A 54,854-nucleotide genomic window follows, 5' to 3' on the forward strand; every position below is an offset into this window, starting at 1 on the left:
GTTCCTCACCCAGGCGGCCAGCACCTACAAGCTGCCGAGCTTCTCGGAAATGCCCGAGGAATTCAATGTCACGCTGATGCAGAACGCCACCGAGGAGGGCGCGGTCTACGGCTCCAAGGCGGTCGGCGAACCGCCGCTCATGCTGGCGTTCTCGGTGCGCGAAGCGTTGCGTCAAGCCGCCGCGGCCTTCGGGCCCGCCGGAACCAGTGTGGATCTGGGCTGCCCGGCGACTCCGGAGGCGGTCTACTGGGCGATCGAAGCAGCCCGGACCAGCGACGTGCACAGCAATGGACACACCAACGGCAACGGCAACGGCCACACTGGGAACGGCACTGGGATTCCCACCGACGCAAGCGTTTTGAGCCGTGTCTGACATGGGCTGGGTGGCCGCGGTCGGGCAGTTGCGAGCCCGCCGGGAGCCCGGCGCGCTGGTAACCGTCGCGACCGTGCGCGGCCACGCGCCGCGCCGGGCCGGCGCCAAACTCGTTGTGGGACAGACGCAGACGTGGGGTTCGATCGGCGGCGGCAATATCGAGGCCGTCGCGATCGATCGGGCCCGCGAGCTGATGGGCACTCGAGATCCGGAGCCGGAACTGATGGAATTCGCCCTCAATGACAAGGTCACCAACCGGCACGGCGTGCAGTGCTGCGGCGGAGCGGTCACCGTACTGCTGGAACCGCTGCCGGTGGGCCCCGTGGTGGCGATCTTCGGTGTCGGGCACGTCGGGCTGGAGCTGGCCCGAATCCTGTCCCGCCACAATCTCGATCTGCACCTGATCGATACCCGCCCCGACGTCCTCACCGACGAACGCCTCGGCGTGCTCTCGGATGGCCTGGCACAGATCCACATCCATCACACGCCGCTGCTTCCGGAGGAGGTGCTCGCCGAGTTACCGCCCGGCACCCACGTCCTGATCATGACCCACGATCACGCCGAGGACGCCGCGCTGTGTGATGCGGCCGTGCGCAATACCGATCTCGGCTCGATCGGATTGATCGGCTCGTCCGCCAAATGGGCGCGGTTCCGGCAGCGCCTGGCCGGCGAGGGCGGGCTCGGCGCCGCCGCCATCGATCGGATCAAGACCCCGATCGGCATTACCGGAATCACCGGAAAAGAACCGGCCACGATCGCGGTGAGCGTCGCGGCGGACCTGCTGCGCACCTTCGAACAGGATCGGACGGCGGAAAAAACTCCGGCCGCCCCCTTGGCAAAGTCTACGAAAAGCCGGTCTCAGCCTGCGGAGGTCTTCATGTCTTCCACCCCTAGCTGACTCCGCCCGGGTGCGATGTACTTCATCCGGGTAATCCCCACCGTATTTCGAAAAAGGAGTGACCGTGACCGCGCACATCCAAGAAACGAACGTCCAGGAACTAGAGCGCGCCTGGATGAACGAGGCGATCAGGTTGGCCACCACCAGCGTGACGGAGGGCGGCGGTCCGTTCGGCGCACTGGTCGCCAAGGATGGCGAGGTCGTCGCGATCGGGCACAACCAGGTCACCGCGACCCTGGACCCCATGGCGCATGCCGAGGTGAGCGCCATGCGGGCCGCCTGCAAACAGCTGGACACCTTCACGCTCAAGGGCTGCGTCCTGATCACCTCGTGTGAGCCCTGCCCGATGTGCCTGTCCTCCGCGCTGTGGGCGCGCATCGACCGGATCGTCTACGCCGCCGATCGGCACGATGCCGCGGTGGCCGGATTCGACGACCGCGTCTTCTACGACCTGTTCGAAACCAAGCCGAAGTCGATGTGGCCCACCCGGGTCGAGCAGCTGGATCTGCCGAACCGCACCGCGCCGTTCGACGCGTGGCTGGCCAAGGCCGACCGCATCGACTACTGATTCCGGCCACTGTGGCGGCCCGGTGGAGATCCGCGGGCCGGCACCAGGCATCGGTGGACATCAGGCGTCGGCGGGCATCAGGCGTCGGCCGCTGCGCGCACCCGGCCCTCCCGGAAGAATTCGAGCAGACTTTCCACGGTGGAGACCTCGGACCGGGAGCGTTTGGCCCCGAACGGGGCATTCCAGAAATCACCACGGCGGCGCGTCCACGGTCCCACATAGGCGTACGGCTGGGGGTTCTGCCAATCCCCCGGCGAGACACCGTAATTCACCTCGTCGATCGCCACCGACAGGTCGAAGTGCTCGGGCCACAGCACCGGCTGCTCGGTGGCGAAACGCCGTAATGCGGTGTCCCCCACCGCGAACCAATCATGTACGGAAACCGCGGCCGCATTGTCGACGGTGAAGGGCTCTTCCGGATCCATGCCGGTGCCCTCGCTGTAGAGGCCCTCGGGCGGCCCGGCGGCCTCGAAACCGGCGGCGAGCGCGAGGTCACTGTAGCTGCCGTGCAAACGGATCCGGCCCTGCGGCCACACCAGATCGGTGCCGGTCACCGATACCGGCCATTTCATACCGGTGAAACCACCCAGCACGATTCGCATTCTGATACTGCCGAACCGCCGGTACTGCGGGCCCGCGATGAGCAGTTCCGCCGCCGCGTGCAGCGCGAACCGGGTGTCCTCGTAGGTGATGTCGTCCACCTCGAAATCATCTCCGGCGCGATGGGTGGTTTGCTGGGGAATGGGGCCGAGCAAACAAAAGTGCGCCGCACCGGACGAATCCGGCACGGCGCACTGTGCGATCAGCGCTCATGGGCACTGTGCGATCAGCGCTCGTGGGCACTGGTGCGATCAGCGCTTGTAGCGAGTGCTCAGTGAGCGTTGTCGGTGCACGCCGACAGGACCACCTTCGCCGCACGCGGCGAACCCGAGCCCGTATCCGGGAACGCGGGGGCGCTGGTGCCCAGTGCGTTCACCGCGGCGGTCTCGGCATCACCCTTGGTGGCGGCCCACGCCCAGCCGAAGCGGGAGTCCGCGCCCTGCGAGACAGCGCCGCAGGCATTGGCGAAGTGGACCACGACCTGGCAGTCACCACCACCGCATTTGTTGACGGCGGCGCCGTCGGCGCCGTCCCAGTTGCCATAGTTGACCGCATAAGCGACATTTCCGGTGCTTCGCGACAGCGCCAGGGCGCCGTAGAGATCACCGGAGGCGGCCGTGAACCCGCCATCGGTTCCCACCGCATTGGCGGGACCGGCGGCAACGGCGCCCATCGCGGCCATCGAGGTGATGGCGAGGCCGATTCCAGCCTTGCGCAGCAACGACATTCGATACTCCCCGGGATGAATTGATATAACGGATCGAATCATCGTCGAGCCAAACCCCAAAGTCCAATTCAGACGCGGCGCATTACCGAAACAACTTTGCCCAGAACCACGGCCTTGTCACCGTCGATGACGTCGTACGCGGGGTTGCGCGGTTCGAGATACACGTGACCGTTACGGCGGCGATAGACCTTGACGGTGGCCTCGCCGTCGATCATGGCGGCGACGATCTCACCGGAGTGCGCTTCGGCCTCCTGGCGGATCACCACGATATCGCCGTCGCAGATGGCGGCGTCGATCATGGAGTCACCGCGGACCCGGAGTCCGAATACGGTGCCGCGGCCCACCAATTCCCGGGGCAGCGAGAGCACATCATCGGTGTGCTGTTCGGCCAGGATCGGCGTACCCGCGGCAATATCGCCGACCACCGGCACCGAGACCGAATCGCCGTTCTGCTGCTGCCGGTCGCCGGCGCGCAGGAACAGGCGCACATCCATCGGGCGGGTGACCGATTCACCGCGTGCGAGGAAACCGCGGTCCTCGAGCGCCTTCAAATGTTTGGATACCGACGAACCTGACTTCAAGCCGACCGCGTCACCGATCTCGCGAGTGCTGGGCGAATACCCGTGCTGCTGCACCCAATCGCGGATGGCGCACAGAATCTGCTGCTGGCGCGGAGCCAGGGTCGAGGTGTCGAGGTGGGCGAACCCGTCGTAGTCGTCGTATCCGGTCACCCGGGCATCGTACGGTGTCGGCCCGCGCTTACCCCGGCGTGACCGGCTCCGGCCCATCGTGTCGGCCTCGTAGATTAGGTTGGTCCGGGTGAGTTGCGAATTCGTCGTACTACCGGCTGATTCCGTCGCTTCGGCCGATGCGGTCGAGGCCTATGTGGCGTCCAGTGACGGCATACCGGCCGTGAGCCTGGGGCCGATTCTGGCCGGGCTATGGCGCTGGAACACCGAGATTCCGGTGTGGAACGGCCGGATCACGCTGGCCGCCGTGGGCGAGTGCGTGCGGGTGTCGGTGCCCGAGCATGCGGCCTGGCGAGTGCTGCTGTGGATCGAAGAGCTCATCGCCGGAACCGAATTCGCGCTCTACGATCCGCGGGATCGGTCGCTGGAGAGCCCCGAGATGCGCGAGTTCCGGGTGAATGTCGGCGGTACCCGGTACTTCGATGTACTGACCAAGCGCCAATTGCACACGTGGATACCGCAATTGCAGGATTTGGCCCCGACCCCGTTCCTGATCGTCCAGGAACCGGATGATCCGGACACCTTCATCCAGACCTTCCGCCAGGGCACCGACGACTACCTGCTGGAGTATCGCGAGGGGGGTCATATGCTCACCACCACCCTCGACAATCCGCTGCGCATCGCCGATTACATCTGGGACTGGGCCGATGATCGCCGCAAGAATCTCGACCGGCTGTTCTGGACCAAGAGACCCTGAGGCCCGCCCAATTCAGTAGTACCCGGCCGGTTCAGTAGTAGAAGCACACCAGGCCGAGACCCTCGGCCTGGCAGGTGCGCGCCCAATCCCGCAGTTCCGCCACCGATCCGCGAATGGCGTCATCGGTGAGCCGCTCCAGTTCGACCTCGGCCAAAGTGTCTGCCATGGCGCCGATCCGGTGACTCTCGACAAACCCGATGCTCGGAAAATCATCGATCGGCGGCAGCTCGATCGGCGCTCCGCCGAGCACCAGTCCCGCCGGATCGAAGTCCACCCCGAGCTCCGCCAGCGCCTCCTCCACCATCGAGAAGTACCGGAACCGCATCCCCGCCCAGTGCGCATTGTTGAGCAGCGTGCCGGCGTGGTGGCACAGCACCTCCAGCGCATGCCCGTAGGTAGGCCCGAAGTCCTCGTGCATGGCCTCCCCCAGCAACAGCTGCCGCATCACATCCCGCGGCGTCAGCCCGAGCTCCTCGGCCTCATCCAGCCGATCCAGCACATGCCGCGGCGAGGACCGCACCACATGATCGGAGAACTCCTGGCTATAAGAACCGACCAACCGGATCCCTTCCAGGTCAACGGCATACGGGCTCACGATGTAGGACACGACTCCCCTTCCGGCATGAACGGGCAAACCCTAGCAGCCGGACCGGCCACGACGAATCGATCCACCGCTCAATCGATCTGATGCAAAACCCTCGCCAGTACGGCATTCACGACAAACACCACCGCGAACCCCAGCGCCAGCCTGCGCCGCCGCATCACATAGACCGCGGCAATCCCGACCCCGAACCAGCACACCTCGAACACGATCCGCCCCACCCCGCTGAGCGAACTCCCAGGCGACCCGAATGTCCCCCACACACTGGCCATCACAGCCGCCAGCCCCAACCCGGCGAACGCCCGGACCGCAGTGGACTGCTGCCAGGTGAACGGCCAGTACCCGACGGCCACCAGGGTCGCCAGTTCCAGCGCGAACGCAACAGTCGCATTGAGCGCCTTGATAATCGACAGCACCACCGGGCGACCCCTTCCTCGGCGCGGGCCGCGCACGAACCAAGCAGTTCTACCACCGCCCGGCACCGGCCGCTCGTCAGCTGCCCGAGGCCACAGACCGGCTAGGCCCTCGGCACCCACAGCTGGTCGGCGTCACCGGCGGCTACGCGGCCGCGGTAGACATCGATCTTGCGGTCGATGAGTCCGAGATTGTCTTGCAGCTCAGCGATTTTGGCGGCCACCTGGGCACGGTGGGCCTCCATGAGGGCCAGGCGCGCCAGCTCATTGCCGCGGCCCGCGGCGACGAGCTCGGCGTAGCGGCGGATGGTCTTGATGGGCATACCGGTGGCGCGCAATCGGGTGCAGACGGTGATCCAATTCAGATCGAGTTGGCGGTAGCGGCGCTGGCCGCCGGAGCTGCGGTCGACCGCGGTCACGACCAGGCCCGCACGTTCGTAGTAGCGCAGGGCGTGGGCACTGATGCCGGTGCGGCGTGCGGCCTCGGCAATGCTCAGGCCTTCGTCGGGGATGGCAGCCGGCGACGCGGGCTGCGGCTTGACTTCGAGCATGCTCTAGAGATTAGCGTCGTGGGTATGAGCAATTCGCAGTCATTGGAAGGCACTCGGGCGGTGGTCACGGGCGCTACCGGCGGGCTCGGGCGGGCTATGGCGGCCGCGCTGGTTCGGGGTGGGGCGCAGGTGGTGGTGACCAGCCGGAGTCGGGAGCGGGCGGAGGAGGCGGCTCGGGAGCTGGGGGCGGGGGCGGTCGGGATCGCGTCGGATGTCCGGGATCAGGAGTCGGTGGCGCGGCTTGTCGGGGCGGTGCACGAGCAGTTCGGGGGGATCGATCTGCTTGTGAACAATGCCGGAATCGGCATGCGCACAGTGAATCCCAGATTTCTGGAACAGTCGCTGCCGTTCTGGGAGGTGCCACCGGACGGGTTCCGCGATGTGATCGAAACGAAGCTCACGGGGGTGTTTCTGGTGGCGCGGGCCTTTGCGCCGGTCATGCTGGCGGCCGGGTCGGGGCGGATCGTGAATATCTCGATGAGCACCTCCACCATGACACGGGTCGGATTCGTGCCCTACGGGCCGGCCGGTGCGGGGATCGAGGCGCTGTCGCGGATCATGGCGGCCGAATTGGCGGAGACTCCGGTGCGGGTGAATATGCTGCTGCCCGGCGGGGCGACGGCGACCGGCATGGTGCCCGCGGACGCCCCTTCCGAAGTGCGTGCGCGACTGCTGGATCCGTCGATCATGGGGCCGCCGATCGCCTGGCTCGCCTCGGAGGCGGCCGAGGACGTGCACGATGAGCGCATTATCGCGTCTGAGTTTCCGGAGTGGCTGGCGGCGCGCTCGAGCAGCACTCTGTAGGCCGAAAACGACTGTCGCCCCTGCTGTTTCCAGCAGGGGCGACAGTGACGCGACGCGGGGTATCCGCTACGCGGGAGAGCTATACGGTGAAGCCGAGGGCGCGCAGCTGCTCGCGGCCGTCATCGGTGATCTTGTCGGGGCCCCACGGCGGCATCCAGACCCAATTGATCTGCAGGTCGTCGACCAGGCCACTGCGGACCAGGGCATTGCGCGACTGATCCTCGATCACGTCGGTGAGCGGGCAGGCCGGCGAGGTCAGCGTCATATCCATCTTGCAGATGCCGTCGGTGACCGTCATGCCGTAGACCAGGCCCAGATCGACGACATTGATGCCGAGCTCGGGGTCGACCACATCGCGCATGGCCTCTTCGAGGTCCTCGAGGAATTTGACCTCTTCCTCGGTCAGCTCGACCTGCGGTGCGGCGTTCTCGGCCACAGCGGTCTCCGACGCGGCGGCCTCGGCCGCCGGAGTTACGGCAGTCTGCGATTCAGTGGTCTCACTCATCGTTCTTCTTCTCCCCGTTCGACATCGGCAGCTTGGTCTCCTCGGCGGAGGCAATCTGCACCACCGCGTCCTTGAACGCCATCCAGCCCAGCAGCGCGCATTTGACGCGCGCCGGGTACTTGGACACGCCGGAGAAGGCAATGCCGTCGCCGATCATGTCCTCATCACCTTCGAGGGTGCCGCGGCTGGAGATCATCTCGTTGAACGAGTCGACCACCTTCAGCGCCTGCTGCACCGGCAGGCCGATGACCTGGTCGGCGAGCACCGACGTGGAGGCCTGGCTGATCGAGCAGCCCTGGCCGTCATAGGACACGTCGGCGACATCGCCCTTGTCGTCCACCTGGACCCGCAGGGTGATCTCGTCACCGCAGGTCGGGTTGACGTGATGCACCTGCGCACCGAACGGCTCGCGGAGCCCCCGGTGGTGCGGGTGCTTGTAGTGGTCCAGGATCACTTCCTGGTACATCTGCTCCATGCGCATGATCTATGCAACTCCGAAGAAGCTCTGGGCCTTCCGCACCGCGGCCAGCAATGCGTCGACCTCGTCGAGGGTGTTGTAGACGGCGAACGAGGCACGCGCGGTGGCCGGAACACCGAGGCGGCGCATGAGCGGCCAGGCGCAGTGGTGGCCGACGCGAATGGCGACGCCCTCGTCGTCGAGGATCTGACCCACGTCGTGGGCGTGAATGCCGTCCACCACGAAAGATACTGCGCCGCCGCGGTTCACAGTGTCGGTCGGGCCGACAATGCGCACACCGTCGATCTTGGCGAGTCCCTCGAGCGTCGCGCTGACGAGCGCATGCTCATGCGCCGCAACAGCATCCATGCCGATGGCTTCCAGATACCGCACGGCCGCACCCAGTCCGACCACCTGCGAGGTCATCGGCACGCCGGCCTCGAAGCGCTGCGGCGGGGCGGCGAAGGTGGTGGCCTCCATGGTCACCGTCTCGATCATGGAGCCACCGGTGATGAACGGCGGCGTCTCCTCGAGCAGCGCGTAGCGGCCGTAGAGCACGCCGACGCCGGAGGGACCGAGCATCTTGTGCCCGGAGAAGGCGGCGAAGTCGACGCCCAGCTCACGGAAGTTCACCGGCATATGCGGCACCGACTGGCAGGCGTCGAGCACGACCAGCGCACCGACTTCCTTTGCCCGGCGCACCATTTCGGTGACATCGGCGATCGCGCCGGTCACATTCGACTGATGCGTGAACGCGACAACCTTGGTGGCAGCGGACAATTCGAGCGAATCGAGGTCGATGCGACCGTCATCGGTAATGCCGTACCACTTCAGCGTCGCCCCGGTGCGGCGCGCAAGCTCCTGCCACGGAACGAGATTCGCGTGATGCTCGAGCTCGGTGATGACGATCTCGTCACCAGGGCCGACGTGATACGGGAACCGGCTGTCCGCGAACGAGTAGGTCACCAGGTTCAGCGATTCGGTCGCGTTCTTGGTGAAGACGATCTCACGGGCGTCCACGCCGACGAAGCGGGCGATATCGGCACGCGCGTCTTCGTAGGCGTCGGTGGCCTCTTCGGCCAGTTGATGAGCACCACGGTGCACCGCCGCATTGTGCTGGGTGAGGAAATCGCGTTCCGCATCCAGCACCGCCGTCGGCCGCTGCGAGGTGGCGCCCGAGTCGAGATAGACCAGGGGTTTACCGTCTCGCACCGTGCGGCTGAGGATCGGGAAGTCGGCGCGAATGCGGGCGACGTCCAGAGCAGGCAGCCCGGCGAGCCGGGAATCGCGCACCGTGGTGGTCATAGTTTTTAAGCTCCTACAGCGGCAGAGGTGAAGCGCACGTAGCCATTCGCGTCCAGCTCGTCGGCCAGCTCCTTGCCGCCCTGGGCGACAATGCGGCCGTTCACGAACACGTGCACGAAGTCGGGCTCGATGTAGCGCAGGATGCGGGTGTAGTGGGTGATCAGCAGAATGCCGCCGTCCTCCCGCTCCTTGTACTTGTTCACGCCCTCCGACACGATGCGCAGCGCATCGACATCCAGACCGGAGTCGGTCTCGTCGAGGATGGCGATCTTCGGCTTGAGCAGACCCAGCTGCAGGATCTCCTGGCGCTTCTTCTCACCACCGGAGAAGCCCTCGTTGACCGAGCGCTCGACGAAGGTCGGCTCGATCTCGAGCTCGGCCATGGAGGTCTTGAGCTCCTTGACCCAGGTGCGCAGCTTGGGCGCCTCGCCGCGGACGGCGGTGGCGGCGGTGCGCAGGAAGTTCGAGACCGACACGCCCGGAACCTCGACCGGGTACTGCATGGCCAGGAACAGGCCCGCACGCGCCCGCTCGTCCACCGTCATCGCCAGCACGTCTTCACCGTCGAGGGTGATGGTGCCGGAGGTCACGGTGTACTTGGGGTGACCGGCGATCGCGTAGGACAGGGTCGACTTGCCGGAGCCGTTGGGGCCCATGATCGCGTGGGTCTCGCCCGACTTCACGGTCAGGTTCACGCCCTTGAGGATCTTGATGGGCTCGCCGGATTCATCCGGGTTGGCGACCTCTACGTGCAGGTCCTTGATTTCCAGGGTGGTCATCGAATTCGAATTCCTTTGGCGGGGAGGGAAAGTTGGTCAGACGCCGGCAACGGCGAGCCGTTACACGCCGACAGCGGCGAGCTCGGCCTCGATGGCCGCCTCGAGCCGCTCCCGAACCTCGGGGACGGCGATCTTCTGAATGATCTCGAAGAAGAAGCCGCGCACGACCAGACGTCGCGCCGCCTCCTCGGAGATGCCACGCGAGCGCAGGTAGAACAGCTGCTCATCGTCGAAACGTCCGGTGGCGGAGGCATGTCCGGCGCCCACGATCTCGCCGGTCTCGATCTCCAGGTTCGGCACCGAATCGGCGCGGGCGCCGTCGGTGAGCACCAGATTGCGATTGGCCTCGTAGGTCTCGGTGCCCTCGGCGGCGGCGCGAATGAGCACATCGCCCACCCACACGGTGCGCGCGTCCGGCTTGCCGGAGTTCGGATCGCCTTGCAGCGCACCCTTGTACAGCACATTGGACTTGCAGTTCGGGACCGAGTGATCCATGAGCAGACGCTGCTCGAAGTGCTGGCCGTCATCGGCGAAGTACACGCCGAGCATTTCCGCGTCGCCACCCGGACCGGCGTAGCGCACGGTCGCGGTCAGGCGCACCAGATCGCCACCGAGGGTGACATTGGTGTGGCGGAAGGTGGCGTCGCGACCCAGCAGGGCGTGGTGCGCGGTGGCGTGCACGGCATCGTCGGCCCAGTCCTGGATGACGATGACATTCAGCTTGGCACTGTCGCCGAGCACGAATTCCACGTTCTCCGCGTAGGTTCCGCTGCCGCGCTGGTCGATGACCACGTTGGCGACCGCGAAATTCGCGAGACGAATCTGGGTGTGGCCGTAGGCGGTCTTGCCCTCACCCGGACCGGTGACGGTCAGGGTGACGGCGTCGGCCACCTCGACCTCCGCGCCGACGGACACGATGGTCGCCTGCTCGAAGCCCGAATACGCCTGCGCGGCAACACGATCGGTGGGTGTACCGGCGGCGCCGAGGCGCACGTCGGTACGGTCCACGGTCTCGACCGTGATGCCCTCGACGGAGGTCGCTTCGACGGTGGCGGACCCGTCACGAACGGCGGTGCCGTCGTGCAGGCCGCGCATCCGGCGCAGCGGAGTGAAGCGCCACGCCTCGTCGTGCCCCGAAGGCACTTCGAAGGCGTTCACGTCGAACGACGCGAAGACCTCACCCTTGTTGATAGCCGGAGGGCGAGCCTCGGCAGCAACGGCAACATTCTCGACCGTCATCAGCCGACGGCTCCTTCCATTTGCAGCTCGATCAGGCGGTTGAGCTCGAGGGCGTATTCCATGGGCAGTTCCTTGGCGATCGGCTCCACGAAGCCGCGCACCACCATGGCCATGGCCTCGTCCTCGGTGAGGCCGCGGGACATCAGGTAGAACAGCTGGTCGGCCGACACCTTCGACACGGTCGCCTCATGACCCATGGTCACGTCGTCCTCGCGGATATCGACGTACGGGTAGGTGTCCGAGCGAGAGATGTTGTCCACCAAGAGCGCATCGCACTTGACGGTCGACTTCGAGCCGTACGCGCCCTTGTTGACCTGAACCAGGCCACGGTAGGAGGCACGACCGCCGCCGCGCGCCACCGACTTCGAGATGATGTTCGAGGAGGTGTGCGGCGCCAGGTGCAGCATCTTCGCACCGGTGTCCTGGTGCTGACCCGCACCGGCGAACGCGATGGAGAGCACCTCACCCTTGGCGTACTCACCGGTCATCCACACGGCCGGGTACTTCATGGTGACCTTGGAACCGATATTGCCGTCGACCCACTCCATGGTGGCGCCGGCCTCGGCCTTGGCCCGCTTGGTGACCAGGTTGTAGACGTTGTTCGACCAGTTCTGAATCGTGGTGTACCGGCAGCGGCCACCCTTCTTCACGATGATCTCGACAACCGCGGAGTGCAGCGAATCCGAGGAGTAGATCGGCGCGGTGCAACCCTCGACGTAATGCACGTAGGCATCCTCGTCGACGATGATCAGGGTGCGCTCGAACTGACCCATGTTCTCGGTATTGATGCGGAAGTACGCCTGCAGCGGGATGTCCACGTGCACGCCCTTCGGCACGTAGATGAACGAACCACCGGACCAGGTAGCCGAATTCAGCGCCGAGAACTTGTTGTCACCGGACGGGATGACCGAGCCGAAGTACTCGCGGAACAGCTCCGGGTGCTCCTTGAGCGCGGTATCGGTGTCCAGGAAGATGACGCCCAGCTTCTCGAGATCCTCACGGATCGAGTGGTAGACGACCTCGGACTCGTACTGCGCCGCGACACCGGACACCAGACGCTGCTTCTCCGCCTCGGGGATACCGAGCCGGTCGTAGGTGTTCTTGATCTCCTCGGGCAGGTCGTCCCAGGTGGCCGCCTGCTTCTCGCTGGAGCGCACGAAGTACTTGATGTTGTCGAAGTGGATGCCGTCCAGATCGGAACCCCAGCTCGGCATCGGCTTCTTGTCGAAGATGCGCAGCGCCTTCAGCCGGAAGTCGAGCATCCACTCCGGCTCGCTCTTCTTGGCCGAGATGTCGCGAACGACCTCCTCGGACAGGCCGCGCTTGGCACTGGCACCGGCGACATCCTTGTCGGCCCAGCCGTACCCGTACGTCCCAATGGAGGCAATGGTCTCCTCTTGGGACAGCGGCTGCACCTGATCGGTCGTTGTCGTCATTCGGCACTCCTTCCGGAGTCGTGTGTAGAAGTCGTTGCGGGCTGGGCAACGGGGGTTTCAGCGGTATTCGAGTTCTGTGTCGGCAGCAACGTCAGCGGGACGTGTGTGGTGCACGCGCAATCGCCGTTGGCGATGGTCGCCAGCCGCTGCACATGCGTGCCGAGTATGTGTTTGAAAGCCTCCAGCTCGGCGGCGCACAACTCCGGGAATTCCTCGGCGACGTGCGATACCGGGCAGTGGTGCTGGCAGATCTGTACTCCCGCACCGACTTTCCGGGTGGAAGCGGCGAACCCGGCCTCGGAGAACGCATCCGCGATCTCTTCCGCCTTGTCGATCGTCGCCTCGGGTGTGTGCCGGGAGAGCTGCTGAACTCCGGCGACAATCGTGGCGACCCGCTTACGTGCGAAGTCGACGATGGCTGTGTCGCCGCCGACCTCGCGCAGCTGACGCATGGCGGCGCCGGCCAGGTCATCGTAGGCATGACCCAATCGGCCGCGACCGGTGGCCGTCAACTGATACTGCTTGGCCGGACGTCCGCGACCCTGCTGCTGCCAGGCCGCCGACCGGGCAGCCCGCGCTTCGCCGGATTCGATGAGAGCGTCCAGATGCCGGCGCACCCCCGCCGGGCTGAGGCCCAAACGCTTGCCGATGGCGGTCGCGGTGATCGGCCCGTCCTCGAGCAGTAGTTTGATGACGGCCTCGCGGGTGTGGCCTTCGCCCGCCGGTGCAGACACAACAGCAGCCCGGGCGCCCAGCTGGCGCCCGGTTTCTGCTTTCGCATTCCGCAAACCCATGGTTTTCACAACACCAGTGTGACCGAATTCCATCCCACGTTCCAGTAAGGGTCACCTGACTTTGCGCGACCTGGGGATGTGAGGCTCTGCACACCTGCGAATCGACCGGCAGGCCCGTTCGCGCCACCGAGCGCGGATCACCCGGGGAAGACCTCGGCTACCTGGGCAGATGACAACCGTCAGCGCACGGCGACCAGCTTCATGGGAGCTTCCAGGAGCGCCGCGACGGAATCCTCGAACGGCACGGTGCGGGTGGTGACCACGGACGGGTCGAAGCGGCCGGTGGCTACCAGGTCCAGGACGTGCGGAATGACGGGGCGGACGTGAGCTCGGCCGGTATGGAAGGTGCAGCAGCGCGAATACATTCCGAGGAGCGGAAGGGGGACATCCTGGGCTTGGACGCTGACGCTGGTGCACCAGCCGTCGTTCGCGGTGGCATTGACAGCGGCGCGGAGCGCCTCACCGCCACCGGCGGCTTCCACGGTGATGGGGAAGCGGCCGACTCGGGTGGTGGGGGCGCCTTCGATGGGGTCGGCGCCGAGTTCGGCTGCTATATCGAGTCTTTCGGGGTCGGTGTCGAGGTAGACGGTGCGGGCGGCGCCGAGGGCTACCGCCAGGCCGGCGGCGTAGAGACCGATGGAGGAGGCGGCCGGGCCGCCGAGGATGAGGACTTCCGCGGCGGGATCCGCCGAAAGTTGCGGGGCCACGGCGCGATAGGCGTCGGGGATATTGTCGCTGGCGCTGGCCACCGCGACCGGGTCGAGGCCGGCGGGGAGCGGGACGAGCATGGCGTCCGCGTGTGGAATTCGCGCGAGATCGGCCCAGAGACCGCCCCATTCGAGGCCGCCCATCGGGCCGAGGCCGTAGGTGGACATGAAGGCCTGGGCGGTGCAGCTGCCGGTACGGCCGCGCAGGCACGGCGGGCAGGCGCCGCAGGAGATTTGGAAGGGGACGACCACGGTGTCGCCGGGACCTACGGTGCGGACGTTCTCGCCTACAGCGATGACTTCCGCAACCCCTTCATGACCGAAGGGATAGGGGCCCGCGAGGGGGAAGAACCCTTGCAGGACGGCGGGATCCAGATCGCAGGTGGCTACCGCGATCGGCCGGACCAGGGCCTGATCGGGTGTGTCGAGGGTGGGTTCGGGGCAGTCTTCCCAGCGGAGCGCGCCGGGACCGTCCAGCATGAGTCGCTTCATTCATCGATCATCGCTAGAACGATCGTTCTGGACAACCCTCCCTAGGGTGAGTTCTGCTCGACGACAGCGACTTCGGCGAGACTCAGGCGGATCAGCCGGGCCAGGGCGGCGGAGACGGTCAGCAGCGGCTCGTCCGATCGGCGAACTCTGGCCAGCAGGGTCGCCCCCTCGTACGCGGCGACAATCGTGGTGGACAGCTCGTACGACTCCCCCGGCGGCAACCCCACATCGGTGAGCAGCTGCGTGAAACCCGCTGTCATTGCATCGAATGCAGCAACGCACGCGGTGCGCACCGCGTCCACATCACTGCCGCCGTCGAGCGCGGGCGTGCCGACGGGACAGCCGTCGGTCCATTCGGACGCAGCGAGTTTCGCGGCCATGAAGTCGAACAGGGTTGCCGCCGTAGCGAACACATCGGCCGGAGCCTCACTGATCATGCGCCCCACCAGCACTCCGGTACCGGTGATGGCAGAGACCGCAATCTCCTCCTTACCACCCGGAAAGTGGTGGTAGATAGATCCGTACGGCAGCCCCGCCGCTTCGCTCAGCTTCTTCAGGCCGAATCCGTGATAGCCGTGCCGGGCCAGAAGTCCCGCCGCCGCCACCTCGATTCGACGCTTCGACTCGGAAACCATGCATCAAGCGTATGAGTGCGGTCCGACACCGGCAGCCCGAACAGCGCAAGGAACAAGCCGATCCGCCACGGTCGGTCGCATCGCCACCCGGGTACAGCCGGGCGATCGGAGTCCGCGCGGATACTCCCTACTAGTCTTTGCGGCTGTGGCAGTAGTGGACGGCGCGGGGCGCAGAGTGAGAGAACTGGGACGCCGGGCCCTCGGCCTGGACGTTCCGGCCGCCGACCACACCATTGCCGTGCTGCACAGCACCGAAACCGATGTGCCGGGGCTCGACCGGCGGGAAACACTGCAGCTGAGCCGGATCCGCATGCTGGGCGCGACCGGCGCCGTGATCATGGCGATTTCGGCACTCGGTGTAGGCGCGCAGCCGGTGCATCAGAATCCGACCTCCGGTATGCGGGTGCTGGGATTCTTCGCGCGGGCGCACACCTCCACGCTGGCCATGTGCATGATCGGCACGGTCCTGGTGGTGATGGCCTGGCTGCTGCTGGGCCGCTTCGCCGTCGGCGGCTGGGGCGGGCATCCGCGGCACCGGCTCACCCGGTCGCAGCTGGATCGGACGCTGCTGCTGTGGATCATTCCGCTCAGCATCGCGCCGCCCATGTTCAGCAATGATGTGTACTCGTATCTGGCGCAGAGCGAGATCGCCGCGCGCGGACTGGACCCCTATGCGGTCGGCCCGGCGGACGGCCTGGGACTCAACAATGTCCTGACCAACAATGTGCCGAATATCTGGCGTGAGACGCCCGCGCCGTACGGCCCGCTGTTCCTGTGGATGGGGCGCGGCATCTCGGAGTTGGCCGGGGACAACATCATTGCCGGGGTGTGGCTGCACCGGCTGCTGGCGCTCGCGGGTGTGGCGCTGATCGTCTGGGCGCTGCCGCGGCTCTCGCGCCGCTGCGGTGTCGCGCCGGTGAGCGCGCTGTGGCTGGGCGCTGCCAATCCACTGGTGCTGTTCCACCTGGTCGGCGGTGTGCACAATGACGCGCTCATGCTCGGGCTGATGCTGGCCGGTACGGAGTTCTGCCTGCGGGCCGTCGAGGACACGCATCCGTTCGACAAACGCGCGTGGACGCTGCTGGTGTTCGGCGTCGTGGTCATCACGCTGTCGTCGTCGATCAAGATCACGTCGATTATCGCGCTCGGCTTCGTGACCATGGCCCTGGCCAAACGCTGGCGTGGCGGTTTACGCACTGTCCTCATAGCCGGAGCATTGCTCGGCGCGATGGCCATCGCCACGACACTGTTCGTGAGTTTCGCCAGCGGGCTCGGCTTCGGCTGGATTCATACGCTCAATGCCGCCACCACCGTGCGCAGCTGGATGTCGGTGCCGACCGCGCTCGGCATCGTCACCGGATTCGGCGGCGTCCTGCTCGGCCTCGGCGACCACACCACCGCCCTGCTCGGCATCACCCGGCCCATCGCCGGGGCGATCGCGGTCTTCGTGACCATCCGCATGCTGGTCGCCGCCTGGACCGGGCGCTTGCATCCGGTCGGCGCCATGGGCGTCTCGCTCGGCGCGATCGTGCTGCTGTTCCCGGTGGTGCAACCCTGGTATCTGCTGTGGGCGATCGTGCCGCTGGCCGCCTGGGCGAACCGGCCCGCCTTCCGGGTGCCGGCCGTCGCGTTCTCGGCGGTGGTGAGCGTGATCCTGATGCCGCGCGGCGCGGACTTCTATGTCTTCCAGATCGTGGAGTCGGCGATCGCCACCGTGCTCGTGGGCGTACTGCTGATCTTCCTCACCAGAAATGTGCTGCCGTGGCGCAATCAGCCGGGGGTGTCGGCTCCGTCACAGCAGCCCACGGCCTACGGTGTGTCCTCGTGACCGCAGCCTCGGAACCCGCCGTCAGAGTCGACGGCGTCGTCAAACGCTACGGCGATACCACCGCAGTCGACGGTCTCAGCTTCGTGCTCGAACGCGCGCAGGTGCTGGCGCTGCTCGGCCCCAACGGCGCCGGCAAGACCACCACCACCGAGATGTGCGAGGGCTTCGTCTCCCCCGATGCCGGGACCGTGCGGGTGCTGGGCCTGGATCCGATCGCCGATTCCGATAAATTGCGCCCGCGCATCGGCGTGATGCTGCAGGGCGGCGGAGCGTATCCGGGTTCGCGGGCCGGGGAGATGCTGGATCTGGTCGCCTCCTATTCGGCGCATCCGCTCGATCCGGACTGGCTGTTGAAGACGCTCGGGCTGCAGGATGCCCGCCGCACGCCGTACCGGCGACTCTCCGGCGGTCAGCAGCAGCGATTGGCACTGGCCTGTGCGCTGGTCGGCCGGCCCGAGATCGTCTTCCTGGACGAGCCGACCGCCGGATTGGATGCGCAGGCAAGGCATCTCGTGTGGGAGCTCATCGACGCGCTGCGCCGCGACGGTGTCAGCGTGCTGCTGACCACGCATCTCATGGATGAGGCCGAACAGCTGGCCGATCAGCTGGTCATCATCGACCACGGCCGCATTGTCGCCCAGGGCACACCCAGCGAGGTCACCTCCCACGGCGCTGAAGGCCGGCTGGCCTTCACCGCACCCCCGAATCTCGACCTCGTACTGCTGACCGCGGCGCTACCGGAGGGCTTCACCCCCAAGGAGGCCTCGCCCGGCTCCTATCAGCTGCACGGCGATATCACCCCGCAGGTTCTCGCGACCGTGACGGCCTGGTGCGCACAGATCAATGTGCTGCCCACCGACATTCGCATCGACCAGCGCCGCCTGGAAGACGTCTTCCTCGAACTGACCGGCCGGGAGATCCGCGGATGACCGAGACTGCCAACCGTTTCGCACCGGGCACGTTCACCCCGGCGCCGCAGCCCACCACGCGGGCCAAGATGCTGATCTCGCAGACGCGCATGGAGCTGATCCTGTTGCTGCGCAATGGGGAACAGCTGCTGCTGACCATGTTCATTCCGATCACGCTGCTGATCGGCCTGACACTGCTGCCGATGAGCGGTCTCGGCGCGCATCGCGTGGATCGGGTGGTGCCCGCGGTGATGATGGTGGCGGTCATGTCCACCGCGTTCACCGGGCAGGCCATCGCCGTGGGCTTCGATCGGCGCTACGGCGCGCTGAAACGCCTTGGGGCGACGCCCTTGCCACGCTGGGGCATTGTCGCGGGCAAGTGCGCGGCCGTGCTCATCGTGGTGGTGTTGCAGTCGATTCTGCTGGGCGCCATCGGTGTTGCGCTCGGCTGGCGGCCGTCGATCATCGGGCTCGTGCTCGGTGCGGTCGTGATCGCGCTGGGCACAGTCGCTTTCGGTGCGCTCGGCCTGCTGCTGGGCGGCACGCTCAAGGCGGAGATCGTGCTGGCGCTGGCGAATATCCTCTGGTTCATCATGCTGGGCACCGCGAGCCTGGTCGTCATGTCCGATGACATTCCGCACGCGGTGAATCTGATCGCCCGGATCATTCCCTCCGGTGCACTGTCGGAGTGCCTGAATCAGGCGCTGCGCAAGAGCATCGACTGGTACGGCATTGCAGTTCTTGCCGCCTGGGGCAGTGTCAGCGGCTGGCTGGCGACGCGTTTCTTCCGCTTCGACTGACGGCTCCCCTGACTAACGACGCGTTGTAGTAGGGCCGGTGATCGGCCCGAATACGCTCCCGCTACCATCGACGCGTGCTATCTCGCGCATTCCAGCGACTCGTCGACCTGCTCCCGATGCCCTCGCTCCGGGTGCAGCGCATCATCGCTATCGCGGTGATCCTGTCCCAGGCCGGAATCTCGGTGACCGGGGCCATTGTTCGGGTCACCTCCTCCGGGCTCGGTTGCCCCACTTGGCCGCAATGCTTCCCGGGCAGCTTCACGCCGTCGACGGTCTCGGAAGTGCCGGTGATCCATCAGGCGGTCGAATTCGGCAATCGCATGCTGACTTTCGCGGTGACGCTGTGCGCGGCCCTGGTGGTCATCGCGGTGGTGCGCGCGCGGCGGCGATACGAGGTGAAGGTGTACGCGTGGCTGATGCCGGGCGGCACCGTACTGCAGGCGATCCTCGGCGGCATCACCGTGCGCACCGGACTGCTGTGGTGGACGGTGTCGGTGCATCTGCTGGCGTCCATGCTGATGGTGTGGCTGTCGGTGCTGCTCTACGCCAAGATCTGCGAACCCGATGACGGCATCGAGACCGTGCGGGTGCCCAAACCGCTGCAGTTGCTGACCGTCTTCAGTTCGATTGCGCTGTCCGCGGTGCTGGTCGCGGGCACCCTGGTCACCGGCGCGGGTCCGCATGCCGGTGACAAGAGCATCGAGAAGCCGGTCGCGCGATTGCAGGTGGAGATCGTCACGCTGGTGCATGTGCACGCCGAGATGTTGGTCGCGTATCTGGCGCTGCTGATCGGTCTGGCGTGCGGCCTGGCCGCCATCGGCATGAACAGGGCCATTCGCAATCGTCTGATCGTGCTGATCGTGCTGGTGTGCAGCCAGGCGCTGGTCGGCATCGTGCAGTACTTCACGAACGTTCCGGCTGCGCTGGTGGCCGTGCACGTCGGTGGCGCAGCGGCCTGCACCGCGGCGACCGCGGCCCTGTGGGCGGCGATGCGCACCCGGGAATCGGTGACCGCGGTGATCGCCGAACCGGTCGCTCAGAACGCCTGACGGTACACCGGGCGGAGAACCCGGTGCGGTACGCAGAGTTTCGCTCAGGCGGTGTTTCGGTCCGGGAAGCGGTAGCGAGTCTGGCTGAAGGGCTCACCCTTACCGAAGGCCAGCACCTTCTCCGGGGCGATCCCGTAGACCGAGGCCGTACCGCCCCGGCCGTCCGAGAATCCGTCGCCGGCCACGCTGAAGTCCCAGTCCAGCTGCACCTTCCACAGCTGGGCCAGCTCACTCAGGGTCGGCACATCGGTAATGCGCTCGGCGGTCCCCTCGACCACCACATCCACCCCGGAGTTCAGTCGATCGCTGCCGGTGGTCAGCACGCAGCGCGGTTCGCGGACAAGATTCACCGCCTTCTGCTCGTTATCGCCGGTGCAGATGTGCAGGCGGCCGTCGTGCCAGATCGCGGGCAGCGGTGTCACGTGCGGGCGGCCGTCGCGCCGGACCGTGGACAGCCAGAAGATTTCCGCCTGGTTCAGCGCATCGGTCACCTCGGCCCAGGACGGCGCGACCGCCCCCGGGCTGCTGAAACGCTGATCCAGTTCGACGGCGGGCTCGATCTCGGGCATAACTGATCTCCTGTTCGCAGGTGGGCCGTTATCAGTGCAGACCGCGTGCGAGGACAAAACTCATCGGTGTCCCGGCCGAGATCACCGCCGGTCGGCGACGGCGACTCTGCTGCTGGCCAGAAAGGAATCGCGCTCGATCGCCAGGTCCAGCCCGCGCGCGATACTGAGCTGATCCACATCCGTGGTGACATCGAATCCACGCGCGCCCAGCAGTTTTCGCATGCGCTCCGGCTGCCAGGACGACCGATTCGGCTCCCCCGCCATGGGATTGTTCCGCCCCGCCAGATTCAGCAGCACCTGCACCGCTGTGCGGCCGATCGAATACACCCGCGACGGCACGGGATAGGTGAGGATCAACCGGCTGCCGGGCGCACTGTGCTTGCCGACCATATCCAGGGTTGCCTCGACCTGCTCCGGCGTCAGATAGGGCACCACACCCTCCCAGATCCAGGTGGTCGGCCGAGTCTCGTCGTGCCCGGCTTCGGCGAGCGCCGCGCCCAGGGAATCGTGCGCGAAATCCACCGGAACGAAGCGCACCGATGCCGCCGTTGCCGTCCGCTCCCCCAGCCGTTCCCGCTTCTCCTGCTGCGAGGCGGGCTGATCGACCTCGAACACGTCCACCTCGGCGAGTTTGGCCATGCGCCAGGCGCGCGCATCCAATCCGGCGCCGAGAATCACCAGCTGCGGATTACCGCGCTCGCGCACCGCATCGTCGATGGCAACCGTGCGCACCACCAGTACTTCTGTAGTGCCGGTGAGCAATTCGAATTCCATCCGCTCACCGAACGGCTTCGGCCGGGTCCCGGAACGCACCCGCCGCACCGGCTCCTGCTCAGCGGGCGTGAGTAGCTCTATCGCGATCGGGTCGGCGAACCGCCCGACCGCCAACCGCCCCTCCGCCACGGCCCGGCCCTGACACACCAGAACCGCCGTCCGACTCGCCTTGCGCTCGGCCATGCCGACCATTATTCAGCGATGGCCCGCAGAGTGCTCGCTCCGGCGCGCCCGCAGCCCCGCGATGCCGAGCGCGATATCCGCGAGAATCTCGAAAATCGCTGCGAACCAGGAGAATCCATTGACGTGGGCGGAAGCGGGCGGATTGATGAAGCTGTCGCTGAACGGGCCGAACCAGTCCGGGAAGGTGTGGACGAGGATGAAGCCCACCGCGCTGGCGAAGCCCACGGCGATGGCCGCCGGCGCGGCCCAGCGATGCCCGCGATAGACGAGCACGATGGTGGCGAGCGCCAGGATGAGTTGCGCGGTCCCCAGCGTCATGACCGTCGAGGAGGTGGCGCTCATTCCGCGGCGCAGGTGATCGGAGCCGTGTACGGCCAGAGCCACCGCGAAAATCGCTGTCACCGAACGCAATTGCTTATCAGCCACAGATGCGGGCAAGGTTTCTATCGAACGAGTCATGGCGGCGCCCCCGAGAACGAAGTTCTTCGACTACTACCTATTGTAGTACTTTAACGGGCCACATGACAGTGCTCGTCGATCCTTACTTCGGGACGTTCAGAAAGTCTGCCAGGCGGGCTTGTTCTCGACGGCGAAGCGGTAGTACTCGACCGCCTTCAGGTCGGCGGCCGCCTCTGGGTCGACGATGACGGTGACATGGGGGTGCATTTGCAGGATCGAGGCCGGGCAGAATGCCGAGACCGGGCCTTCGACGGCGGCAGCGACGGCGCCGGCCTTGCCGGAGCCCGTGGCGATCATGACGAGATGGTCTGCGTCGCTGATGGTTCCGAGGCCCTGGGTCAGGACGTGGGTGGGAACCTGGGTCAGGTCGTCGTCGAAAAAGCGGGCATTGTCTTCGCGGGTCTTCGGGGTCAGGGTTTTCACGCGGGTGCGGGAGCGCAGGGAGGAGCCGGGTTCGTTGAAGCCGAGGTGACCGTTGGCACCGATGCCGAGGATCTGCACCGAGATGCGGCCGGTCTGGGCGATGGCGCGCTCGTAATCGGCTGCGGCGGCGGGGATGTCGGCGGCATTGCCGTCGGGGCTGTGCACATCGGAATCCTCGAAGTCCACGTGCGAGGTGAATTCGTCGCGAATGAACTGCGCATAGGACTGCGGGTGCCCGGGCGGGAGGCCGATGTACTCGTCGAGCAGAAAGGCCTGCACGCCACGGAAACTCAGGTCGGCCTCGCGGTACTGGCGAATGAGTTCCCGGTACGCGCCCAGTGGTGAGGAGCCGGTGGCCAAGCCGATGGCGCGGGACCCGCGGCGTACATGGTCGGCCATGATGCGGCCCGCCAGCACACCGGCTTCGGCCGCGTTATCGGTGATCACGAGTTCCATGGGACTCCGTCCTTGTACACGGTCAGTGGGGTCAGGTGGTGGTCGGTGACGAGCACATCGGCATGCATACCCGAGCGCAGCGCACCGATCTGATCTGCGCGGCCGAGCAGTCGAGCGGGGGTGGCGCAGGCGGCCGTCGCAGCGGCGGTGAGTTCCACGCCCGCATGGAAGACGGTACGGCGCAGCACATCCGAGGCGGTCGCCGTCCCTCCCGCGATGGCGCCCTCGCCGTTCGGGTCGTAGAGACGCGAAACCCCGTCCTGCACCACAACATCCAGACTGCCCAGGTGATAGCGACCATCGGGCTGACCGGCGGCCGCCATGGCATCGGTGATGAGGGCGAGATTGTCCGGGCCGATGGTGTCGAAGACCATGCGGACGGTGCCGTCGGTCAGATGGACGCCGTCACCGATCACCTCGGCCACCACATCACCGCGTCCGGCGGCGGCCATGGCGGCGGTGAGGAAATTGGCGTCGCGATGCGCGAGCTCCTGCATGGCATTGAACAAGTGGGTGATGGAAACCCGCCAACCGCGCCGCATCGCATGTACCGAGCGCTCGTAGTCGGCGACCGTATGCCCCAGCGACAGCACCACATTGGCATCGGCGAGCACATCGGCGAGCGCGTCGAAGTTCTCGACCTCCGGGGCGATGGTGACCGAGACGATGCGCCCGCCCGCGTAGTCGATGAGGCGATCCAGCATGGCCGGGTCACCGGCGATGATCCGGTCGGGATTGTGCGCGCCCCGCCGATGTTCGCTGATGAACGGACCTTCGAGATGAATGCCCGCGAGCAGTCCGGAGTCGACGGCCCCGCCCAGCACGTCGATGCGTTCGCGCAGTTCGGTTTCGGTGGCGGAGACCAGCGAGGCCACCAGCGTGGTGGTGCCGTGGCGGCGATGGAAGGCCGCCGCCACGGCGACACCCTCGGCATCGGCCTCGGGGAACCCGAATCCACCGCCACCGTGGCAGTGCACGTCGATGAGCCCGGGCAGGATGACCGGCGAGCAGTCCGCCACGGCGGGCAGCTCACCGTCGAATCCCTGTGCCGGACCGACGAAGTCGAGCAGCGGTCCGTCGAACGACACCACACCGTCGGCGATATCGCCCGCCTCGGTGAGGGTGACGACCCGGCCGCGCAGTGTCGTCCTCACTTACCTCGCCCCAGCGCGGTGCGGGCCGCCTGTAATGCCTCGTCCGCGGTTCGCGCGACTAGAACTGCGGCAGCGGTGTTTCGGCATTGCTCCAGGGTGACCTCCGCGAGCATTGCCCGCACCCCCGCCAATGATCGCGGCGCCATGGAAAGTGTCTCGACACCGAGACCCACCAGGACACAGGCGAATTCGGGATTGGATGCCGATTCGCCGCACACACCGACCTTGACGTGATGCTTGCTCGCCCCGGCGACCACCATGGCAATGGTCGCGGACAGTGCGGGCTGCCACGGATTGTGCAGCGCCGCCAGCGACGAGGACATGCGGTCCGCGCCGAAGAGATACTGCGACAGGTCGTTGGTGCCGATGGAGAAGAAATCCACCTCCGCGCCGAGCTGCTCGGCGCGCAGTGCCGCCGCCGGGATCTCGACCATGACGCCGGGCGAGTGCACCCCGGCCTCGCGCGCACGGGTGGCGAAATAGTTCGCCTCCTCGACGGTGCCGACCATGGGCGCCATGACCTGCACGACAGCGCCGGTGGCCTGTCGTGCGGCCTCGATGGCCGTGAGCTGGTCGAGCAGCGCCCCCTCATCGACGCTGCTCAACCGCAGCCCGCGCACACCGAGCGCGGGGTTCTCCTCGTCCGGCAGATTCAGGAACGGCAGCGGCTTATCGGATCCGGCATCCAGGGTCCGCACCGTGATGGGGCGCTCCCCCAGGACGCGGAAGATCTCCGCGTACTGCTCCGTCTGCTCGGCGACCGTCGGCGCGGATTGCCTGCCCAGGAACAGGAATTCGGTCCGGAACAGTCCGACACCCTCGGCGCCGAGTTCGACCGCGAGCCGTGCGTCGGCGACGCTGCCCACATTGGCGAGCAGCGGCACCGCATGCCCGTCTGCGGTACGACCCGGACCGGTGGGAGCGTCTGCCTGCCGCGCGCGCACGGCAAGCACTTCCTCACGACGCTCCTTCCCCGGCTCGATTTCGACCGTGCCGCCGGTGCCGTCGAGCACCACCACGGTGTTCTCCGCGATCTCGACCGCGTCCGGGCAGGCCACCACGGCCGGAATGCCCAGGGCCTTGGCCAGAATCGCGGTATGCGAGGTGGGTCCGCCTGCGACGGTGAGCAATCCGACCACGAGCCGCGGGTCCAGCGTCGCCGTATCGGCGGGCGCGAGATCCTGGGCGGCCAGCACGAAAGGTTCGGCGCTGTCCGGGATTCCGGGCGGATCCACGCCCAGCAGTTCGGCGACCACCCGCTGACCCACATCCCGCAGATCGGAGGCGCGCTCGGCCATCATGCCGCCCAGGGCCGCCAATTGCCCGGCGAAGTGGGCAACGGCTTCGGTGACCGAGTGCGCGGTGGGGCCGCCGGCACGGATGCCCGTGCGCACCTGGTCGAGCAGAGCCGGATCGGCCGCCAGCGCCGAGGTCATGAACAGGATGTCGGCAGCCGGACCCTGCGCCGCCGAGGCCTGTACGGCATAGCGGCCCGCGACGGTCTCGAAAGCGGTTTCGGCCCGGGAGATTTCGGCCTCGACATCGCTCCCGGCAGCGTCGGACGAGCTGGTGACCGGCGTGGACGCCAGCCACTTCACCGGTCCGAGCGCCACTCCGGGAGCGGCGGCGACACCGTGGATCTCACGCGTCAAGATCGGTCTCCAGCAGCGTGACGAGCTGATCGAGGACCTCGTCACCACCGTCCTCGGTGTAAAGGGTGACGGTGTCGCCCTGCTTCACGCCGAGGGTCATCACCTGCAGCAGACTACCGGCGGCGACGGGCGGCTTGCCGTCGATCGAAATCGTCACGGGCGTGGCCGATTTGGCCGCAGCCTGGGCGAAGAGTGCGGCCGGGCGGGCGTGCAGGCCGGTCTTCGACGCAACAACAGCGGTGCGATTGATCATTACGCGACGTTCTCCTTCTCGATCTCTTCTTCTTCGGGTTCACGACCCGGTGTCGGCAGATTCCAGCGTCGAATGATGAAGCTGAAGGTGAAGTAGTACAGGACCGCGTACCCGAGTCCGATCGGGATCAACAGCAGCGGGTGCGTCGCCTTGCCGAAGTTCAGCAGATAGTCGATGGCGCCCGCGGAGAAGGTGAAACCGTCGTGGATGCCCAGCGCATTGGTCAGTGCCAGTGAGGTTCCGGTGAAGATGGCGTGGATGAGCAGCAGCGGCCAGGCCACGAAGATGAAGGCGAATTCCAGCGGCTCGGTGATGCCGGTGACAAAGGCGGTCAGACCGGTCGAGAGCATGATGCCGCCGATCATCTTGCGGTTCTCCGGCTTGGCATTGCGCCAGATGGCGAGTGCGGCGGCGGGCAGGCCGAACATCATGATCGGGAAGAAGCCGGTCATGAAGGTGCCCGCGGAAGGATCACCGGCCAGGAAGCGCGGGATATCGCCGTGTGCGCCGTTGTAGTCGCCGATTACGAACCACACCACCGAGTTCAGAATGTGGTGCAGGCCCAGGGGCAGCAGCAGGCGGTTGGCGAAGCCGAAGACGCCGCCACCGGCGACCGAGTTATCGGCCACGGTATTGCCGAGCCAGGTGAGGCCGGAGTTGAAGGCCGGGTAGATGAATGACATGACCACGCCGATCACCACGGCCGCGCAGGCGGTCAGGATGGGAACCAGACGGCGGCCCGAGAAGAAGCCGAGGTAGTCGGGAAGCTGGACGCGGTGGTAGCGCTGCCACAGGATGGCGGCCGTCAGGCCGATCACGATGCCGCCGAGGACACCGAAATTCACCAGCGACTGCACATGCTTGTCATCGACCTTGCCCGACAGCACAATCGGCGACATGGCCTTCTCGACGCCCTGGAAAGCCAGGTAGCCGACGACCGCGGCCAAGGCGGTGGATCCGTCCGCCTTCTTCGCCCAGCCGATGGCGATACCCACCGCGAACAGCAGCGGCAGTGCGTCGATGAGTGCACCGCCCGCGCCCGCGAGGACGTCCGCGACACCCTTGGTGGCCGACCAGCGGCCGAGCATGTCCGCCTGTCCCAGCCGTAGTAGCAACCCGGCAGCAGGTAGCGTGGCGATCGGCAGCATCAAGCTACGGCCGAGCTTCTGCAATCCGGACAGGTCGATTTTCTTGCGCGCGCCCTGGGCGGTATCGGCCATAGCGGTGTTCCTCGGTCTGTGAATAGGGTCACCCGGCGGTATGGTGACTGGTTATAACCACATATAACTGGTTATAACCAGCTTTGTCCACTCGACACGCAGGAGGAATCATGTCGAAAGTCGATCAGATCGTCGCCGGGCTCGGCGGCACCGACAACATCGTCGAAGTAGAGGGCTGCATCACGCGCCTGCGCGTCGAGGTCAAGGACGCCACGAAGGTGAACGAGAAGGATCTCAAGGCCGCCGGCGCACACGGCGTGGTCAAGATGGGTGACGCGGTTCAGGTTGTGGTCGGGCCGACCGCCGATGCCCTGGCCGAAGACATCAACGATCTCCTCTGAGCGCCATGAGCACAGAGATCCTGGCGCCGCTGCGGGGCCGCGCCATCCCGCTGTCCGAGGTACCCGATCCGGTGTTCGCGGCGGAGATGGTCGGTGCGGGCGTGGCCATCGAACCGCCCGATACCGATGAGCCGATCACGGTGGTCGCACCGATCTCCGGCGCCATCGTGAAGTTGCATCCGCATGCCGCCGTCATCCTCAGCGATGCGGGTATCGGGGTGCTGCTGCATATCGGCATCGATACCGTCGGCAAGACGGATCTGTTCCAGGTGCAGGCCGCCGAGGGCGATCGCATCGAGGTGGGCCAACCACTGGTTACCTTCTCGCCGAATGCCATTCGCCGCCTGGGGCTCAGCGCCGCGGTGCCGGTGGTGGTGATGGACAGCGCGCCGGGTTCGGCGCAGCACGCGGCATCCGGCGCGGTGACCGCGGGCGAGGTCCTCTTCTCCATCTGAGTGGGCAAACGAACTGAGCCCCGGCCTGAATCAGGCTGGGGCTCAATCATGTTCGGGGCCGCACCGAGTTCGGTTGCGACTCAGTCGTTCTGACCGCCGTCGCCCGCCGAAACAGTCATGTAGACCTGGTATCGGTCTGCGCGGTACCAGGATTGGGCATGCTCGACGCACCGGTCCCGCGAGTACGACATGCGATCGAAGGCCAGTAGCGGCGACCCGACATCGGTGCCGAGCCAGCCCGCATTCCGCTCGTCCGAGGCCACCGCGCGCACCGTTTGATCGGCACGGTCGACGGGGCAGTCGTACTCACGATTGAGCAGCGAGTACAGCGATTGCGTCAGATCATGATCGAGCAGGCCCGGCAGCAGATCGGCCCGATACCAGCCGTCGTCGATGGAGATGGGCAATCCGTCGGCGAGCCGTAGCCGCACCAGATGGAAGGCCTTGTCCTCGGTGCCGATTCCGAGCGCGGCGATCGAGGCCGGCGGCGGTACGCCGATATCGGTGTGCAGCACCACGGTGCTCGGTGTGCGGCCCAGCCGTCGCATGTCCTCGCTGAAGGAGGCCATATGCAGTCGTGAGCGCGCGACGCGTTCCGCGACGAAGGTGCCTTTACCGGGGATGCGGGTGATGACACCCTCGGATTCGAGCTGGCCCAGCACCTCTCGCACCGTCATGCGACTGACGCGATAGTCGTCGCAGAGTTGCCGTTCACTGGGCAGCATTTCGCCGGGGCGCAGCGTTGCGCACAGGGTCGTCAGCGCGGAACGCAGCTGCGCCTGTTTTGTCACTCGACCGGACACGGTGTCCTCGGTGAGTGCACGCCCCCCGCGGGTTGCGGGTTCATTCGACCTACTTCTCGTTGCGTGCCTTGGGGAATCGCTTCTGCTTGGCTACCCAGCCTGCCATCTTCGCCCAGTGGCCCTTGGCGGGGGTGACGGTGGAGATGAGTTCGCGGTTCCATTCGTCGGCCTCGGTGAGTCCGTCGACGGCGGCGACGAGCGCCTTGGCGGTCTCCAGATCACCGACGACCCGGTCGCCGAGAATGCCGTCGGAGCCGACGAGGGTGACCCGGACGCCGATGCGGCCGACGGGCTGCAGCACCGCGGTGGCACTGCCGCCGTGCTCGGCGAGGAATCCCTTCACCGAATCGATGACGGACGGCGACAGCTTGGCAGGTGCCGATGCGGCGGTAGCGCTCATGCGGGCCAGTTTACCCACGGGTAAACCCGACTTCGCGAAGCGCCGGTGTTCCCTGCGTCGCTCACAACCCGACCGCCCGGCGGGTGTAGAACAGAGTCATGCGCGCCATCGAGGTTTCCGAGCACGGCGGTCCCGAGGTTCTCCGGCCGGCCGAGGTAGCGGACCCGCAGGTCGGGCCCGGACAGCTGCTGGTGGACACCGAGGCGATCGGCGTCAATTTCATCGACACCTATATCCGCACGGGGCGCTATCCGACACCCGTGCCCTACATTCCGGGCGCCGAGGGCACCGGCGTGGTGGCGGCGGTCGGGCCGGAGGTCACGGAGTTCCGGGTCGGCGATCGGGTGGCGTGGGCGACGGCGTCCGCCAGTTATGCCGAGAAGGTGCTCGTTCCCGCCGAATTCGCGATTCCGGTACCCGACGGGGTGCCCGCGCCGGTCGCCGCTTCGGCACTGCTGCAGGGCATGACGGCGCACTATCTGATCGAGTCGATCTACAGGCCCGAGATGGGTGAGACCGTGCTCGTGCACGCCGGGGCGGGCGGGGTCGGGCTGATCCTGACGCAGCTGCTGGCGGCACGCGGGGTGCAGGTGATCACCACCGTGTCCACCGATGACAAAGAGAAGCTCTCCCGGGACGCGGGCGCCGCCGAGGTGCTGCGCTACGAGGACGACATTGCCGCGCGCGTAAGGGAACTCACCGATGGGGTGGGTGTGGCGGCCGCCTACGACGGGGTGGGCGCGAACACCTTCGAGGCCAGTCTGGCCTCGGTGCGGGTGCGTGGCATGCTGGCGCTGTACGGCGGGGCCAGCGGGCCGGTGCCGCCCTTCGATCTGCAGCGGCTCAATGCCGCGGGGTCGCTGTTCGTGACGCGGCCGACGCTGGCGCACTATGTGCGCGATCGTGCCGAATTGCTGTGGCGCGCAGGCGACATCATGAATGCCATTGCCGACGGAACTCTGAAGATCCGGATCGGCGCGAGCTATGCCCTCGCCGACGCCGAGCAGGCGCATCGGGATCTGGAGGGGCGCAAGACCACCGGATCGGTTGTGCTGCTGCCCTGATCAGGTGATGTCGCGGCCGGTCAGGCCGCGGTAGATGAAACGGGTCAGCGCGTCGACGGCCTGCTCGTCGGTCACGTCGAGCGCGCCGTCCTCGACGGCCTGCAGTAGTGCGCTCGTCGCCAGGAACATGATGGCGAGGCTGACGTCCGGGCTGCCGGGAAGTTCCAGGCCGGCGGCCGGAAAGCCGTCGAGGTGGTCGCGGATGCCCATGCGCTGCTGTGCGCCGAAATCGCTGACTATGCGCGCGAAGTCCTCGCTGACCAGGGCGGCCTGGGAGGTGGCGCGCAGCACCGCCCAGTTGTGGCGCGCGAAGCTCCAGTAGCTGTCGACGTGGTAGCGCACCGCCTCCGGATCGGTGAAATCCGGTTTGTGGTCCGGTGATTCGGCGGAGACATCCCCTTCGGCCTCGAGGTCGTTCAGCAGCGCCTGGAGAATTTCTTCCTTGCCGGCGAAGTGGTTGTAGAAGGAGCCCGCCGCCCGGCCGGCCGCCGCGGTGATATCGGTGATCTTGGTGTTCAGGTAGCCGCGTTCGGCGAAGAGCCGTCGGGCGGCGCTCTTGAGCGCCTGCTCGGTCTCCGTCGATCGCTCCTGGCGACGCCCAGCCATTCGAACCACCTCCTTGACAACGGAAACTACCATCCACAATACTGAATCTACATTCAGTGAATCTATATTCAGATATTGGAGTCGCCATGTCGCCGCAGGTACTCATTGCCGGCGCCGGTCCCACCGGCCTCACCCTCGCCATCGATCTGGCTCGTCGCGGTATCGCGGTGCGCATTGTGGATCGGGCCGAGAAATTCTTCGACGGCTCGCGCGGGGACGGTATCCAGCCGCGCACGCTCGAGGTGTTCGACGATCTCGGGGTCCTCGACGCGGTGCTGGCCGCGGGCATCCCGCAGCCGCTCATGAAGGTTTTCCTCGGTGGGGAGTTCGTCATGGAGCGGCGGATGACCACACCGAAGGAGCCCACTCCCGATGTGCCGCACCCGAATCCGTGGGTGCTGGGTCAGTCCGATACCGAGGCGATCCTGCGGGAGCGGCTGGCGGAATTCGGCGTGAAGGTCGAATCGGCCACCGAGCTGGCGGATTTCACCGCCGACGAGGACGGTGTGACGGCCACGCTGCGGCACGGCGACACGAGCGAGACCGTGCGGGCGGACTACCTCGTGGGCGCGGACGGCGGGCGCAGCACGGTGCGCAAGGCGCTCGGCATCGCCTTCGAGGGCACCACCGACGAATCGATTCGCATGCTGCTCGGCGATATGCGCGCCGATGCGCTCGATCACGAGTACGGCTACTGGTTCGCCAACCCGGAGGATCCGATGGAGGGAATCGCCATGTCCCCCTTGCCGGGTGGGCGCAAGTTCCAGTTCGCGGCGCCGATCAGCGCCGACTCCGATGCCGATCTGGCGGTACTGCAGGAGTATCTGGAGCGGCGGTCGGGCCGGACCGATGTCACCCTGAGCGACTTGAGCTGGTCGACGGTGTGGCGGCCGAATATCCGGCTGGCCGAACGGTTCCGGGCCGGGCGGGTGTTTCTCGCCGGTGACGCCGCGCATGTGCATCCGCCGACCGGCGGGCAGGGGCTCAATACCGGCGTGCAGGACGGCTACAACCTGGGGTGGAAACTCGAAGCGGCGCTGCGCAATCCGGGGGCGGAGAGTGAGCCGCTGCTCGATTCCTATCAGACCGAGCGGCGTGCGATCGCGGCGCAGGTGCTCGGGCTGAGCTCGGCGCTGCTGGACAAAACGGTCAAGGGGGATCCCAATGCCATGGATCGCGAGGGCACCCAGCAGCTGGATCTGAGCTATCGGCAACTGTATGCCGCTGAGGCGGGCGAGGGGTTGCACAGCGGTGATCGCGCACCCGACGCACCGCTTGCCGATGCGGCGGGGCAGGCGGTCAGCCTGTTCGACATGTTCCGTGGGCCGCATGCGACGCTGCTCGTTTTCGGACCCCTGCGGGCCGAGGAGCCGGGTGAGATCGAGAGCGCCTCGTTCGGGCGGCCCGCCAAGGTCGTGCGGGTGGTCCGACCAGGGGTTGTGGCCGGTGCGCACGACCTCATCGATGCCGACGGGCACGCCTACCGCGCCTACGGAGCCGGCGATGGAACCCGGGTGCTGATCCGTCCCGACGGCTATGTCGGGGCGTTGCTGCGGTAGCAATCAGACAAACCGGCCGGTTGCCCCGGGTTGCTCCCACAACCTGCGGGTAGGACTCCCCCTGCGCGGCAACCGGCCGAACCATGCAGAATGATCTTGCTGCCGCGCAAAACAATTCGCCGCGACCGCGCAGCGTGAGACGTAAGGTGGTCGCGGCGACCGTTCGGGCGGCCGAAGGGTAGAAGCATCGGTCAGAGGTGGTCTGGGATGTTGGTGAAGGTCCGGAACGACGACCCGTCGCGGTTGTCGGCTACCGAGCGCACCGTGGTGAACTGGCTCAAATCGTGGAGCGGGCCGCACGCTGTGCCCGGTATCGCCATAGTGCAGTGCCAGGACGCCGACATCGTGGTGTGGACGCCGCAGACCAGTGTGGTGGTGGGGGTGCACGGTTTCACCGAGCGTGTCACCGGCACCCTCTCCTGCGCCGAGGACGAGCCGTGGACGGTCGACGGTAAACCCGCGCCGATCGACGGTGACGCCAATCCGCTCGAGCGGGTGCTGCGGCAGACCGTGCATCTCGCCGGACAATTGCGCTCCGCGCCCGGCCGGGAGAATGTCCCCGTCAGTGGGCTGGTCCTGCTGTGCCCACAGCTCGGCAGCCGCGTGAAGCTCGAAAAGGGCGCCCTCCCACCCGGTATCGACGTCCTCATCGGCGACGGCCCGTCCTCGCTGCGCAATTACTTCACCAGCCTCGCCGAGGGCGCCGAGCCGTCCTGGGACGCCGCGCAGGTCGGCCAGGCGCTCGGGGCGCTCGGATTCGCCGCCGCCGCAACCTATTCCGATTTGGTTTCGGAGGGTTTCCCACCGCCCGATTCGGCCCGGACCTCTCCTCCCCCGATGTCCGCCGCCCCGACGGTCGTGGTTCCTTCGGTCCCCGTCCCGTCGCCAGAGCCGCCGGCTCCCCCGGCGGCTCCTTCGCGCCCGTCCTCCGGCGCGCCGTCCGGACCGTCCTCAGGCGCCCCGGCGGGTCCGCTCCCGGGCTCCCAGGCTGCACCTCTCCCAGGCGTTCCGGCGGGACCTTCAGGCGCTCCATCCGGTCCCGGTGCCGGCCGGGCCGTCCCCGCCGGTGGCGGTTCCCCCACCGGCCCCGGCCGCGATGCCCCACCCGCACAACAGTTCTCACAGCCCGCAGGCCGCCGCCCGGCAGCTGGCGCCGAAATCGCCAGCGCCGCAGCAGCAGCCGCCGCCTATCGCGCAGTCACCGGCGGCGCCCCCGCCCCCCAACAGCAATACCCCCAGGGCGGTTCCCCCCAGGGCCCCGCAGGCTCCCCTGCGGGCCGCCCCCGCCAATTCCCACCCCAGTCCCCACCCGCAGGATGGCAAGGCGGCCAGCAGTCCCGCCCCCTGCAGGGCGGCCCCGCCCCCCAAAACGGCCCCCAGGCAAACTATTCCGCCGGCCAGTCCCAAAACCCGGCCCCCGGATTCCCCCTCTGGTCCGACCCCCAGCACCCACCCAAGGCAGCCCGCCCCCGCCGCCGCCGCGACCTCCCCATAGTCGGCGCCCTGGTCCTCCTGGTCCTCATCCTCGCCGTAGCAGCCATGTGCACCGGCCGCACCACAACCACCAACAACAAACCCCGCCCCGCCGAAGAATCCACCCTCACCCACCAATCCACCACCCCCACCACCACCGACCCCACCATCCCCCCAACCACCATCGCCCCAGCCTGCTTCCCCCTCCAACCAGGCTGCTGAGGCCCGCAGGAATCACGCGCTCCGGTTCTCGCACGGTCCGTAGCTCAGCTTTCAGCTGACTGTGAACCCGGCACGTCCGCACATCGTGAAGTCCTCATCGTCTGTCGATTCGAGGAGCAACATGCGGATACCGTCCTGCTTGTACGTCGGCGTGGTAGCCACCGGGTTCGCCGTCGCGGCCATGGCCACCGCCACTGCGGCTCCGGTCAGCGAACCGCCTGGTGCGGTGCGGGATGGCGGACCGGTCGCCGAGGCGGTTCCGCCCGGTGGTCTGATCACCAGTTTTCTGCACAATCAGGTCACCTACTGTTCGATCATCTGCCCGCTCGCCGTCCAGACCGCCACCACGGCGGTCACCGCAATTCAGCAGGCGCAGGGCACATTCGCCGCCGCCTCGCAGGGCAATGACCCGGCCAAGGCACTCGGCATCGCGGCAGCTTCCATCACCGGACCGACGAGCGCCGCAGCACAGCAGACCATCGTCGCCGACGGCACGGTCGTAGCGCCGCGGGCACTGAATGCTTTCGAGGTAGGCGTAGTCGATGTACTCAACATCGGACCTGCCGCTGCGGCAGGCGGGCCACCCGCGGCTGTCGCGGCGGCCCAGACCGCTCGCCAAGACACATACGCCGCACTCAACGCACCCATCGTGCCCAATCCCCCGCCTACCGTCACCCCGCACGATGCCGTCCAAGCCGCAGTGGTGGCAGTGATCGATGCGGGCGCAGCGGTGGTTTTCCCGGCGTTCAACACCGTCCTGACCGCCGCATTCCAAGCCCCTGATGCCGCAGCGCAGGAACTGGCAGCCACCGGCGATCCGCAACAAGCCCTCGCCGCAGGTCTCGACACGGTGACCGCGGCGCAGACCGCGGCCGACACGATCGTCACCGACGCGGTCGCCCGTGCGGTCGACGAAATCGGCGTGGCTACCCAGTAACTGCGCCTTCCGCGAACGAGTGCACCACCATCAATAGTGTTTGGCCCCAAACATTTTGACGCTGAAAGGCACGCGATAATCGAGTTCGTTTGACACACTAACGGCCATGAAGCTGCAGGGGAGTTGCCCGTTTCAGGCCGGGATCCACGGCGTCGACGCATTACATGAGGAGTTGAGAACCCAAGGGGCGGGGGTACATCAGGGCACGCTGCCCGACGGATCAGGGGCGTGGGCGGTTACCGGTCACGAGGCGGTGCGGCGTCTGCTCAACAATCCTCGGCTGTCGGTGGTGAAAGCCAAGAGCCGCAACGGATATGCGGGTGCCCATCTGCCGCCCGCACTGGATGCGAATCTATTGAACATGGACGGCGAGGAGCATCGTCGTCTGCGCAAACTCGCGGCTGAGGCCTTCGCCCCTCGTCATCACCGTGCGCAGGAAGCGATCGTGGCCGAGACGGTCGCAGAACTGGTGGCCGACCTGCCCGCCGCCGGAGAGATCGACCTCATGGGCAGGCTCTGTGAGCCGTTGCCGGCGCGCGTGATCGGGGCTTTGCTCGGGTTGCCCCGCGAACAGCTGGGCGCTTTCCGAGACGCATCCGCACTGGTGCTGCGCGTGGATTCCTCCCCCGGTGAGCAGGACACGCGCACGGCCATGGTCACTCTCATGGGGCTGGTGGCCGGTGTCATCGCGGACAAGCGCCGCGCACCCGGTGACGATCTGCTCTCGGCCTGGATCGCCACCCGCGACGGGCCGGACAAACTCACCGAGGACGAACTCATGAGCCTCGCGTTCCTGACCATCGTCGCCGGAATCGAGAACGTCATCAGCTTGACCGCGCTCGTCCTGGACGACGTCGTGCGCAACCGGCAGCATCACGCCCGCGAAATCCTCGGCGAGCCGGTCGAATTCGCGAAATTCATCAGGCAGCTCATCAACGAGAACCCACCGGTGAACTACGCACTGCGCCGTTTCCCCACCACCGACCTCGAGGTCAACGGTGTGACGATCCCACGCGGGGACACCGTATTTCTCTCGGTGCGTTCAGCGCATTCGGATCCCGACAGTGCCGGGAAGGCCGATCTCGGGTTCGGGTACGGTCCGCACTACTGCATCGGTGCCAGGCTCGCCGAAATGCAGGTCCAGCACGCGGTACGCGCTGTGCTGCAACACTATCCGCAGCTGAGCGTCACCGGTGCGCGGGAGGGCTACCAGCTCCGGCTGAGCTGGCAGACCTACGCCCTGGCCGAGCTGCGCATGGTCGCTGCCTGATTGCAGCGGATGCGCCGACGGGCGAGCAGTTCTCAACGATCTACATCTCCCGGGGCGGCCAACAGGAACAGTGCTACGGCCTCTCCAAGAGCGGTGTCACCCCGATGTCTGGGCGCTCGCGCCCAGACACAGCCGCAGCGATATGAGCCCCGCGGAAACCATCACGCGACTCGCACGGCCCGAGATGCTCCCCCACCTGTGACCCGCCGTGCTGGCTTTCAGGTTAAGATCCAAAGCCTATGGGGGCGTATCGATTCACCGGCCGCGACGGCGTAGAACTGGCATGGCATGAGATCGGGTCCGGTCGGCCGTTGATCCTGCTGCCCGGCTTCGGAGGCGTGGGTTCGCTCATGCTCGAGTACGGACCGGCCCGCCTGCTCGCCGCGCAAGGACATCGCGTTGTACTTCCCGACTTCCGCGGGTACGGGGACAGCGCGAAACCGCACGATTTCGTCGCCGGGTATCCGCCGGATGTGCTGGCGGACGACGGAATCGCACTCGTCGAGCAACTCGGACTCGGCGACGGAGACTACGACCTCGGCGGGTACTCCCTCGGCGCGCGGATCGTGGTGCGCATGCTCGCACGGGGCGCCACGCCCGGCCGGGCGATCGTGGCCGGTCAGGGACTGGCCAAGGTGAGCGGCCCGCAGGCCGGCGGCGCGAACCATCGTGTGCTCACCGCACTGGTCAACGGCACCGCGATCGAGCCCGACTCACCCGATGCCCGCGCAGCCCAGATGATCTCGAAGATTGGCACGGACCCTCGGGTCATGCTGCACGTACTGGACTCGCTGGTACCGACGCCCGAGGCCGCCCTGCGCGCGATAACCGTCCCTGCGCTCGTAGCGATCGGCGATCAGGACGAGCGCGCCGACGCTGATCTGCTGGCGGCGCTCCTGCCGAATGCCGAGTTCGTCCGGGTGCCGGGCGATCACGGAAGCGCGTTCGCCGCACCCGAACTCGCTACCGCATTCCTCACCTTCCTAGCCGAGCGTTGATTCCTGTCGGAGTGAGAACGTCTTTCGGAGCGGCATCCGGCCTGAGCGGTCAAAAACCCGGCCACACCGGCAAAAAATGCTGTTCTGGCGCGAACTTTGACCGCTCAGGCCGACATCTTCCATTCAGTCGGTCGGAGTGAAGCGGTAGACACGCGATTCCCGCGGTCGAAATCCGAGACGCTCGTACAGGCGGTTGGCCGAGGTCCGGGAAGCACGCGAGGTCAGATCCAATGTTCTGGCGCCGGCATCGTGCGCCCGGACCTTCGCCTCCTCGAGCAGCGCCGCGCCGACACCCTGGCCGCGGGCCGAGTCGTCGACGACCACGTCCTCCACGCGCGCCCGAAGGCCCGACGGGATCGCGAACATCACCAAACTCAATGTCCCGACGATCTTTCCGCCACCACGCGCGACCAGCATCGTGGTCGACTCCGCAGCGATCAACCGCGCCAGCGCTTCTCGATCGAGCCGCTGCGCTGTGCTCGACAGTTGCGGGAGCAATCGGTCGAACGCCTCGACGATTTCCTCATCGACAACAGTCAGTACTTCCACGGTGACAGACATCTCGGCACTGTACTGCCGCCGTCGGGCAGCGGGCGGGTCAGTCGTGGTGGACCTGCTGGGTTGTTGTGAAGGTCATGCGGTCGCCGCGGTAGAGGGAGCGGCGGTGTTCTATGGGGATTCCGTTCTGGTCGTAGGAGATTCGGTTCAGTAGGAACATCGGGGTGCGGGCGTCGACGGTGAGGAGGGCGGCTTCGCGGGCGTCGGGGAGGGTGGTGTCGATGCTGTCTTCGGTGCGTTCGAACGCTATGCCTCGCTCCATGATCGCGGCGTAGAGCGAGCTGGTGTGGTCGAAGTTGTCGAACATGCCGGGGTAACGCTGGGCCGGCAGTTTGGTGGTCTCCAGGCCGACGCGATAGCCGTCGGTGGTCAGGACGCGCTCGAGCTGGGTGATCGGGGCGCCGACTTCGATATGGAGCTTTCCGGCGAGTTCCTCGTCGGCGACCAGGTGGGTCCAGCCGACCAGAATGCGGCTGGCACTGCGACCGTCAGCCAGTGCGGCTTCGGTGTAGGAGCCGATCATGAGCGGCTGCACCACCTTCGGGCTGGCGACGATGGTGGTGCGACCGCGGCGTTCGATGCGGCCCTGCAGCAGTACGGCCCGCAGGGCCTGGCGCACCGTCTCCCGGGAGACGTCATACCGTTCGGCGAGTTCGCGCTCGGCGGGAAACGGATCTCCCGCGGACATACCGTCGAGCAGTTTCTCCAGCTTCGCACGCAGGGCTTGGTGTTTCAGCTCTCGGGGTTCGGCGGTCGCGGTCACGGGGCGACCATATCAAAGCTTGGTATATACCAACGTTCGAGCGTTGTTAACCTGCCCAACACCCAAACCGCACTCCTTGGTATATACCAAGGCTCAGAGTAAGTGCTCATGCAGACCTCCGCCCTCCCGGACGCTGATGTTCCGCCCGAAAGCTTGCTTCTACCAACTGATTTCGAGCTCATCGTACTGGACACGGCCGGCCCGAACGCGGATCGCCCGCACTGATCCTCCCCTCCGAACCCCTTCGGTCACCGAGAAAGATTGCGTCACAATGAAAATCCGTCTGCGCCGCCACGCAATGACCCTTGCCGCCGTGCTGACCGGTCTCGCCCTGGTCGCGTCCGGCTGTTCCGATTCGAAGTCCCACTCCCTCAACGCGCAGGGTTTCCCGGAAACCCTGACCCTGGCCGCCGTCCCGGCCGAGAACTCCGCGGATCTGAAGGCGAGCTATGCCCCCGTCATCAAACTGCTGGAGCAGGAAACCGGATCGAAGGTTCAGTTCAAGCAGGCTTCCGACTACGCCGGTGTGGTCGAGGGCATTATCGCGGGCAATGTCGACCTGGCGTTCTTCGGCCCGTTCGCCTACGTGGTCGCCGGCATCAACGGCGCGAAGATCACGCCGCTGGGCGCGGTCGTGCAGGCCGCGGGCGGTTCGCCCGGCTACAAGTCCTACGGATTGACCAAGTCCGACAATGCTTCGATCAACGGGCTCAAGGATTTCGCGGGCAAGAAGGTGTGCTTCGTCGACCCCAGCTCGACCTCCGGCTTTCTCTACCCGACAGCGGGGCTGATCTCGGCCGGTGTCATCAAATCCGGTTCCGAGGCCGACATTTCGGCCGGTGTCACCCCCATCTATGCCGGAGCGCACGACGCGTCGGCGCTCTCGATCGCCTCCGGCACCTGCGATGCGGGATTCGCCTTCGATACCATGGTCGACAAGACCATGATCGACAAGGGTGATCTGAAGCCCGGTCAGCTCAAGACCGTCTGGAAGTCGGAGACGATCGCCGGTTCGGTCTTCGCCGCCAACAATGCCCTCGGCACCGACACGGTCGAGAAGCTCAAGACCCTGCTCACCACCAAACTCAATGCCGCCAACCTGAAGAGCAGCGGCATCTGCGCCGACGAATGCCGGATCACCGATGAACGCGCCTGGGGTGTGGTCCCGGCGACCGACGCCGACTACAACGGCGTGCGCAAGGTCTGCGAAATCACCGGATCCAAGAAGTGCAAGGGCTGACGATGCCCGTCGAGAACACCGTGGCCGGCGATGACCTCGTCATCGCCGCCCGCGGCGTCACCAAGCGTTTCGGTCCGACCGTGGCCCTCGACGACGTATCCCTCGAGGTGCATCGGAGTGAATTGGTCGTCCTGCTCGGGCTGTCCGGTTCCGGGAAGTCCACCCTGCTGCGCTGCCTCAACGGGCTGCATCCGGTCAGCTCGGGCGCCATCACGGTCAATGACACTGCGGTGGAACGGGCTTCGGGCGCCCAGCTGCGCAGACTGCGCCGCGATGTCGGGTTCGTCTTCCAGCAGTTCAACCTGGTCGGGCGGCTCAGCTGCCTGGAGAATGTCTTGATCGGCGGGCTGGGCGCACTCACCCTCCCGCGCTACGGCACGCTGACCTATCCCAGGCGTATGCGCGCCGACGCGCTCACCTATCTGGATCGAGTCGGCTTGGCGGACTTCGCCGAACGACGCGCCGACACCCTCTCCGGCGGCCAGCAGCAGCGGGTCGCGATCGCCCGCACCCTCATGCAGCGACCGAGCATTCTGCTGGCCGACGAGCCCGTCGCCTCACTCGATCCCGAGAACGCGGGCATCGTCATGGACCTGCTGTTCCAGATCTGCGTCGAGGAGAAGCTGACCGTCGTCTGCACCCTGCACCAGGTCGACCTCGCCATGGGCTGGGCGCATCGGATCGTCGGTCTGCGCGGCGGGGTGAAGGTGCTCGACCACCCGACCTCGGAGATGTCACGCGAGGACGCGATGGAGATCTACCGGCGCGTGGATCCGGCCGCCGAATCGCTTGTCGGCCGGGCGGATTCGGTATGAGCACGGTGCTGGCAGCTCGTCCCGAAACCGGCAGCAGTCGCCGCGGACCGCACCGCCCGCGAGTGCTGGGCGCCCTGTTCCTGGCAGCGGTGATCAGCACCGTCGTCTCGGCCTGGTGGATCGACTTCGCACCTGCCACACTGCTGGACGGTCTCGACCACGTCCGGGCACTGCTGGCAAGAATGCTGCCGCCGACGCTGGACGACCCGGGCCGCATCTGGCAGCTCGCGATCCAGACGCTCCTGATGGCCTTGCTCGGCACCGTGCTCGCCGCGGCGGCCTCGGTTCCGCTGGCCTTCCTGGCCGCCCGCAACACCACACCGCACCCGCTCGTGTACACGGTCGCGCGAGCGGTGATCACCTGCTGCCGGGCGATGCCCGACCTGCTGTTCGCGGTCCTGTTCGTCCGGGCGCTCGGTATCGGCGTACTGCCCGGAATCCTTGCTCTCGCAATGCATTCCATCGGCATGCTCGGCAAGCTTTTCGCCGAGGCGATCGAGGCGACCGATCCCGGACCACGGGAAGCGGTGCGCAGCACGGGCGCCGGATACTTCCGCGAGATGCTCAATGCGGTTGTTCCGCAGGCGGTCCCGTCATGGATCGCGAGCTTCGTCTACCGCATCGACATCAACCTGCGGATGTCGGTCATCCTCGGCTTCGTCGGCGCGGGCGGAATCGGCTTCGCATTGCAGGATGCGCTGCGCGGCCTGATGTATCCCGACGCACTCGGCATCGTCTGCGTGATCCTGGTGATCATCGCCGCGATGGAACTGCTTGCAATCGTCGTCCGCAAGACCATGCTCGCACCCGCCAAGCCCGGTCCCCGCCGCGATCGAATCGCACGAATCATCTTCTCCGCATTGGTTTTCGGATCCTGTATCGCTGCCCTGTTCGTGCTCGACGTCAGCCCCTGGTCCCTGCTGAACTGGGTCGGACCGTCGATGAAAACCTTCACCCGGCTCATCCCGCCGAACTTCGGCGCGCTCGGGTCCGAATTGTTCACTTCCGCACTGGAGACGGTGGCAATCGGCATCGTCGCCACCGCCATCGGCATCGTCCTGTCGATCCCGGCCGGGATCCTGGCGGCGAGAAACGTGACCCCGCACGTGAGCATCTACTGGGTCGCACGGGCCTGGATTCTGGTGGTTCGTGCTGTGCCCGAACTGATTCTGGCCGTCGTCTTCGTCGCGGCGGTCGGCCTGGGCCCGATCGCGGGTACCTGCGCGCTGGCGCTGGGCTCGATCGGATTCCTCGGCAAATTGGTGGCAGACGCGATCGAGGAAATCGCACCCGGTCCACTCGAGGCGGTTCGCGCTGTCGGCGGAGGCTGGTGGAAAACCCTTGTCGCGGCGGTGATTCCGCAAGCAATGCCGGCGCTGGTCGGTTCGAGCCTCTATCTGCTCGACGTGAATATCAGAACCTCGACGATCCTCGGAGTCGTCGGTGCGGGTGGCATCGGCTACCTGCTGTTCGAATCGATCCGCACGCTGAACTTCGACGTCGCGGGCGCCATTGTGATCGTCATCTTTGTCATCGTCTACGCCATCGAAAGGCTCTCAGGGTGGATCCGCTCGCTCCTCGTATGACCCGCGCCGCCGTATGGACCGGCAGCGGAATCGAGATCCGAAAGATGGAACTGCCCGATCTGGCGGCCGGGGAAACCCTTGTCCGGGTTCGCCTGGCCACCGTCTGCGGCAGCGACCTGCACACCATCTCCGGCCGCCGGCCCGCGCCCTGCCCGTCGATCCTCGGGCATGAGGCGGTCGGCGAAGTCGTGGTGGCCGGCGCGGGCGTCGCAGCCCGGGCCGGGGACCGCATCGTCTGGGCGGTGACCGTGGCATGCGGACAGTGCGCACGCTGCCGGACCGGGTTCACCGCCAAATGCGAATTCGTCCGCAAGTTCGGTCACGAACCGTTCGACGGTGACTGGCCGCTGTCGGGCGCCTACGCCGAATACGTTGTGCTACCGCCGAATACGACTATCGCGCGGGTGCCCGACACCTTGACCGACGCGGTGGCGGCGCCCGCGGCCTGTGCGACCGCCACCGTCATGGCGACGCTCGATGCCGCCGAGACGATCACCGGGCGGGTGCTGATCTACGGTGCGGGCATGCTCGGCATCACCGCCGCGGCGGCCTGCGCCGAAGCGGGCGCGCAGGTCTACATCGACGATGTCGACCCGGTCCGGCTCGAACTCGCCCGCAAGTTCGGCGCCACCCCCGACAATGGCGCACAGGTGGACCTCGTCTTCGACTTCTCGGGATCGGCCTGCGCCATCACCGGTGCACTCGACCGCCTCGATATCGGGGGCACCCTCGTCCTCGCCGGATCGGTCGCGCCCGGCCCGCATATCGGCATCGATCCCGAAAATGTCGTTCGCCGATGGCAAACGATCACCGGTGTCCACAATTACGAACCGCACCACCTCACGCGGGCGGTCGACTTCCTGCATCGCACCCGCGCCACCTACCCGTGGAGCTCGGTCGTCGCACCACCGGTCGAGCTGGACGAGCTCGCTTCCCAGTTCACCGCCACGCCGCCCGGCACACTGAGGATGTCGTGCAGACCGTGACGCCGAATGAGGTCGAATCCCCTGCCGCACAGTCGATTCGGATCGTGCCGCGCGGCTGAGGAATTCGCGGCGATCGGGGCCGCAACACCTCAGGGAGACGGGATCGTGAAGGAATCGCCTGTTATCGCGGTGGGGGTGATACGGGGAGCGGCGATCGAGAGTGATTGAGGGTTGTAAGCGGCGAGGGGACGACCGTCGGCGGTGACGTTCGTGAAGGTGATGGGGGTGTAGGTGGGGACGTTGTAGGGGATGGATTCGGAGACGGCCAGGGCTGCTGTGGGGATTACGGTGCTCTCGAACGTCGCGCCGTAGTGCCAGCCCTGGGTCGTATCGGCGACTGTCATGCGGTACGTGGTGTGGCCGTCCCAGGTCACCGTTGCCGCGATGTCGTCGCCGGGGACGGTCTGCGGCGATTCCCAGCTGTTGCCCGGGGCATCCGCGTCCGGGACCGGCATTCCGGCCTGGTCGCCGAAAGAAGGAGTCTCGAAGAAGCCGGAATAGCGCGGTACTCCGTTGTCGCACGCGGCCACGGTTCCGGTCTGGATGAGGGTTCGGTCCCCGCCCGGACCCATGCCGACCAAACCGATCCAGGGGCCGACGTGCGGAATCATCAGGGTGCCGAGTGCGGCGCCCGGGTGGTTGAGCAGACCGGGGACTCGCAGGACGGAGCCACCGGTCAGGATCGTATTGACCGCGCCGTTCACCGCGCCGCCGAGGTTGCCGAAGGGCGGGCAGGTGACCGCCGGGACTTTCCATTGCGCGCTGAGAACCTTGAAAGATGGAGCGACAGCGGCATATCCGCTGTAATTGTCGCCGCCGGGGCTGATGGGACTGATCAGCGGCGGCTCGGCGGATGCCGTGGGCGCCAGGGCCATAATCGGCACAATGCCCGCGGCGAGTAACCATCCCCGCCGTCGAATTACCGAATTACTCCGACTTGTCATCGAATCCTCCCCCGTGAGAACAGCGCGGCAGCAGTGCGGCGAACAGGTCGAATCTACCGCGCCGAATCACCCACTACCGGAATGGTTTCCATCACACGCCGTCCATCGGTGTGGCACGGGTTTCGGCGCGCTCCTGGGCTTCCATCACCTCATCGCCATGCTCGTGTGCCCATTGGGCGATGCCCTCTATCGGTCCGAGCAGGGAATGGCCGAGGGGTGTCAGCGCGTACCGGCCTTCGGTTCGAGTGACAAGACCGTTGTATTCGAGGCGGCGCAGGGTCTCGGTGAGAACTTTCGCGCTGATGCCGCCGACCCGGGCGCGAAGTTCGGTGTGGCGCAATGGGCCGTGCCGCAGCGCCCAGAGGGCGACGCCGTTCCAGGTGTTCGCCAGCAGGTCCAGACCCAGCCTCGCGCGACAGTCGGCCAGCAGCTCGCCGCTGGGAACCATTTGGTAATCACCCTGCTGCCTAACGTCTTCCACATATCCATCGAACCATGTGAGGAGCGGCAAAATGCGGATCGGCATTCTAGGAACGGGCAATATGGCGGAGGCGCTCGGCGGGCAGTGGGCCCGGGCCGGGCATGAGGTGCGGGTCGGCGGGCGCAGCGCTGAGCAGGCGGCCGCCCTCGCGGAAAGGATCGGCGGCAGTGCGGGTTCGCTCGCCGAGGTTGCGGCATTCGGCGAGGTACTGCTCCTCGCCCTGCCCTACGACGCGGTACCGGCGGTGCTGGCCGAGATCGGCCCACTGGACGGCCAGGTCGTGATCGATTGCACCAATCCGCTTGTCCCCGGATCGTTCACATTGAAGACCGACGGCCTTTCGGCGGCCGAGCAATTCGCCGCGCAGGCGCCGGGCGCGCGAGTGGTGAAGGCGTTCAACCTCTGCCATGTGGACGTGTGGCGAATGACGCCGCCGATATTCGCGGGACGGCCGCTGGCAGTCCCCCTGTGCGGCGACGCTGATGCGGTGACCGAGGTTGTCCCCCTGGTCGAGGCCCTCGGCTGTCATCCGATCGCCGCAGGCGGCGTGGACCGCGCGGGCCTGCTGGAGGCGACTGCCGCATTCGTCATCGGTATGTGGTTCGCCGGTGAGGACTCGCAGGCCGTCTTCCCGCCGAGGGAATTCGCCCAGGGCGCGGCGTAACCGAAACCGCCCGCGCCCGGCGACCACGCCCTTGGCGGCCTGGGCAACTGTCCGCATATATGTTGGTTGCCGGGACTTTGGCAATGAGAAAGCGGGTGCTATGCACTGGGATCAGATGTCCGATACGCCGGACGACCTACGTCGGCGCGCCACACGGCTGCGGCGCGGGGTCGGTCAGCTGGGGGTGCTGGAGTCGATTATCGATGCGGCGGAAGGCCCTTGGCTCGGCGCAATGGACGCTGACGGGCGCGGCGCGGCGGAATTGCGCATGCATCTGGCCGGGCATTACCGGCTGCACGTGGTGGTCACCAGCGCGGGCAAGCTGAGCCTGGTGCACGTCAATACGCTCGCGCAAGGCACCGCCGGGGAGCGGATCTTCTCGAACAAGATGGCATTGCGGCGCGGCTGGGACGAGAAAGAGACGATGCCGAAGCAGCCGCAGTGGCTGCACTACGTGGTGACGTGGGTCAAGGCCGTCAGCAGTGAAGTGGATCGACCGGCGGTGCTGGCGTGGATGCTCGCGGGCGCCGATCGAAATCTGGCCGCTGTCGAAGACGTCATCGAGAATCTGCGGGCCAGCCTGGCCGAGCAGGAACAATTGCGCGATGAGCGCGCCGCCGAGGTCGCCGGGCTACAGGCCGAGCTGGAAACCCTCACCGCAGAACAGAACAGCACCTCGGATCAATAGCACACTGCCGCCGAGTCTTTGGACTCGGCGGCAGTTTCGTTCTGTCGAGGATCACCCGAAGGCGATGTGCCCCAGCGTGTGCCACCCCATGACCGAGTCCACGGCCAGACCGCAGAACACGACCGCAAGGTAGTTGTTCGACTGCAGGAACAGCCGCAGCGGCTTCACCGGCTCACCGCGACGCACACCCGAGTACAGCTGGTGCGCCATCAGCAGGAACCACGCGCCCGCGACAATCGCCACCGCGGCATAGATCGCGCCGGCGGCCGGAGCCAAGGCCAGCGTGGCCAATACCGTCAGCCACGTGTAAATGACGATCTGCTTGGTCACCACCTGCTCGGTGGCCACCACCGGGAGCATCGGAACGCCCGCGGCCTTGTAGTCCTCCTTGTAGCGCATGGCCAGCGCCCAGGTGTGCGGCGGCGTCCAGAAGAAGATCACCAGGAACAGCACGATCGCGGGCCAGCCGATCGACCCGGTCACCGCGGACCAGCCGACCAGGGCGGGCATGCAGCCGGCCGCACCGCCCCAGACCACATTCTGCGAGGTCCGGCGCTTGAGGCCGAGGGTGTAGACGAAGACGTAGAACAGAATCGTCGCGACGACCAGCACACCGCTGAGCAGATTGGCCTGCCACCACAGCCAGGCGAAGGAGCCCAGGCCGAGCACGATGCCGAAGACCGCGGCATTGCGCGTGGGCACCGCCTCACGTGCGAGCGGACGCTTGGATGTCCGCTTCATCACCTTGTCGATATCGGCGTCCGCGACACAGTTCAGCGTGTTCGCACTGGCCGCGCCCATCCAGCCACCGAACAGCGTGGCCAGGATCAGCCGCAGGTCCGCGTGACCGCGATCGGCCAGCAGCATGGTGGGAATCGTTGCCACCAGCAGCAGCTCGATCACCCGAGGCTTGGTGAGCGCGATATAGGCGAGTACTCGCCTGGTGGTCGATGCCAGCGGCCCACTGCCCGTGACGCGGTCGGCCAGCACCGTTCCGGAGGAGCCGTGAGCGCCACCCGGCTGTTGCCCAATCCGCACTGTTTCTCCTCGCACGCCGTGCATCTTGATCCGGTCTGGAACAGCAGCGCGCTCGGCCGTTCCCTAGAAAGGAGTCAGTGGCGGCGCGGCTACTACTACAGAGCATGGTAGACCCACGCCGACCGTGCTCTCGTCCAGGTCCGGCGCGGGCGCACCGAGATATGTCCGCGACCGGACCACAGACCGGTCACAAACCGGTCCGCACGAGGCCACGAACAACGACACGACGGCCGGTGAACGCGGGTTCCCGCGTGGCGCGGAATGGGCCACCTTTAGGGTGGTGGGTAGTCCGGTGCGCTGTCGGATGATTGAGTCGGCGCATCGCGCATCACCCCGCCAAGCGAGCCCGCCGACAACTTCAGTGTTCACGAGAAGGTCAGGAGAACCTCGGTCGTGTCAGTCACAGACGACATCCGCGCACTCACTCAGCCCCATCACCCTGCCGACTGGTCCGACGTGGACACCAGAGCCGTTGATACGGCCCGGGTGCTCGCCGCGGACGCGGTGCAGAAGGTCGGCAACGGCCATCCGGGCACCGCAATGAGCCTGGCGCCGTTGGCGTACACGCTTTTTCAGCGCATCATGCGGATCGATCCGAGCGATCCGGAGTGGGTGGGACGCGACCGTTTCGTACTGTCCTGCGGCCACTCCAGCCTCACCCAGTACGTGCAGCTCTACCTGGCGGGCTTCGGCCTGGAGCTGTCCGACCTCGAGGCGCTGCGCACCTGGGGCGCCCTGACCCCGGGCCACCCGGAGTACCGCCACACCAACGGCGTGGAGATCACCACCGGCCCGCTGGGTCAGGGTCTGGCCTCGGCAATCGGCATGTCGATGGCGTCGCGGCGTGAGCGCGGTCTGTTCGATCCCGAAGCGGCACAGGGCCAGAGCGCCTTCGACCACTTCATCTACGTCATCGCCTCCGACGGCGATATGGAGGAGGGCGTCACCTCCGAGGCGTCCTCGCTGGCCGGTACGCAGCAGCTGGGCAACCTGATCCTGTTCTACGACGACAACCGCATCTCCATCGAGGACGACACCACCATCGCCTTCACCGAGGATGTCGCCGCGCGCTACCGCGCCTACGACTGGCATGTGCAGGTCGTCGAGGGCGGCGAGAATGTCGTCGGCATCGAGGAGGCCATCGCCGCGGCGCAGGCCGTGACCGATAAGCCCTCGATCATCGTGCTGCGCACCATTATCGGCTACCCGGCCCCGACCAAGATGAACACCGGCGGCGCGCACGGCGCGGCACTGGGCAAGGACGAGGTCGCCGCGACCAAGAAGGTGCTGGGCTTCGATCCCGAGCAGAGCTTCGAGGTCGACGACGCGGTCATCGCGCACACCCGCAACCAGGTCGCCGATCGCGCCAAGGCCGCCAAGGCCGCGTGGCAGGACCAGTTCGACGCGTGGGCCGCCGCGAACCCGGCCAACAAGGCGCTCTTCGATCGCCTGCAGACCCGCACCCTGCCCGACGGCTGGTCCGCCCAGCTGCCGACCTGGCCCGCCGATCAGAAGGGCATGGCCACCCGTAAGGCGTCCGGCGCGGTCCTCGCGGCCCTCGCCCCGGTGCTGCCGGAACTGTGGGGCGGCTCGGCCGACCTCGCCGAATCCAACAACACCACCATGCCGAACAGCCCGAGCTTCGGCCCGGAGTCGATCTCGACCGGCATGTGGAAGGCGAACCCGTACGGCCGCACCCTGCACTTCGGTGTGCGCGAGCACGCCATGGGCGCGATCCTGAACGGCATTGCGCTGCACGGTCCTACGCGTCCCTACGGCGGCACCTTCCTGGTGTTCTCCGATTACATGCGCCCCTCGGTGCGCCTGGGCGCGCTCATGCGCACCCCGGTCACCTACGTCTGGACGCACGACTCCATCGGTCTCGGCGAGGACGGCCCCACGCACCAGCCGATCGAGCACCTGGCCGCACTGCGCGCCATCCCGGGCCTGAACGTGGTCCGCCCGGGTGATGCCAATGAGACCAGCTACGCCTGGCGCACCATTCTGGAACGCGACTCCGCGGAACGGCATTCGCACTTCGTACCGTCGGACGCCCCGCACCAGGACGGCCCGTCCGCGCTGGCGCTGACCCGTCAGGATCTGCCGATCCAGGAGGGCACCAGCTACGAGGGCGTCCGCAAGGGCGGTTATGTGCTGGCCGAATCCTCCACTGCCACACCGCAGGTGATCCTGATCGCCACCGGTTCGGAACTGCAGCTGGCGGTCGACGCGCGCACCGCGCTCGAGGCCGAGGGCATCGGCACGCGCGTAGTGTCGATGCCGTGTGTCGAGTGGTTCGACGCGCAGGATCAGTCCTACCGCGATCAGGTGCTGCCGCCGTCGGTCAAGGCGCGTGTCTCGGTGGAAGCCGGGATCGGAATGCCCTGGTACCGATTCGTCGGCGATGCCGGTGAAATCGTGTCGATCGAGCACTTCGGCGCCTCGGCCGATTACAAGACGCTGTTCCGCGAGTTCGGTATCACGACCGAAGCCACCGTCGCTGCCGCGCAGCGCTCGCTCGCCAAGGTGAAGGGATAGTCCTGCAATGACCCAGAACCCCAACCTCGCGGCCCTGTCGGCCGCCGGGGTCTCCGTATGGCTCGATGATCTTTCGCGTGGTCGCATCAAGTCCGGCAATCTGCAGGAACTGATCGATACCTGGAGCATTGTCGGCGTCACCACCAACCCGACGATTTTCCAGGGCGCCCTGTCCAAGGGCCACGACTACGACGCCCAGGTCGGCGAGCTCGCCGCCCGCGGCGCCGATGTCGATTCCGCCATCCGCACCATCACCACCGATGACGTGCGCTCGGCCTGTGATGTGTTCGCCGACGTCTTCAAGGCGTCCGGCGGCACCGACGGCCGCGTCTCCATCGAGGTCGATCCGCGGCTGGCCTTCGACGAGGACGGCACGGTCGCCCAGGCCATCGAGCTGTGGAAGATCGTGGACCGGCCCAACCTGTTCATCAAGATTCCCGCCACCGAGGCCGGTATTCCGGCCATCACGCGGGTGATCGCGGAGGGCATCAGCGTGAATGTGACGCTGATCTTCTCGGTCGAGCGCTACCGCGCGGTCATGGGCGCGTACCTCGACGGCCTGACCAATGCGCACACCGCGGGCCACGATCTGGCCAAGATCCATTCCGTCGCTTCGTTCTTCGTCTCCCGCGTGGACTCGGAGATCGACAAGCGGCTCGAGGCCATCGGCACCCCCGAGGCGCTGGCGCTGCGCGGTAAGGCCGGAATCGCCAACGCGCGCTTGGCCTATGCCGCGTACCAGGACGTATTCGACGGCGGCAAGCACACTTCGGTGTTCGCGCGGCTGTCGGCGGCGGGCGGGGCCAATCGCCAGCGTGCGCTGTGGGCGTCCACTGGTGTCAAGAACCCGGACTACCCGGACACCATGTACATCTCCGAACTGGTCGCGCCGAATACGGTCAACACCGTCCCGGAGAAGACCCTCGCGGCCTTCGCCGATCACGGCGTCGTCTCCGGCGACACCATGTCCGGCACCGGTCCGGCCGCACAGGAGATCTTCGACAAGATCGCCGCCGCCGGTGTGAATCTGGACGAGGTGTTCGGCGTGCTCGAGGTCGAGGGCGTCGACAAGTTCGTGACCTCGTGGGAGGAATTGCTCGGCGCCACCACCGAACAGCTCCAGGCAGCCGGGAGCAACTGACAGTGGCCGGCGCAGTGACGACGACCGCGACGGTGAACCCGCTCCGCGATGGACGCGACAGCCGGGTTCCCCGCATTGCCGGGCCGTGCAGCATGGTGATTTTCGGTGTGACCGGTGACCTGTCGCGGCGCAAACTGCTGCCGGCCATCTATGACCTGGCGAACCGGGGGCTGCTGCCCCCGGGTTTCTCCCTGGTCGGCTTCGCCCGGCGCGATATGTCCGATGCGGACTTCGCCGCCGTGGTCAAGGAATCGGTGAGCTCCTCGGCGCGCACACCGTTCCGCGACGAGGTATGGGATCAGCTGTCGGCCGGATTGCGTTTCGTCCAGGGCACTTTCGAGGACGATGCCGCCTTCCACCGGCTGGCGACCACCCTCAAGGATCTGGACCGCGATCGCGGGACGGGCGGCAATCACGCCTTCTACCTCGCGATTCCGCCCACCGAGTTCCCGGTGGTGCTCGATCAGCTCTCGAAGAACGGTCTCGCGCAGGCGAAGCCGGAGCACGGCGATGCGCCGACCTGGCGGCGCGTGGTCATCGAGAAGCCGTTCGGCCACGATCTCGACAGCGCCCGTGAGCTCAATGCCCTGGTGAATTCGGTCTTCCCCGAGCAGTCGGTGTTCCGCATCGACCACTACCTCGGCAAGGAGACGGTGCAGAACATTCTGGCGCTGCGCTTCGCGAACCAGCTGTTCGACCCGATCTGGAATGCCAATTACGTCGATCATGTGCAGATCACCATGGCCGAGGACATCGGTTTGGGCGGTCGCGCAGGCTATTACGACGGTATCGGCGCCGCCCGCGATGTGATCCAGAACCATCTGCTGCAGCTGCTGGCGCTGACGGCGATGGAGGAGCCGGTGAGCTTCCAGCCGCGGCAACTGCAGATCGAGAAGATCAAGGTGCTCTCGGCGACCAAGCTCGCCGAACCGCTGGACGAGACCACCGCGCGCGGGCAGTACACCGCCGGGTGGCAGGGCAGCGAGTCGGTGGTGGGCCTGATGCAGGAGGAGGGTTTCGACCCGAATTCGCGCACCGAGACCTACGCCGCCATCACCCTGGCCGTGGAGACGCGACGCTGGGCGGGTGTGCCGTTCTATCTGCGCACCGGAAAGCGCCTGGGGCGCCGCGTCACCGAGATCGCGGTGGTGTTCAAGCGGGCCCCGCATCTGCCCTTCGACCAGACCATGACCGAGGAGCTGGGGCAGAACGCCCTGGTGATTCGCGTGCAGCCGGACGAGGGCATCACCATGCGATTCGGGTCGAAGGTGCCCGGCTCCAGCATGGAGGTCCGCGATGTGAATATGGACTTCAGCTACGGCGAGGCGTTCACCGAGGACTCCCCCGAGGCCTATGAGCGGCTCATCCTGGATGTGCTGCTCGGTGTGCCGTCGCTCTTCCCGGTCAACGAGGAGGTCGAATTGGCTTGGCGCATACTCGATCCCGTACTCGAGCACTGGGCGCAGACCGGTAAGCCCGATCCGTACGAGGCCGGTATGTGGGGTCCGGAATCCGCCGACGAAATGCTCGCGCGCAGCGGGCGGGAATGGCGGCGACCGTGATCATCGATATGCCGGACACCGATACCCGTGAGGTATCCAAGCGGCTGATCCAGCTGCGTGAGGCCAATGGCGTGGTCACCATGGGCCGGGTGCTGACCCTGGTCGTCTGCACCCTGGACAGCTCGGAGGCCGAGGACGCCATCGACGCCGCCAATGACGCCAGTCGTGAACATCCTTGCCGCGTCATAGTTCTCGCGCGTGGTGACCGGAATGCGGCGACGCGACTGGACGCCCAGATCCGCGTGGGCGGCGATGCCGGCGCGGCCGAGGTGATAGTGCTTCGGCTGCAGGGCGATCTGGTCAGTCACGAGAGCAGTGTGGTGGTGCCGTTCCTGCTGCCCGACACCCCCGTGGTGGCGTGGTGGCCGCGCGGCGCCCCGGATTTCCCGTCCAAGGATTCGGTCGGCCGCCTGGCGACCCGCCGGATCACCGACGCGACCTTCGCGCCCGATCCGCAGGACACCATCAAGAAGCGCCGCGATTCGTATGCGGCGGGCGATACCGATCTGGCGTGGAGCCGGGTCACCTACTGGCGCGCCCTGCTGGCCGCGGCCCTGGACGAGGCGCCGTTCGAACCCGTTGAGTCCGTGACGGTTTCGGGTCTGCAGGATGAACCCGCACTGGACATGCTGGCCGGCTGGCTCGCCGCTCGCCTGTCCTGCCCGGTGATCCGCGAGACCGGCGAGCTGAAGGTGGAGATGCACCGCTCGTCGGTGACCATCTCCATCGCCCGTCCGCAGCACGGCCGCACCGCGACCCTGACCCGCACGGGCGAGCCCGATCAGCGTTTCGCCCTGGCCCGCCGGGAGACCCGGGACTGCCTGGCCGAGGAGCTGCGCCATCTCGACGCCGACGAGGTCTACGCCGAGGCGCTGACCGGAATCGAAAGGGTGATCTATGAGTAAGCCCGTCGTCGAAACCTTCGCCACCACCGAGGAACTCGTGCAGGCCGCAGCCGCCCGCTTCGTCACCGAGGTCGTGGAGGCGCAGCGGCTGCGCGGCAGCGCGTCGGTGGTCCTGACCGGTGGCGGCACCGGTATCGGCCTGCTCGAATGGGTGCGCAAGGCGCCGGGCGACATCGACTGGTCCAAGGTCGACATCTTCTGGGGCGATGAGCGTTTCGTGCCCACCGGGGATCCGGAGCGCAATGACCTGCAGGCTCGGCAGGCGCTGCTCGACCATGTTCCGCTCGACCCGGCCCGGGTGCACCCCACCGAAACCTCCAGCGGTGACTACCCTGATCCGCTCGAGGCCGCGGGCGAGTACTCCGCCACGGTCCACGCATACCTGGCCGAGCACGGCGCCTTCGATCTGCACCTGCTCGGCATGGGCGGTGAAGGCCACGTCAACTCACTGTTCCCGCATACGGACGCCACCCGCGAGGACCGCGAACTCGTTGTCGCCGAAACACATTCACCCAAACCCCCGGCCGTCCGCATCACACTGACACTGCCCGCCATCCGCAGGTCCCGTCATGTGGTTCTCATTGTCGGCGGCGAGGCCAAGGCCGCCGCGGTCGCCGCAGCCCTGAATGGCGCTTCGCCCCTGGATGTTCCGTCCGCCGGAGCCATCGGCAGCGAATCCACCACCTGGCTGCTCGACGAGGCCGCAGCCGCCGATCTCCCGAGCTGAGTATCCGCCCGGGTCGGGGGTGGTAACGCCCCCGACCTGCGGTAACTTGTCACTCGGCGCAGTGCCGAAGTCCCGCTGATTATTGATCCGACTCGCTACGATGCCCTCGTCGACGACTGTGGGGAGCGCGAGTGGGATTGGCAGACAAGGGTGTCCGGACGCTGCGCTGGACCATCGCCGCGGCCGTCGCGGTGCTCGCCGTTGTGATGCTGCCCCGGCTCAGCAGCGATCGGCCCCCGTTCGATCCGGATACCGTGCCGGGCACTCAGGTCGTCTGGGTGACCGCACCCGCCGGGGCCGATCACGGGAGCTTGGAGTTGTGGCAGCGAAATCGGCTGCGGGACTGGAAGCGTACGTTCGCCGTCCCTGCCTGGGTCGGCGCGGAGGGGATCTCGAACCGTGCCACCGAGGGAAGTTCGCGCACGCCCGAAGGAATTTTCACGCTGACGGAGGGCTTCGGCCGATTGCCGGATGCGGCCGCGCGACTGCCCTATCTCAGGATCGACCCGTCGAATACCTGGTGGTGGGTCTCCGATGCCGAAAGTCCGCTGTACAACCAGAAATACCGGTGCGCGGAGACCGCCTGCCCGTTCGATACCTCGGCCGGTGAGAACCTCGGACGAGTCGACCCGCAGTACAACCACGCACTCGTCATCGACTACAACCGAGCTCCGGCGGTGCCGGGTAAGGGGTCGGCATTCTTCGTGCACGGGGATGTCGGTGCGGCGACTGCAGGGTGCGTCGCCGTCTCCGAGGACGTCGTTCGCACCCTGCTCGCCACACTCCAGCCGTCGAAGCGGCCGGTCATCGCGATTCACAGCAGCTGAATCACGCTCCGGCCCAGCGGTTCCGGATCAGACGCACACGCCGTTCAGGTTCATGGCGGTGATCATCGTCTGCCCGGAGGCGGGGCGCAGGTCGGAGGCATCGTCGAAGTAGATCGCGCTGATGATGTGCTGACCCGCGACGCCGGGAACCCAGGGGATGCTGGCGGTGCCATTGGTGACCGGCACCGTTCCCACCACATTGCCG

The 54,854-nt window shown here is 66.7% G+C and carries 61 protein-coding genes (2 of these 61 running past the window's edge); 29 read left to right on the forward strand and 32 right to left on the reverse strand.

The window, feature by feature from the left end; translation table 11 throughout:
• The 3 genes from xdhB to ABZX86_RS04500 form a co-directional block, all read left to right on the forward strand.
• Positions 1-373, forward strand: partial view of a xanthine dehydrogenase molybdopterin binding subunit gene (xdhB, locus tag ABZX86_RS04490; protein ID WP_355119994.1) — the 3' portion only. 2,051 nt of this gene lie to the left of the window's left edge; 373 of the gene's 2,424 nt are visible here — the last part of the coding sequence; its start codon lies beyond the left edge, outside the window; it ends in the stop codon at positions 371-373.
• Position 374: 1 nt separating this feature from the next.
• Entirely contained in the window at positions 375-1,271 is an 897-nt protein-coding gene (gene xdhC, locus ABZX86_RS04495; RefSeq protein WP_355121250.1) for a xanthine dehydrogenase accessory protein XdhC, read from the forward strand.
• 64 nt (positions 1,272-1,335) lie between these two features.
• Positions 1,336-1,839, forward strand: a complete 504-nt coding sequence (locus ABZX86_RS04500) for a nucleoside deaminase (RefSeq protein ID WP_355119996.1) — start codon at positions 1,336-1,338, stop codon at positions 1,837-1,839.
• Between the two features lie 77 nt (positions 1,840-1,916).
• Here the strand turns inward: ABZX86_RS04500 and ABZX86_RS04505 are convergent, their stop codons facing one another.
• The 3 genes from ABZX86_RS04505 to lexA all read right to left on the reverse strand — a co-directional run bounded on the left by ABZX86_RS04505 (position 1,917) and on the right by lexA (position 3,897).
• On the reverse strand, positions 1,917-2,540 hold the full coding sequence (locus ABZX86_RS04505; protein WP_355119998.1) for a hypothetical protein: 624 nt from the start codon (positions 2,538-2,540) through the stop codon (positions 1,917-1,919).
• 170 nt (positions 2,541-2,710) lie between these two features.
• A complete protein-coding gene (locus ABZX86_RS04510) occupies positions 2,711-3,166 on the reverse strand; it encodes a DUF4189 domain-containing protein (RefSeq protein WP_327145822.1) in 456 nt (151 codons plus the stop codon).
• A 68-nt stretch (positions 3,167-3,234) separates the two neighbouring features.
• Complete coding sequence (gene lexA / locus ABZX86_RS04515) at positions 3,235-3,897, reverse strand: transcriptional repressor LexA (RefSeq protein WP_355120001.1); 663 nt, start codon at positions 3,895-3,897, stop codon at positions 3,235-3,237.
• An 88-nt stretch (positions 3,898-3,985) separates the two neighbouring features.
• Between lexA and ABZX86_RS04520 the strand changes: the two genes are divergently transcribed.
• On the forward strand, positions 3,986-4,612 hold the full coding sequence (locus ABZX86_RS04520) for a hypothetical protein (protein ID WP_355120003.1): 627 nt from the start codon (positions 3,986-3,988) through the stop codon (positions 4,610-4,612).
• Between the two features lie 31 nt (positions 4,613-4,643).
• On the opposite strand, the gene ABZX86_RS04525 is transcribed toward ABZX86_RS04520, so the two are convergent.
• The 3 genes from ABZX86_RS04525 to ABZX86_RS04535 form a co-directional block, all read right to left on the reverse strand.
• The gene (locus tag ABZX86_RS04525) at positions 4,644-5,219 is read right to left on the reverse strand and encodes a hypothetical protein (RefSeq protein ID WP_355120005.1); all 576 of its coding nucleotides are present in this window, start codon (positions 5,217-5,219) and stop codon (positions 4,644-4,646) included.
• A gap of 68 nt (positions 5,220-5,287) precedes the next feature.
• Positions 5,288-5,632, reverse strand: a complete 345-nt coding sequence (locus ABZX86_RS04530; protein ID WP_355120007.1) for a YrdB family protein — start codon at positions 5,630-5,632, stop codon at positions 5,288-5,290.
• 98 nt (positions 5,633-5,730) lie between these two features.
• Positions 5,731-6,177 carry a MerR family transcriptional regulator gene (locus tag ABZX86_RS04535; protein WP_355120009.1) on the reverse strand — a complete coding sequence of 149 codons (447 nt, stop codon included), beginning with the start codon at positions 6,175-6,177 and terminating at the stop codon, positions 5,731-5,733.
• 24 nt (positions 6,178-6,201) lie between these two features.
• On the opposite strand from ABZX86_RS04535, the gene ABZX86_RS04540 reads away from it, so the two are divergent.
• Complete coding sequence (locus tag ABZX86_RS04540) at positions 6,202-6,981, forward strand: SDR family oxidoreductase (RefSeq protein WP_355120011.1); 780 nt, start codon at positions 6,202-6,204, stop codon at positions 6,979-6,981.
• Positions 6,982-7,060: 79 nt separating this feature from the next.
• Here ABZX86_RS04540 and ABZX86_RS04545 read toward each other — a convergent pair whose 3' ends face one another.
• The 9 genes from ABZX86_RS04545 to ABZX86_RS04585 all read right to left on the reverse strand — a co-directional run bounded on the left by ABZX86_RS04545 (position 7,061) and on the right by ABZX86_RS04585 (position 15,330).
• Complete coding sequence (locus ABZX86_RS04545) at positions 7,061-7,486, reverse strand: metal-sulfur cluster assembly factor (protein WP_355120012.1); 426 nt, start codon at positions 7,484-7,486, stop codon at positions 7,061-7,063.
• Positions 7,479-7,967, reverse strand: a complete 489-nt coding sequence (sufU, locus tag ABZX86_RS04550; RefSeq protein WP_355120014.1) for a Fe-S cluster assembly sulfur transfer protein SufU — start codon at positions 7,965-7,967, stop codon at positions 7,479-7,481. The genes ABZX86_RS04545 and sufU overlap by 8 nt, the downstream gene beginning before the upstream one ends.
• A 3-nt stretch (positions 7,968-7,970) precedes the next feature.
• Positions 7,971-9,248 (reverse strand): cysteine desulfurase, encoded by a 1,278-nt coding sequence (locus tag ABZX86_RS04555; RefSeq protein ID WP_355120016.1) that lies wholly within the window; start codon positions 9,246-9,248, stop codon positions 7,971-7,973.
• Positions 9,249-9,253: 5 nt separating this feature from the next.
• Entirely contained in the window at positions 9,254-10,027 is a 774-nt protein-coding gene (gene sufC / locus ABZX86_RS04560; protein ID WP_327145813.1) for a Fe-S cluster assembly ATPase SufC, read from the reverse strand.
• A 60-nt stretch (positions 10,028-10,087) separates the two neighbouring features.
• Positions 10,088-11,266 carry a Fe-S cluster assembly protein SufD gene (gene sufD / locus ABZX86_RS04565; RefSeq protein WP_355120018.1) on the reverse strand — a complete coding sequence of 393 codons (1,179 nt, stop codon included), beginning with the start codon at positions 11,264-11,266 and terminating at the stop codon, positions 10,088-10,090.
• On the reverse strand, positions 11,266-12,702 hold the full coding sequence (gene sufB / locus ABZX86_RS04570) for a Fe-S cluster assembly protein SufB (protein ID WP_355120020.1): 1,437 nt from the start codon (positions 12,700-12,702) through the stop codon (positions 11,266-11,268). The genes sufD and sufB overlap by 1 nt, the downstream gene beginning before the upstream one ends.
• Positions 12,699-13,496 (reverse strand): metalloregulator ArsR/SmtB family transcription factor, encoded by a 798-nt coding sequence (locus ABZX86_RS04575; protein WP_355121252.1) that lies wholly within the window; start codon positions 13,494-13,496, stop codon positions 12,699-12,701. Before ABZX86_RS04575 ends, sufB begins: the two co-directional genes overlap by 4 nt.
• Before the next feature lie 179 nt (positions 13,497-13,675).
• Positions 13,676-14,695 carry an alcohol dehydrogenase catalytic domain-containing protein gene (locus tag ABZX86_RS04580; protein WP_355120022.1) on the reverse strand — a complete coding sequence of 340 codons (1,020 nt, stop codon included), beginning with the start codon at positions 14,693-14,695 and terminating at the stop codon, positions 13,676-13,678.
• Between the two features lie 41 nt (positions 14,696-14,736).
• The gene (locus ABZX86_RS04585; protein ID WP_355120024.1) at positions 14,737-15,330 is read right to left on the reverse strand and encodes a TetR/AcrR family transcriptional regulator; all 594 of its coding nucleotides are present in this window, start codon (positions 15,328-15,330) and stop codon (positions 14,737-14,739) included.
• 145 nt (positions 15,331-15,475) lie between these two features.
• On the opposite strand from ABZX86_RS04585, the gene mptB reads away from it, so the two are divergent.
• From mptB to ABZX86_RS04605, 4 genes are all read left to right on the forward strand, one after another.
• Complete coding sequence (mptB, locus tag ABZX86_RS04590) at positions 15,476-17,158, forward strand: polyprenol phosphomannose-dependent alpha 1,6 mannosyltransferase MptB (RefSeq protein ID WP_355120026.1); 1,683 nt, start codon at positions 15,476-15,478, stop codon at positions 17,156-17,158.
• A complete protein-coding gene (locus ABZX86_RS04595; protein ID WP_327145806.1) occupies positions 17,155-18,087 on the forward strand; it encodes an ABC transporter ATP-binding protein in 933 nt (310 codons plus the stop codon). The genes mptB and ABZX86_RS04595 overlap by 4 nt, the downstream gene beginning before the upstream one ends.
• A complete protein-coding gene (locus tag ABZX86_RS04600; protein WP_355120028.1) occupies positions 18,084-18,866 on the forward strand; it encodes an ABC transporter permease in 783 nt (260 codons plus the stop codon). The genes ABZX86_RS04595 and ABZX86_RS04600 overlap by 4 nt, the downstream gene beginning before the upstream one ends.
• 116 nt (positions 18,867-18,982) lie before the next feature.
• Entirely contained in the window at positions 18,983-19,915 is a 933-nt protein-coding gene (locus ABZX86_RS04605) for a heme A synthase (RefSeq protein WP_355121254.1), read from the forward strand.
• Between the two features lie 44 nt (positions 19,916-19,959).
• Here the strand turns inward: ABZX86_RS04605 and ABZX86_RS04610 are convergent, their stop codons facing one another.
• The 8 genes from ABZX86_RS04610 to ABZX86_RS04645 all read right to left on the reverse strand — a co-directional run bounded on the left by ABZX86_RS04610 (position 19,960) and on the right by ABZX86_RS04645 (position 27,058).
• Entirely contained in the window at positions 19,960-20,484 is a 525-nt protein-coding gene (locus ABZX86_RS04610; RefSeq protein ID WP_355120030.1) for a pyridoxamine 5'-phosphate oxidase family protein, read from the reverse strand.
• An 81-nt stretch (positions 20,485-20,565) separates the two neighbouring features.
• On the reverse strand, positions 20,566-21,441 hold the full coding sequence (locus ABZX86_RS04615; RefSeq protein WP_355120032.1) for a class I SAM-dependent methyltransferase: 876 nt from the start codon (positions 21,439-21,441) through the stop codon (positions 20,566-20,568).
• Positions 21,442-21,453: 12 nt separating this feature from the next.
• Positions 21,454-21,879 (reverse strand): hypothetical protein, encoded by a 426-nt coding sequence (locus ABZX86_RS04620; RefSeq protein WP_355120034.1) that lies wholly within the window; start codon positions 21,877-21,879, stop codon positions 21,454-21,456.
• Positions 21,880-21,996: 117 nt separating this feature from the next.
• On the reverse strand, positions 21,997-22,779 hold the full coding sequence (gene nagB / locus ABZX86_RS04625) for a glucosamine-6-phosphate deaminase (protein WP_355120036.1): 783 nt from the start codon (positions 22,777-22,779) through the stop codon (positions 21,997-21,999).
• Positions 22,767-23,933, reverse strand: coding sequence for an amidohydrolase family protein (locus tag ABZX86_RS04630; RefSeq protein ID WP_355120037.1), 1,167 nt, complete (start codon positions 23,931-23,933; stop codon positions 22,767-22,769). Before ABZX86_RS04630 ends, nagB begins: the two co-directional genes overlap by 13 nt.
• Positions 23,930-25,585, reverse strand: coding sequence for a phosphoenolpyruvate--protein phosphotransferase (gene ptsP / locus ABZX86_RS04635; RefSeq protein ID WP_355120039.1), 1,656 nt, complete (start codon positions 25,583-25,585; stop codon positions 23,930-23,932). The genes ABZX86_RS04630 and ptsP overlap by 4 nt, the downstream gene beginning before the upstream one ends.
• Positions 25,575-25,838, reverse strand: coding sequence for an HPr family phosphocarrier protein (locus ABZX86_RS04640; protein WP_297626140.1), 264 nt, complete (start codon positions 25,836-25,838; stop codon positions 25,575-25,577). Before ABZX86_RS04640 ends, ptsP begins: the two co-directional genes overlap by 11 nt.
• Complete coding sequence (locus tag ABZX86_RS04645) at positions 25,838-27,058, reverse strand: PTS transporter subunit EIIC (RefSeq protein ID WP_355120041.1); 1,221 nt, start codon at positions 27,056-27,058, stop codon at positions 25,838-25,840. The genes ABZX86_RS04640 and ABZX86_RS04645 overlap by 1 nt, the downstream gene beginning before the upstream one ends.
• A 110-nt stretch (positions 27,059-27,168) precedes the next feature.
• Between ABZX86_RS04645 and ABZX86_RS04650 the strand changes: the two genes are divergently transcribed.
• Both ABZX86_RS04650 and ABZX86_RS04655 read left to right on the forward strand, forming a co-directional pair.
• Entirely contained in the window at positions 27,169-27,399 is a 231-nt protein-coding gene (locus ABZX86_RS04650) for a PTS glucose/sucrose transporter subunit IIB (RefSeq protein WP_297626136.1), read from the forward strand.
• Between the two features lie 5 nt (positions 27,400-27,404).
• Entirely contained in the window at positions 27,405-27,854 is a 450-nt protein-coding gene (locus ABZX86_RS04655; RefSeq protein ID WP_355120043.1) for a PTS glucose transporter subunit IIA, read from the forward strand.
• 80 nt (positions 27,855-27,934) lie between these two features.
• Here ABZX86_RS04655 and ABZX86_RS04660 read toward each other — a convergent pair whose 3' ends face one another.
• Both ABZX86_RS04660 and ABZX86_RS04665 read right to left on the reverse strand, forming a co-directional pair.
• On the reverse strand, positions 27,935-28,645 hold the full coding sequence (locus ABZX86_RS04660; protein WP_355120045.1) for a GntR family transcriptional regulator: 711 nt from the start codon (positions 28,643-28,645) through the stop codon (positions 27,935-27,937).
• A 61-nt stretch (positions 28,646-28,706) separates the two neighbouring features.
• Entirely contained in the window at positions 28,707-29,057 is a 351-nt protein-coding gene (locus ABZX86_RS04665) for a hypothetical protein (RefSeq protein WP_355120047.1), read from the reverse strand.
• A gap of 98 nt (positions 29,058-29,155) precedes the next feature.
• On the opposite strand from ABZX86_RS04665, the gene ABZX86_RS04670 reads away from it, so the two are divergent.
• On the forward strand, positions 29,156-30,121 hold the full coding sequence (locus ABZX86_RS04670) for a quinone oxidoreductase (RefSeq protein WP_355120049.1): 966 nt from the start codon (positions 29,156-29,158) through the stop codon (positions 30,119-30,121).
• Here the strand turns inward: ABZX86_RS04670 and ABZX86_RS04675 are convergent, their stop codons facing one another.
• Positions 30,122-30,727: a TetR/AcrR family transcriptional regulator gene (locus ABZX86_RS04675; RefSeq protein WP_355120050.1), complete on the reverse strand. Its 606-nt coding sequence runs from the start codon at positions 30,725-30,727 to the stop codon at positions 30,122-30,124.
• An 86-nt stretch (positions 30,728-30,813) separates the two neighbouring features.
• On the opposite strand from ABZX86_RS04675, the gene ABZX86_RS04680 reads away from it, so the two are divergent.
• From ABZX86_RS04680 to ABZX86_RS04700, 5 genes are all read left to right on the forward strand, one after another.
• Positions 30,814-32,286, forward strand: a complete 1,473-nt coding sequence (locus tag ABZX86_RS04680; RefSeq protein WP_355120052.1) for an FAD-dependent monooxygenase — start codon at positions 30,814-30,816, stop codon at positions 32,284-32,286.
• Between the two features lie 207 nt (positions 32,287-32,493).
• Positions 32,494-33,981, forward strand: a complete 1,488-nt coding sequence (locus ABZX86_RS04685) for a hypothetical protein (protein ID WP_355120054.1) — start codon at positions 32,494-32,496, stop codon at positions 33,979-33,981.
• Between the two features lie 121 nt (positions 33,982-34,102).
• Positions 34,103-34,918: a hypothetical protein gene (locus ABZX86_RS04690; RefSeq protein WP_355120056.1), complete on the forward strand. Its 816-nt coding sequence runs from the start codon at positions 34,103-34,105 to the stop codon at positions 34,916-34,918.
• A gap of 106 nt (positions 34,919-35,024) precedes the next feature.
• On the forward strand, positions 35,025-36,188 hold the full coding sequence (locus ABZX86_RS04695) for a cytochrome P450 (RefSeq protein ID WP_355120058.1): 1,164 nt from the start codon (positions 35,025-35,027) through the stop codon (positions 36,186-36,188).
• A 239-nt stretch (positions 36,189-36,427) separates the two neighbouring features.
• Positions 36,428-37,186: an alpha/beta hydrolase gene (locus ABZX86_RS04700; RefSeq protein ID WP_355120060.1), complete on the forward strand. Its 759-nt coding sequence runs from the start codon at positions 36,428-36,430 to the stop codon at positions 37,184-37,186.
• Positions 37,187-37,309: 123 nt separating this feature from the next.
• Here the strand turns inward: ABZX86_RS04700 and ABZX86_RS04705 are convergent, their stop codons facing one another.
• Together ABZX86_RS04705 and ABZX86_RS04710 are read right to left on the reverse strand one after the other, a co-directional pair.
• Complete coding sequence (locus tag ABZX86_RS04705) at positions 37,310-37,747, reverse strand: GNAT family N-acetyltransferase (RefSeq protein ID WP_355120062.1); 438 nt, start codon at positions 37,745-37,747, stop codon at positions 37,310-37,312.
• Between the two features lie 37 nt (positions 37,748-37,784).
• Positions 37,785-38,507 carry a GntR family transcriptional regulator gene (locus ABZX86_RS04710; RefSeq protein WP_355120064.1) on the reverse strand — a complete coding sequence of 241 codons (723 nt, stop codon included), beginning with the start codon at positions 38,505-38,507 and terminating at the stop codon, positions 37,785-37,787.
• A gap of 271 nt (positions 38,508-38,778) precedes the next feature.
• On the opposite strand from ABZX86_RS04710, the gene ABZX86_RS04715 reads away from it, so the two are divergent.
• From ABZX86_RS04715 to ABZX86_RS04730, 4 genes are read left to right on the forward strand one after another with little or no spacing between them, the layout of a single operon-like run.
• Complete coding sequence (locus ABZX86_RS04715) at positions 38,779-39,747, forward strand: phosphate/phosphite/phosphonate ABC transporter substrate-binding protein (protein WP_355120066.1); 969 nt, start codon at positions 38,779-38,781, stop codon at positions 39,745-39,747.
• Between the two features lie 2 nt (positions 39,748-39,749).
• Entirely contained in the window at positions 39,750-40,562 is an 813-nt protein-coding gene (phnC, locus tag ABZX86_RS04720; protein WP_355120068.1) for a phosphonate ABC transporter ATP-binding protein, read from the forward strand.
• Positions 40,559-42,148 carry a phosphonate ABC transporter, permease protein PhnE gene (gene phnE / locus ABZX86_RS04725; protein WP_355120070.1) on the forward strand — a complete coding sequence of 530 codons (1,590 nt, stop codon included), beginning with the start codon at positions 40,559-40,561 and terminating at the stop codon, positions 42,146-42,148. The genes phnC and phnE overlap by 4 nt, the downstream gene beginning before the upstream one ends.
• On the forward strand, positions 42,145-43,134 hold the full coding sequence (locus ABZX86_RS04730; protein WP_355120071.1) for a zinc-binding dehydrogenase: 990 nt from the start codon (positions 42,145-42,147) through the stop codon (positions 43,132-43,134). Before phnE ends, ABZX86_RS04730 begins: the two co-directional genes overlap by 4 nt.
• Before the next feature lie 89 nt (positions 43,135-43,223).
• Here the strand turns inward: ABZX86_RS04730 and ABZX86_RS04735 are convergent, their stop codons facing one another.
• Positions 43,224-44,078 carry a G1 family glutamic endopeptidase gene (locus ABZX86_RS04735; protein ID WP_355120073.1) on the reverse strand — a complete coding sequence of 285 codons (855 nt, stop codon included), beginning with the start codon at positions 44,076-44,078 and terminating at the stop codon, positions 43,224-43,226.
• A 91-nt stretch (positions 44,079-44,169) separates the two neighbouring features.
• A complete protein-coding gene (locus tag ABZX86_RS04740; protein WP_355120075.1) occupies positions 44,170-44,526 on the reverse strand; it encodes a helix-turn-helix domain-containing protein in 357 nt (118 codons plus the stop codon).
• Between the two features lie 49 nt (positions 44,527-44,575).
• On the opposite strand from ABZX86_RS04740, the gene ABZX86_RS04745 reads away from it, so the two are divergent.
• Both ABZX86_RS04745 and ABZX86_RS04750 read left to right on the forward strand, forming a co-directional pair.
• On the forward strand, positions 44,576-45,223 hold the full coding sequence (locus tag ABZX86_RS04745; protein WP_355120077.1) for an NAD(P)-binding domain-containing protein: 648 nt from the start codon (positions 44,576-44,578) through the stop codon (positions 45,221-45,223).
• A gap of 115 nt (positions 45,224-45,338) precedes the next feature.
• A complete protein-coding gene (locus tag ABZX86_RS04750) occupies positions 45,339-45,911 on the forward strand; it encodes a hypothetical protein (protein WP_355120079.1) in 573 nt (190 codons plus the stop codon).
• 51 nt (positions 45,912-45,962) lie between these two features.
• Here ABZX86_RS04750 and ABZX86_RS04755 read toward each other — a convergent pair whose 3' ends face one another.
• Positions 45,963-46,949, reverse strand: coding sequence for a heme o synthase (locus tag ABZX86_RS04755; RefSeq protein ID WP_327145773.1), 987 nt, complete (start codon positions 46,947-46,949; stop codon positions 45,963-45,965).
• 393 nt (positions 46,950-47,342) lie between these two features.
• Here ABZX86_RS04755 and tkt point away from each other — a divergent pair, with 393 nt between their 5' ends.
• The 6 genes from tkt to ABZX86_RS04785 all read left to right on the forward strand — a co-directional run bounded on the left by tkt (position 47,343) and on the right by ABZX86_RS04785 (position 54,649).
• A complete protein-coding gene (tkt, locus tag ABZX86_RS04760) occupies positions 47,343-49,487 on the forward strand; it encodes a transketolase (protein ID WP_355120081.1) in 2,145 nt (714 codons plus the stop codon).
• Between the two features lie 7 nt (positions 49,488-49,494).
• Entirely contained in the window at positions 49,495-50,628 is a 1,134-nt protein-coding gene (gene tal / locus ABZX86_RS04765) for a transaldolase (RefSeq protein ID WP_355120083.1), read from the forward strand.
• Between the two features lie 14 nt (positions 50,629-50,642).
• Entirely contained in the window at positions 50,643-52,190 is a 1,548-nt protein-coding gene (zwf, locus tag ABZX86_RS04770; RefSeq protein WP_355120084.1) for a glucose-6-phosphate dehydrogenase, read from the forward strand.
• A complete protein-coding gene (gene opcA / locus ABZX86_RS04775) occupies positions 52,187-53,095 on the forward strand; it encodes a glucose-6-phosphate dehydrogenase assembly protein OpcA (protein WP_355120086.1) in 909 nt (302 codons plus the stop codon). Before zwf ends, opcA begins: the two co-directional genes overlap by 4 nt.
• A complete protein-coding gene (gene pgl, locus ABZX86_RS04780) occupies positions 53,088-53,822 on the forward strand; it encodes a 6-phosphogluconolactonase (RefSeq protein WP_355120088.1) in 735 nt (244 codons plus the stop codon). Before opcA ends, pgl begins: the two co-directional genes overlap by 8 nt.
• Positions 53,823-53,953: 131 nt before the next feature.
• Positions 53,954-54,649, forward strand: a complete 696-nt coding sequence (locus ABZX86_RS04785) for a L,D-transpeptidase family protein (protein ID WP_355120090.1) — start codon at positions 53,954-53,956, stop codon at positions 54,647-54,649.
• Between the two features lie 27 nt (positions 54,650-54,676).
• Here ABZX86_RS04785 and ABZX86_RS04790 read toward each other — a convergent pair whose 3' ends face one another.
• Positions 54,677-54,854, reverse strand: the 3' end of a protein-coding gene (locus ABZX86_RS04790) for a hypothetical protein (protein ID WP_355120091.1). It continues 236 nt past the right edge of the window; only the last 178 of its 414 coding nucleotides appear in the window; its start codon lies beyond the right edge, outside the window; the stop codon is at positions 54,677-54,679.

The sequence above is a fragment of the Nocardia sp. NPDC006630 genome, from assembly GCF_040611495.1.
Taxonomy (GTDB): domain Bacteria; phylum Actinomycetota; class Actinomycetes; order Mycobacteriales; family Mycobacteriaceae; genus Nocardia.

Bases quoted from the DNA above. Each gene is read 5' to 3' on its own strand.
- xdhC (WP_355121250.1), top strand. From the start codon at position 375: ATGGGCTGGGTGGCCGCGGTCGGGCAGTTGCGAGCCCGCCGGGAGCCC.
- ABZX86_RS04510 (WP_327145822.1), bottom strand. From the start codon at position 3,166: ATGTCGTTGCTGCGCAAGGCTGGAATCGGCCTCGCCATCACCTCGATG.
- ABZX86_RS04535 (WP_355120009.1), bottom strand. From the start codon at position 6,177: ATGCTCGAAGTCAAGCCGCAGCCCGCGTCGCCGGCTGCCATCCCCGAC.
- ABZX86_RS04540 (WP_355120011.1), top strand. From the start codon at position 6,202: ATGAGCAATTCGCAGTCATTGGAAGGCACTCGGGCGGTGGTCACGGGC.
- ABZX86_RS04545 (WP_355120012.1), bottom strand. From the start codon at position 7,486: ATGAGTGAGACCACTGAATCGCAGACTGCCGTAACTCCGGCGGCCGAG.
- sufU (WP_355120014.1), bottom strand. From the start codon at position 7,967: ATGCGCATGGAGCAGATGTACCAGGAAGTGATCCTGGACCACTACAAG.
- ABZX86_RS04555 (WP_355120016.1), bottom strand. From the start codon at position 9,248: ATGACCACCACGGTGCGCGATTCCCGGCTCGCCGGGCTGCCTGCTCTG.
- sufC (WP_327145813.1), bottom strand. From the start codon at position 10,027: ATGACCACCCTGGAAATCAAGGACCTGCACGTAGAGGTCGCCAACCCG.
- sufD (WP_355120018.1), bottom strand. From the start codon at position 11,266: ATGACGGTCGAGAATGTTGCCGTTGCTGCCGAGGCTCGCCCTCCGGCT.
- sufB (WP_355120020.1), bottom strand. From the start codon at position 12,702: ATGACGACAACGACCGATCAGGTGCAGCCGCTGTCCCAAGAGGAGACC.
- ABZX86_RS04575 (WP_355121252.1), bottom strand. From the start codon at position 13,496: ATGGGTTTGCGGAATGCGAAAGCAGAAACCGGGCGCCAGCTGGGCGCC.
- ABZX86_RS04580 (WP_355120022.1), bottom strand. From the start codon at position 14,695: ATGAAGCGACTCATGCTGGACGGTCCCGGCGCGCTCCGCTGGGAAGAC.
- ABZX86_RS04585 (WP_355120024.1), bottom strand. From the start codon at position 15,330: ATGGTTTCCGAGTCGAAGCGTCGAATCGAGGTGGCGGCGGCGGGACTT.
- ABZX86_RS04600 (WP_355120028.1), top strand. From the start codon at position 18,084: ATGACCGAGACTGCCAACCGTTTCGCACCGGGCACGTTCACCCCGGCG.
- ABZX86_RS04605 (WP_355121254.1), top strand. From the start codon at position 18,983: ATGCCCTCGCTCCGGGTGCAGCGCATCATCGCTATCGCGGTGATCCTG.
- ABZX86_RS04610 (WP_355120030.1), bottom strand. From the start codon at position 20,484: ATGCCCGAGATCGAGCCCGCCGTCGAACTGGATCAGCGTTTCAGCAGC.
- ABZX86_RS04615 (WP_355120032.1), bottom strand. From the start codon at position 21,441: ATGGCCGAGCGCAAGGCGAGTCGGACGGCGGTTCTGGTGTGTCAGGGC.
- nagB (WP_355120036.1), bottom strand. From the start codon at position 22,779: ATGGAACTCGTGATCACCGATAACGCGGCCGAAGCCGGTGTGCTGGCG.
- ABZX86_RS04640 (WP_297626140.1), bottom strand. From the start codon at position 25,838: ATGATCAATCGCACCGCTGTTGTTGCGTCGAAGACCGGCCTGCACGCC.
- ABZX86_RS04645 (WP_355120041.1), bottom strand. From the start codon at position 27,058: ATGGCCGATACCGCCCAGGGCGCGCGCAAGAAAATCGACCTGTCCGGA.
- ABZX86_RS04650 (WP_297626136.1), top strand. From the start codon at position 27,169: ATGTCGAAAGTCGATCAGATCGTCGCCGGGCTCGGCGGCACCGACAAC.
- ABZX86_RS04655 (WP_355120043.1), top strand. From the start codon at position 27,405: ATGAGCACAGAGATCCTGGCGCCGCTGCGGGGCCGCGCCATCCCGCTG.
- ABZX86_RS04665 (WP_355120047.1), bottom strand. From the start codon at position 29,057: ATGAGCGCTACCGCCGCATCGGCACCTGCCAAGCTGTCGCCGTCCGTC.
- ABZX86_RS04670 (WP_355120049.1), top strand. From the start codon at position 29,156: ATGCGCGCCATCGAGGTTTCCGAGCACGGCGGTCCCGAGGTTCTCCGG.
- ABZX86_RS04675 (WP_355120050.1), bottom strand. From the start codon at position 30,727: ATGGCTGGGCGTCGCCAGGAGCGATCGACGGAGACCGAGCAGGCGCTC.
- ABZX86_RS04680 (WP_355120052.1), top strand. From the start codon at position 30,814: ATGTCGCCGCAGGTACTCATTGCCGGCGCCGGTCCCACCGGCCTCACC.
- ABZX86_RS04685 (WP_355120054.1), top strand. From the start codon at position 32,494: ATGTTGGTGAAGGTCCGGAACGACGACCCGTCGCGGTTGTCGGCTACC.
- ABZX86_RS04690 (WP_355120056.1), top strand. From the start codon at position 34,103: ATGCGGATACCGTCCTGCTTGTACGTCGGCGTGGTAGCCACCGGGTTC.
- ABZX86_RS04695 (WP_355120058.1), top strand. From the start codon at position 35,025: ATGAAGCTGCAGGGGAGTTGCCCGTTTCAGGCCGGGATCCACGGCGTC.
- ABZX86_RS04700 (WP_355120060.1), top strand. From the start codon at position 36,428: ATGGGGGCGTATCGATTCACCGGCCGCGACGGCGTAGAACTGGCATGG.
- ABZX86_RS04705 (WP_355120062.1), bottom strand. From the start codon at position 37,747: ATGTCTGTCACCGTGGAAGTACTGACTGTTGTCGATGAGGAAATCGTC.
- ABZX86_RS04715 (WP_355120066.1), top strand. From the start codon at position 38,779: ATGAAAATCCGTCTGCGCCGCCACGCAATGACCCTTGCCGCCGTGCTG.
- phnC (WP_355120068.1), top strand. From the start codon at position 39,750: ATGCCCGTCGAGAACACCGTGGCCGGCGATGACCTCGTCATCGCCGCC.
- phnE (WP_355120070.1), top strand. From the start codon at position 40,559: ATGAGCACGGTGCTGGCAGCTCGTCCCGAAACCGGCAGCAGTCGCCGC.
- ABZX86_RS04730 (WP_355120071.1), top strand. From the start codon at position 42,145: ATGACCCGCGCCGCCGTATGGACCGGCAGCGGAATCGAGATCCGAAAG.
- ABZX86_RS04735 (WP_355120073.1), bottom strand. From the start codon at position 44,078: ATGACAAGTCGGAGTAATTCGGTAATTCGACGGCGGGGATGGTTACTC.
- ABZX86_RS04740 (WP_355120075.1), bottom strand. From the start codon at position 44,526: ATGGTTCCCAGCGGCGAGCTGCTGGCCGACTGTCGCGCGAGGCTGGGT.
- ABZX86_RS04750 (WP_355120079.1), top strand. From the start codon at position 45,339: ATGTCCGATACGCCGGACGACCTACGTCGGCGCGCCACACGGCTGCGG.
- tal (WP_355120083.1), top strand. From the start codon at position 49,495: ATGACCCAGAACCCCAACCTCGCGGCCCTGTCGGCCGCCGGGGTCTCC.
- pgl (WP_355120088.1), top strand. From the start codon at position 53,088: ATGAGTAAGCCCGTCGTCGAAACCTTCGCCACCACCGAGGAACTCGTG.